Here is a 57671-nt window from a genome sequence, read left to right on the forward strand (position 1 = left end):
GCTGGTTAAAAGGGTGGGATTGTCGTGCGAAATTACATTTATCCGCTTCTCTTCCTATTCAAAAACTGAGTCAACGGGCGAAGTGAAAGAGATAATGGGTTTGGACCAGAATCTCAGAGACCGCGATGTTATCATTATTGAAGATATTGTTGATACGGGACTGACGATGTCAGCACTTGTAAAAAAGGTACACGCGCTTTCGCCCAGATCGGTCGAAATTGCCACTCTGCTTCATAAACCGGAAGCATTGAAAACTCCCGTTTCCATGCGCTACACCGGTTTTGAAATCGAGAACAAGTTTGTAGTCGGCTATGGTCTCGACTATGACGGAATAGGGAGGAACCTGGATTGCCTTTATGTATTGGCGTAAAATGCGGTACACACCACTCAACTAACTAAAAATCTTTCTATGCTCATTCAGTTCTTTGGGGCAGCACAAACCGTAACCGGAAGCAAGCACCTGATCACTACCGAAAAAGGAACAAGGATATTGCTCGACTGCGGTCTCTTTCAAGGGATACAAACCGACGAATTCAATCAGAGTTTTGGCTTCAAGCCCGCAGAGATCGGCTATCTGATCCTGTCTCACGCCCACATTGACCATTCCGGGTTAATACCAAGACTGGTCAGAAAGGGATTTAAGGGAGAGATATATTGTACACCGGCAACGGCGGATCTTTGCCGCGTGATGCTGATGGACAGTGCCTACATTCAGGAAAAAGACCTCGAAAGGATTAATAAACGCCGCCAGAATCAGGGCAGGCCGCTGCTTGAAGAGCTGTATAATGCTGAGGATGCCGCGCATGCATTGAGTTTGTTTAAAACAGTGAAGTACGGACAAACTTTCCATGTGGGTCCGGATCATGAAGTTGCCGTTCTGCTTACCGATGCGGCACATTTGCTGGGAAGCGCGGCTGTTCACCTGACGATCCCGGACGGAGGTACTTCAAAGCAATTGACATTCACGGGAGATATCGGCAGGCCTGATGACCGTATTTTAAAGAGACCAGACGTGTTTCCGCAGGCAGATTTCATCATTTGCGAGTCAACTTATGGCGACAGGCTTCACGAGAAGGAAGTGGATATGAAGTCGCATTTGCTGCGCATTGTTAAAGAAACCTGTGTGGATAAAAATGGAAAGCTGATCATACCTGCCTTTGCTATTGACCGCACTCAGGAGTTAATTTATGCTTTGGACCAACTATACAGCTCCGGTCAGCTCCCGCATATTCCCGTATATATTGATAGTCCGCTGGCAATCCGCGCCACTGCGATCATGAAGGAGCACGATGAATGTTTTAACCCTGAAATACTCGCCTACATTGAGAAGGACGGAGATGCATTTGCGTTCCCGTATCTGCATTACATTTCAGATGTGGAAGATTCCATTGCGTTAAATGATAAAAAGGAACCCTGCATTATCATCAGTGCTTCGGGAATGGCTGAGGCCGGGCGGATCAAGCACCATATTAAAAACAACATCGGCGACCGCAATGCAACGATCTTACTGGTAGGTTATGCTTCTGCAAACACCCTTGCTGGCGCATTGAAGCGGGGTGACAAGCAGGTGAATATTTTTGGTGAACACCTGGACGTACGCTGCCGCGTAGAGAGCATGGATTCATTTTCCGGTCACGGCGATTACAACGAAATGCTTGATTTTCTCTCTTGTCAGACTCCCGGGCGCGTACAAAAGATTTTCCTCGTTCACGGAGAATATGAAACGCAGGTTGCCTTCAAATTGAAACTACAGAAAGCAGGTTTTAAGAATGTTCACATTCCTGCCTTGTACGAGAGTGTGAAAATTTAAGTTTGAGACTTGGAAAGTCTCAAGTCTTTTATATTTTTGCCAACCCAATTTCAATGCCGAAGTGGTGAAACTGGTAGACACGCACGTTTCAGAGGCGTGTGGGGGTTGCCCCATGCGGGTTCGAGTCCCGCCTTCGGCACAAAACGCCGCTCCTGAAAAGGAGCGGCGTTTTTGCATTAAATACAGTGCTTTTTTCAAATGTCTCTTACCGTAAAATCAAATCTGAAAATTACCTATTGACCGGATGTCGGCGAACTGCTATTTTTGAGTAAACCTTACCTGCCTGCCCGATGATCCCCGCCAAACTATTCCTCGTCTCCCTTTTCCTGATCCATATTTTTGTTGAAAGAAGAAGACTTACCAAAGATTAATCCTCCCGCCCTTCCTTCCTGTTTGCGTCTGCCATTCTAACTATTTTCGGGGAAAATCTCGCCAGCACTGATACCAGGTCAGTTTGAGCAGATATCACATCTTCAATGTTCTTATAAACCATCGGCGATTCATCCAGGTCGCCGCCGATCAGCTGAATGCCGGCATCTTCCAGTATCTGGTTCATCTGACTTCTCGTTGTGCTTGTAAATGCCTTGCTGCGGGACATAAGCCTTCCCGCTCCGTGCGAGGCAGAATTGATTGATTCCGCATTTCCTTTTCCCCTTATCACATAACCCGGCTGGCTCATGGAGCCAGGGATAATGCCGAGTTCGTCAGTGCCGGCCGGTGTGGCTCCTTTCCGATGCACGATCACCTCTCTTCCATCTGCCAGCGTTTCTTTCCAGGCAAAATTGTGGTGGTTTTCAATCATTTTGAGTGGCGTTTCACCAAGCTGCTTCGCAATTTTATTATGGATTTCGTGGTGGTTTGCAGATGCGTAATCGCCTGCAAGGTTCATTCCGATCCAGTATGCCTGTCCCTCATCCGTATTCAGATCGAGCCAGGCCAGGTGTGCTGCCTGCTTCGGCAGGATGGTTTTCTGCATGGCCAGCTTTGAATAATAGTTAGCTATATTCCCGCCAAATCCCCTGGAACCCGAGTGGGATAGAAGTGAGAGATAGGTGCCTTTGGGCAACCCGAGCAATGGATCATCGGCCAGAATCTCGGTAATACCCCATTCAACAAAATGGTTTCCTGTGCCTGAGCTGCCCAGTTGTCTGTAAGCTTTGTCTTTTAAGTCGCGGATTACCTTGGTGGCATTCCATTCAGGCTTATCCATGACGCTATCATCAAACTTCCTGCCCGTCTCGCCGCCCATTCCGAACTTTGTGTTTTCGGTCAGTATCTTTTTAAGTAAGTGCGGCTCACGTTTAAGGTAGTCGGGACGGATATCAAAAATTGACATACACATCCTGCACGCAATATCCACTCCCACCGCGTAGGGAATCACTTTGTCTGCTTCTGTCGCAAGCACGCCGCCGATCGGCAGACCGTAACCCTGGTGCGCGTCCGGCATTAATGCACCACTAACCGATATAGGCAGACTAACCGCCGTTTCCATTTGCTGCAATGCGCCTTCTTCGATATGTTCCCGTCCAAAAACCGCATAATGCAGCTTGTCTTCCCTTAATCCGAACTGATTTCCGGACTTACCCTCACTCTGCTGCGGTGTGAGCACAGCTTCTTCATTGACGAGCAGCTCTTGCCCATCTTCTGTCAGCGTGATATCGGTACCATTTTTCTTTAGATCAAAAACAGTTTTGGCCAGATTAGTCAGCTTGCTTTTGGAGTATGCATATTTCTTGGGATTTTGAAGCATTCTCACCAGCATTATAAACACTCTTTCCTTAGGATGCTTTGCTTTCAGATGCAATCCGTTGGCTACCCGCAGGAATGTAGTTTCAAGTTCCCGTGGAATATTGGCAAGAAATCTTAATTCCTCTATTGTGATCTCAGTTTCCATAAATGTATTTTTTAGGATAAAAGATTAGCTGATTATTAACTAAGACGTACAATCATTGAAATGGTAACGGTAAAATTTTAAAAAATCTTTGTTTGCTTAAAACGGCACAACTTCTAAAAAAGCCGTACCTTTGCGGGCAATTTGTTGATACAGATAGCAGTACCTTCTTTAACTCAATTCCTTGTTGCAATGTCCGCAGTAGCAGAGCAAACCCGGTTGGAAACACGCATGTTAGCCGACCGCATCAACGCCCTCGAAGAATCTTCGACGCTGGCGATGACCAAAATGGCCCGGGAGCTTGCCTCCAAAGGCCACAGAGTAATCAGTCTAAGTGTAGGTGAGCCAGACTTTAAGACGCCTGAGCACATCTGCGAAGCTGCCAAGAAGGCCATCGATGACGGTTTTCATGGCTATTCTCCCGTTGCAGGTTATCCTGACCTGCGCAAGGCAATCGCTGACAAGTTGTTGAGAGATAACAAGATAGATTGGAAGCCTGAAAATATCGTGGTTTCAACAGGCGCCAAACATTCATTGGCGAACGTAATCCAGGTTTTAGTAAATCCAGGTGATGAAGTAGTCATTTTTGCGCCATACTGGGTGAGCTACTCCGAAATGGTGAAGCTGGCAGAAGGAAAGTCCGTTGTATTGGACGGTGCTTTCGAGAATGATTTCAAGGTAACCGCGCAGCAGCTGGAAGCAGCAATTACGCCAAAAACGAAGATCGTGATGTTCGCATCTCCCAACAATCCGACGGGAGCGGTTTACACAGAATCCGAACTGAGAGAAATCGGCGCAGTACTCGAGAAACACGAAGGTGTGTACATACTGGCAGACGAAATCTATGAATATATCAACTTTACAGAGGAAGGTCATTTCAGCATGGGATCCATTCCTTCACTGAAAGACCGGGTTATCACTGTCAATGGAGTAGCCAAAGGTTATGCGATGACAGGTTGGAGAATCGGCTTTATTGCAGCTGCGAAATGGATTGCGGACGGAGTGGAGAAGTTGCAGGGACAGGTTACCTCGGGTACCAACTCAATTGCACAGAAAGCAGCGACCGCAGCATTCAACGGTCCGATGGAGCCTTCTATTGAAATGGCAAAAGCTTACCATCGCCGCAGAGACCTGGTAGTAGGTTTGTTGAAAGAAATTCCTGGTTTCAAGGTAAATGTACCTCAGGGCGCATTCTACGCATTCCCTGATGTGAGCTATTACTTCGGCAAATCTGATGGTGAAACTACAATTAACAATTCAGACGATTTCTGTAACTGGTTGTTGAACAACTCTTATGTTTCAACTGTGGCAGGCTCAGGATTTGGTGCACCCAACTGCATCCGTATTTCCACAGCCGCTGCTGATGAAGCTCTAACCGAGGCAGTTCAGCGCATTAAAGACGCAGTTGCTACTTTAAGGTAGAGATCAAAGAAATGAAAAAAGCCTCATAGGTGTTACCTGTGAGGCTTTTGCATTTAAGACAAACCAAAAACAAACAAGCTCGAATAGCTAACCAGTCAATAGCAAAGCCAACAGCTAACAACTAATAGCCAATAGCTAAAAGCTAACAGCTAATAACTAGTAGCTAAACCGCCAATCCAAGTCCCAATGAGCAAACACTATTTTTTAAAAGTCAAAGAAGTTGAAAAGGAAACAGAAGAGGCTTCAACAATCCACTTCTGGCACCCGCTGAATGAGGTTATTGCTTATCGACCGGGACAGTTCCTGACTTTTTTATTGCCAGCTGAGGATGGTACAAAGGTGCGTAGATCGTATTCAATGTCGAGCTCACCTTATACGGATGTTTCGCTGGCAGTCACAATAAAACGTATCCCAGGCGGGTATGCATCCAATTTACTGCTTGATACCATCAAAGAAGGTGACATACTGGAAGCAGTGGAACCCATGGGTTCATTTTTTCCAAAACAGGAAGATGATCAGGTCAGACAGGTTGTTTTTATCGGGGCGGGAAGTGGCATTACACCTCTGTTCTCTATTCTGAAATCTATCCTGATTGTTGAGCAGGAAAGCCAGGTTTTTCTGGTGTATGGCAGCAGAAATGAAGATTCCATTATTTTCAAAAACAAAATTGAGGGATTGAAGGAAAAGTATGGGGAGCGTTTTCAGGTCGTGCATACATTAAGTCAGCCGAGCGAAATGTGGGCCGGGGAGACTGGCCGTTTGAACAAAACCCATATTTTGAAAATTGTCGGCCAATTGGGCGACCTTAAAGGTAAAGAAGCCGAATACTTCTTGTGCGGACCGGAGGATATGATTGACGAAGCCAGGCGTGCATTGGCTATTCTGGGCGTGCTGGATCAAAAAGTAAGACGTGAAAGCTTTATAACTGCTGCATCAACGCAGCCGGGTGAGGTGATAGTAGCAGAAGATGATACCCACAAAATGCGCGAAGTAACCCTTTTTTATGAAGGTACGGAGTATAAAGTACCTGTTCAGGCGCACGAAACAGTGTTGGAGGCGGCATTGAATATGGATATTGACCTGCCTTACTCCTGCCAGGCAGGTATGTGTACTGCCTGTATGGGACGCTGCGTTTCAGGGAAGGTTCAGATGGACGAAGATGAAGGACTGACGCAGGGAGAAAGAGATGCTGGCTTTATCCTCACCTGCGTCACCCGTCCGATGACTGACGATGTTATTATCGAAGTCGAATAATAGTTACCGCTGATTTGATGCCCTTTTTGCAGGCGGAACTGGCGGAGCTGGAGGAGCTGCGGGCGCCGGAACTCTTGTTGGTCTTGCAGCTTTGGCAGGTGCTGCAGGCGGCAGGGGTGGGAGAGATGCTCTCTTCCGCTGAGTCCGGGTACGCGCCGGTTGATGCGGTGCACTCTCCACGTACACATTTGGTGAAACATCAAAGTTGTGCATGCCCAAAGTTGACACGCCCATTTTAGCTGCGATACCATCTATTTTTTCATTCAGATCCGCAACTTCAGACTCAAATTTCCTGAGTGGCTCTTCTGCGGCGAAAGTTTCTTTGCGTGCTGCTGAAATCTGCGAGTTAAGGGTGGCGATCTGCTGTTCCTGTGCTTTGATCTGCTGTTCAAATTCAGACAACTGCTTATCGAGATCAGCCTCGCTCAATTTCGATTGATTTGTATCGTTATTTCTGTTCAGGAGCTCGGAGCGTTTGTCCATTAATTCAGACCGGGTGTCCATTGCACGCTCTTTCTTCCATTCGATCTTCTCCATTTCACGGTTTACCCGCTCCACTTCAAAGTTTTGTTTTTCCATTTCGAGGTTAATTTCCTCCATTCTGCGTTGGAGCGGCTCCATTTCGCTTTGTAAAGCCTGCATCTTGCGGTTCATCTCAGCCATTCTGAACCGAGTAGAATCATCGTTTCCATGCGACAGCGCCGATTCATTCAATACGCTTTCAATGTGCTGAGCAATATCTTCCGGAATTTCTTCATCGGGTATCTCAATGATCTCGCCAGACACTTCTACCAGCATCGGCTTTTTAGCTTTTTTCTTAACCGTCTTTTTGACAGCTTTCTTTTCCTCTTGTTGCTTTTCTGATTTTTGTGCTACCGAATATACGGATACCGCGACAACCAAACTGATCGCGAACAGGACCAGAGGTAAGGTGCCAAGCCCGCCTGACTTTTTAGGTGAAATACCCAGGACCCGTTGTACGCGGTTGAGCAGTAAAGGTTTTTTTGATGCAAATGCCATTGCCATTCTTGGTGCAGACTGCCATTCAGCTACTTTCACCAAAGCATGCGCGAGCGACATTTTGTCTCCACAAACAGCCAGTGCAATATCATCACAGCAATGTTCCCGCTCGGCGCGCACCCTGTCAGACAGCCACCAGATCGCAGGATGGAAAAAGAATACAACTTCCACAAAGGATTGCAGCATATTGACCAGATAATCATTCCGCTTAATGTGCGCGAGCTCGTGAGCAAGTATGGCTTCTACTTGCGAAGTTGAGAAGCCGGTGAGAAATCCGATTGGGATAAGGATCACCGGACTTAGTGCTCCAATGACCATTGGCGTGAGAATGCGCGCAGTTTCCTTAAATTCAACTGACTTCGAGATATTCATCTTGGCTAAAATCACACCTAATCTCGCCCTCCATTCACGATCAGATACAACGGCCGCACTCATGCGGAGCCGCTCCGTAAAAAGCCAGCCGCCTAAAAACCGCATCAGTAACAAACCGGCACCTATAAGCCAGCAGATTACCAGTTCGTGTAAATGTGCGCTTAACCAAAGCTGCATTCTTAACGAAAATGGCAATTCGTAAGCAGATGGTCCCGCAACGTTAAGCCCTGCAGAAGGTGCCGAAACGGCTGCTGAGGTTTTAACAGACGCAGACGCTGCGAACTGGCGGTAGTAATACGCAAACGTCGCAACGGATGTAGCTACCTGTAAAAGAAGAAAGCTGATCCCTGATAAGTACCGTACATTCGCAGACTTATTGCGGAATACAAAGAACGTAGCAAGTGCAATCAACAATAAAGCGGTTCCCTGCCAGACTGAGTGAACAAGTGTCCATCCGAAAGCTGGCACAATAGGGGAGGAGAAAAAGGTCGAAATCGCATTCATGGCTAACGATTGTTTTCAAGGTTATTTAATAACTCACGAATTTCATCTAACTCTTCTTTCGACGTAGTGTGGTTTCCCAAAGCTTGCATTACCATTTGTGCCGCTGAACCCTGAAATACGGTTTCCACTAATTTTCCAACCAGATTCTGTTGGGTTTCTTCTTTGCCCAGCAATGCGACATAGATGTGAGAGCGGCCTTGTTCGGTGCGATACAGCAAACCCTTGTCGTGCATGATCTGCATGAGTTTAAGGGTTGTGGTATAGCCAACATCTTTGGTTGCGGAAAGGGCATCGTGTACAGCCCGGACTGTACTTGGGCCCGCTTGCCACAAGTAATTTAAAATTTCGAGCTCCGATTCGGTGGGTTTGATATACATAGCTAACTGATTACGATAATCTTCGTACCGAAGTTCTACGAAAAAAATCGTAGATGCAAGACCTAGCTACGATTTTTTTCGTAGATAGGTAAGTATAGCTTCTAAACGATTGAATATCAGCGATAAATAAAAAAGGTCAGCGTTGAAGCTGACCTTTTTACTATGGTATTTATCTAATTCTAAACGTAGGTATTAAGCATAACTGGCATTACAAGCATCAGGATATCTTCATTTTCTCCCTGATCTACCGGGATAATCAGGCCAGCACGGTTAGGAGCTGACAGCTCAAAAGTGATCGTCTTGCTGGAAAGATTTCCTAAAACTTCAATCAGGAATTTAGCATTGAATCCAATTTCCATATCATCCCCATTGTACTCGCACATCAAACGTTCATTTGCCTCATTTGAATAATCCAGATCCTCTGCGGATATCACAAGATCATTCAAAGACATTTTCAAACGCACCTGGTGTGTAGTCCGGTTGGAGTAAATCGAAATACGTCTTAACGAACTCAGAATCTCCATTCTGTTGATCGTTAATGTATTTTGGTTGTTGGTTGGAATTGCATTCTCATAATCCGGGAAGCGTTCGTCGATCAAACGGCAGATCATGCGAATATTGCCAAAGCTGAAAAATGCATTCGATGAAGTAAATTCTGCTTTTACAGGTACATCATCAGATGGCAGACAAGATTTCAGCAGGTTTAATGCTTTCCGCTGGATGATCATGGAGGTATCAATATCAGACTTGATGTCCGTCCGACGGTAACGTACAAGGCGGTGACCATCAGTTGCCACGAAAGTTGCGCTTTCTGTTCCCATTTGTACAAAAACCCCTGTCATAGCTGGACGAAGGTCGTCTGTACTGGTTGCAAAAAGTGTATTTGCTATGGCCGATCCCAGGGCAGAAGATGAAAATTCAACAGCCTGGCCGCGGTTTACAGCAGGTGTTTTTGGGAAATCAATCGGATTCTCTCCGGATAATTTATAACGTCCGTTATCGGAAATGATCTCCGTCCCGAATGTTTCTCCATTCACCTGCAAAGTGATAGGCTGCTCAGGCAATCCGCGCAGCGTATCCAGCAACAATTTGGCAGGTATAGCGATTGCTCCTTTTTCGGCAGATTCAACCTCAATTTCAGTGATCATCACCGTTTGGAGGTCAGAAGCTGTAACTGTCAGCGTATTGCCTTCCAGCGACAAAAGGAAATTTTCCAGAATGGGGACTATTGGGTTCGTTGAAACGACACCGTTTATAGCTGAAAGCTGTTTTAAGAGAACTGATGACGAAACGACAAACTTCATAATTCGTGACGTAAGTGTTTAAATGTTAATGATATATGATCGGCAGAGGCCAGGAAATCATTTTGTAGGGAACAAAAATATAAAAAATTGCCGACGAACTACCTTAATCTCAGGCGAATTTTCGGCTCCGGAGATAGTATCGCAGCGCGCCAAAAATTCCGATAACGACAATGGGCAGCAACAGGTTGATACCTTGCCAGAACTTCCTTTTTTCCTGGATTTGAATCTTGTCCAATGCCCTGATAGAGATCTCTTTATTACGCGCACTGATCAGTCCGTTTGCATCTGTCAGGTAATCCAGCGCATTCATCACAAAGTCTTTATTGCCAAATGTTTGCTTGGTCACCCTGTCATAGCCGAGCGGGAGCGGAGCATTTCTTTTGTAATCGAAATCGTTTACAATCAGGTCGCCGTCTGAACAAATAATGACTTTACCGCCATTACCTTCGGCCTTGAATTTAGCAGCCCGCGGATCACCCGGCAGAATGCGATTCTGGAAAAGCGAGTTAAATGATCCTTCCAGTAATACTGCCGCCAGCTTTTCACCCCCGCGGTATTCAGCGGCATCAGGATCTTTGCGGGCTTCGTTATAGCCCACCAATGCGGGAGTGTTCAGCACCTGCGTGTATGGCGAGGTCAATAACAGCGGGATTTTCCGCACCGACGCAGCGCCGCCGACAGTGTCTATGCTGCTGAGAAACCGCGTGTAAATGGCATTAAGGTTGCGGGTAACCGTATGTGCGCCAAAATTGTTGATCAATGGATAAAAGCGCCAGGGCATTGGCCGGATTTCCGGTTCATCGCCGCGGTTACCTACATTCAGGAGGATTTCAGCGCATTTCAGATCTTTAACGAGATTGGTATTGATTCGGGCACCCCATTTGAAAAACAGATCGTTTAAATTCAGATCCAGAGGCTGGGCATAGTTTCCGTCCAGGCTCACACTGTCTACTTTGGCACCATCTACGAAAAACATCACACTACCGCCTGAAACCACATATTGGTCAAGCTTGTATTTTTCATCGTCCGAAAACGCGCTGTCTGGTTTCATCACAATCAATGCATCCAATCCTTCGTAGGATTCGGGATTGTTCATGTCGAGAAACAGATCGTAATTCTGCTGGATTGTGGCGATCAGGTCGCTCAGCCGCGCGGGGGAGATTTTGGTGTGACTGACAACCAGTCCCACTTTTTTACGCTCGGGATTAGCCAGGAGGCGAATAGCAGATGCGAGTTCGAACTCTACGCCTTCGTAAGATTGGTTAAGCTGTTCCTCCGGAGAGCTCGTCTTGTTTCCTTTCAGCAGCTGCACCGGGACCGACAAGGTATCTGCCTGAACAATGGCACCCGGAAAAATGATTTTCTCTGTCCGTTTCCCGTCCTCGTTGGCAAATACGTTGGTGGGTGTCAGTCCCCTGTCCACCAGGCTTATGAATTGCTTTTGCCGCTGTTCTTCACTCGTTGCCTCAGTTGGGTCGGAGTAGTTGACGCTCAAATGTCCGTTAGAGTAGGTTTTAAACTCCTCGAGCGTTTCCCTTGTGGCACTTTCAAGCCGCTCGAATCCGGCGGGAAAATCGCCTGAGAGGTACACATTTACAACAATATCCTTATCAAGACTGCCCAGCAGCGCTCTGGTAGCTTCGGAAATGCTGTACCGCTTGTCCTCGGTCAGATCCAGCCTGACGAAAAAGAGCGAACCAAGCCAGTTGATTCCAGCCAGGGCAGCGATCAGCAAAAGGATCCGGAGAATTGTACTTTTGGGGAGCATAAAAATGCTTCGGGGTTAAAAACGAAAATGGACGGTATACTAACGTCCATTCTTTGCAAAAATATAAAAAACCGGAAGCGGAATTGCGATTAATTACTTCAGGATGTCCTCTGATTGGGGGAAGATCGGATTATTGTAAATATTCACGCCATTGTAGGTTTGTACGACTGGCGGACTGGTAGTGAAGTTCCTGTGATAAGGAAGCGCCTCGGCTGTGGAGTAGTGGCAAACAAACGATTTCCTGGTTTGTTCCGGATTGGAGATCATAGAACCGCCATGGGCCAATGCAGCGTGCCAGATAAGCACATCACCTTTTTTAATCAGCAGGGTTTCTTTTGGATATTGAAGATCTGTACAGGTTTTATCAAGATAATCAGCAAATTCGAGCGGCGTTTTGGTTGAATTCGGTTTGAATAAAATTCCGGATCCAAAATCAAATTTCGGCATTTTGTGAGATCCGATGTAATAGTATAAGGGGCCTGAGTCGATTTTGATATCTTCCAATGCGATCCACGCTGCCGCCAGGTGGCTTGGGATCTTGGCGGTGACCCATGGAAAATCCTGGTGTGTAGGCTGCTGACTTCCATACATAAATATCAGGCTTTGCATGACAACCACCTGCTGATTGAAAATGGCTTCCAGAAATGCAACAATGGAGGGATGTGTCATGAGATTCTTCCCTGCCACCGATGAATTATGAAAATCGTTGATCTTTACATATTTCCCAAGCAAAGCTTCCTTCGGGAAATCCTTAATATTCCGCTCCTGATTAGGTTTGAACTCGTCGCGATCAATGCGAACAGATAAGTCGTACTTGTCCGGATTTTGTACCAGCTCCTGAAAATCACCCCAGAATTTGTCAATCAGCGATTCCGGGATTACGTTTTCCAATACAGCGTAGCCATTTTTCTCCCAGGCTGCAAGCTTTTCCGCCATATCGTAAGGCACATCAAAACGAGGCGGATTTTTCTTCAGGAACTCCGCGATGTTCGCGCCAGGCCTGTCGATCCAGGGTAGAGTAGCTTCGTCAAATTTCCTTAATGGGAAATACTGATCTTTCAGCGTTTCGGCCTTGCGTAAGACCCGGTCAAGAATGCTCATATTGGAACAAGATTTAGAATACGGTGATTTTAAATATACTTAAAACCATGCTATTGCTGGGTCACTCTTGTTCAACGGAATCGCATTACTTATTAAACGTACAGGACTTCTCGTCCGGCTCCACGTAGTACGATTTATAATTGGTCGCTTTCGGGTTCATACATCCTTTGAGATTGAGCAGCTCAATATTCCTGAAATCAATGGGGTGGCTTTCGGCTTGCAATGCAATGTATCCGCTGCCGAGCTTAGTACCGTCTTTTTTGAGCCAGTCAGCTTCATTACCTACTTTTCCATCTTTAAATGTGTGGTTCTTGCCTACATATCCGCCGCCCACGCGTGGATTCGTGAAAACCAGCACTGTGTCGCCTTCTATCAAATGATAAACAATGGAGTCGCCCAGCACGATCGCCTCAGCGGTAACCCATTGGTCGCCATTGTAAGTCTTGGATGAAGAGTTAATGCAATGCGCTTCGTCAAGTTTTCCATTGATATCCACGATTGTCCCGGGTGTACACAGGTTACCTGTTGTCCGTTCCCCGGCATTAAGTCCGCCCAGATACTGCATTTCGAGTGATATAGGGAAATCCTGATCGAGGCCGAGACTGGCAGCAGGTTGTGAATGCAGCATAATACCGCTGTTCCTTACATTCCACGAAGCGCCGCCCGGTACCTGGTTTCCGGTAAAACGATACTGCAGCCGGATCTTATAATGCGAAAATGGCTTGTTGTAATACATATGTCCGTACTCGGTAGTAAACCGGTCATACTCTTTATAGTTGACCCGAATCATGTTATCCTCGACGATAAAGGTGTTTTTATAGTTATCGTTGACCTTATGCCCGGCAATCTTAATGTCCCAGCCAGTAAGGTCCTTTCCATTAAACAGCGGCTGCCAGTCCTCTTTGGAAGCAGGTTTTTGGGCGAAGATGGAAGTGGAAAGCAGTAAAAAGAGTAATAGATAGTTTTTCATCGTTCAAATTGTTATGCCACGAATGCACGAATTTTCACGAAGTGTTCGTGTTTGTTTCGTGCATTCGTGGCAATAAATCAAAGCAGTAGTCTGCGATATTCTAATTCACCTCTGCCAAAATTAACGAGCAAGCCAAGCTTGTTCCCCGATACTTTCAGATAATTGAGAGTTTGCGCGACATGCTCGTCTGTGAGTGCGGACACACATTTTAGTTCAAGAATAATCTTGTCGTAAACTACAAAGTCAGCCCAAAACTTATGACGCAGCAAAATACCACGGAAGTAAACCGGGTATTCCTTTTCACGCTCAAAGAAAATGTCGTCTTGTCGAAACAGCAATTCAAGCGCGTCTTTATAGACTATCTCGAGAAATCCATGGCCAAGTTCCTTATGAACTTCCATGCACTTTCCTATTATGTTGTAAGATTCTTGCTTATATACAATGTCCATTTGATTTGATCTTTCTTTATAAGACGTTCAAATGGAAATTGCGTCACATTACCTCCGCCGTTTTTTAGCCCTGCCCGGGTCAACACTGGTCGAGCCTTTGTTGCCTCTGTTACCTCTGGAAGAACGGGGTGGGCGGGTTTCTCCGCGACTCGACCGGCCGCCGCGCTGGCCCCGGTCACTGCTACCCCTCTCTCGGCTTGGGGACGGAACGGTTCCCGCAAGGTAAAGGTCCATGCTCCTACGAGCCAGGTTCGTATCTTTCACCTTTACTTTCACCTTATCCCCGAAAGCATAGATCTTCTTGGTACGCTGGCCTACAATGCGGTAGTTTTCTTTATCAAGTTCATAGAAATCGTCCCCCAGGTCTGTCATTCTGATCAGTCCCTCGGAAGCGGTCTCTGTGATCTCAACGAAGATCCCGAATTCTGTTACGCCGGTAATAATCCCGTCGAATTCCTGGTCAGGATCCATCGAGCTCATATATTCCACCTGCTTGTATTTGATGGAAGCACGTTCAGCTTCGGCAGCTAATCGCTCGCGCTCGGAAGAGTGTTTAGCTGCTTCTTCATAAGCCTCCTTGTCAACATTAGAACCGCCATTCAGGTAGTGCTGCAACAGCCTGTGCGCCATTACGTCGGGGTACCGGCGTATAGGCGACGTGAAGTGCGAATACCTTGTGAATGCCAGACCAAAGTGGCCGTCGTCTTGGGTACTATATCTCGCTTTAGCCATTGTTCGTACCGCCAGTGATTCAATCAGGTTCTGCTCAGGCCGGCCTTCCACTTTGGCCAGCATTGCATTCATTGATTTTGCGATCTTGTTTTCTTCCTCCACATTCAGCTTGTAGCCCAGCTTGGCGACGAAAGTGCCAAAGGTTTTCAGCCGCTCCACATCAGGCGCCTCGTGTATCCGGTACACCATTGTGTTCTTCTCCTCGCCTTTTGAAAGGGAATATACATACTCAGCCACCCGCTTGTTGGCCAGCAGCATGAATTCTTCAATCAGCTTATTGGAGTCGTGGCGTTCTTTCTTGTAAATGCCCAGCGGCTTTCCATTTTCATCCAGCTTAAACCTGACCTCATTGGTTTCAAAGTTAATCGCTCCTTTTTTGAAACGCTCTGCTCTGAATATCTTGGCAAGATTGTTCAAAGTGGTCAGCTCTTTTGGAAAATCGCCTTCCCCTGAATCCAGGACGGCCTGTGCCTCTTCATAGCTGTATCTTTTATCAGAATGGATCACGGTTCTTCCAAACCATTCTTTTAATAATTTCCCTTTCGGACTGATTTCAAAAATGGCTGAAAATGCCAGCTTATCCTCGTTAGGCCGGAGGGAACAAAGGTTGTTGGAGAGCTTTTCAGGAAGCATGGGTACAGTCCTGTCTACGAGGTACACAGAAGTAGCGCGCCGGTAAGCCTCTTTTTCAAGCTCTGTATTTGGCAAAACATAATGGGAAACATCAGCAATGTGAACGCCCACCTCCACAACATCATCTTCCAGGTACCTGACAGACAATGCGTCATCAAAATCCTTGGCATCCACGGGGTCAATGGTGAATGTAAGCCAATCGCGGATATCTCTCCGCTTTGCAATCTCTTTTTCCGAGATCGTATCAGGGATCTTGTTTGCCTCCGTTTCCACTATCTCAGGGAAGTGATAAGGCAAGCCAAATTCAGCCAGGATTGCGTGCATTTCCACGTCGTTATCTCCCGCTTTACCCAGTACCTGCACCAGCTCGCCCTCAGCCTGACTTCTGCGCGTGGGCCATTCTTTTACTTTTACAATTACCTTATCCCCGTTGTTGGCGTCTTTGGTCTCGCCGGGTTCAATGAAAATGGGGTCAAAAAGTTTTTTATTATCGGGTTGAACAACTGCAAATCGCTGGTTGATTTCGATAATCCCCACAATCTCAGCATTGTTGCGCTTTACAATCTCGGTAACGCGACCTTCCACCCTGCCTTTGCCAGAGTCTCCTCTGCCTGAGTTCCTGCTGTTTTTGCTTAAAGTTTGAACAGAAACGGTATCACCGTCCCAGGCACCATTTAGCAGCTCTGATTCGACATAAATATCATCCTCGCGCCCTTCCACAATTACAAATGCGAAAGACTTATTTACCCTGTCAACGCGGCCTGTCAGACCTTTGCTGGCCGCTGGTTTATTGGGGCCTGCGGTATAAGTGCCGTCTTTGTGATAAACCAGCGTACCGGCTTGTTCGAGTTCGTGCAGGATCTCATTGAACAGTACCCTTACTTTTTTGTCCTGCACTCCAAAATGATCGTGAACATCAAACGGGCGGAATGCCTGATCGTTGTTCAGATCGAAAAAGGCGGCAATATCCGCCTTCAAATTATCTATATAGGAAACAATATGATGAGGAGCTTTCGGCTCCTTCTTCTCTCTTGTCCTGTCCTTGGTCTTTTTTTCTTTCATTTATTCTTTAAATTAAATAGCCGGCGGCCACTCTGGCCACCTGGCGGAGCCTCATTCGACTCTCGTAATGTTCTCTTCCCGAACGGATTGAAAACAATGTAATCTGAGGTATAATTGTGCAAGTACGACCACGTCCTCTCTGCAATATCGCGAAATTTTGGCCAGATCGCCTTCTTCATAGTATACCTTCGTGACCTGATCGCCGCTCATCTCGTTTTTACTGCCCGGCACATTGAACACCGCTGCCAGCAGATCCAGTGAAGTATAGCTTTTATAGTCACCAAACTTCCACAGATCCATTGTATCCTGATGCAGGATTTCCCAGGGTTTTTTGCCGGAAATCTGTAAAGCTCTGGGGATTTCAATGCAATGGATCAGCATCCTGCGGCAGAGAAACGGGAAATCAAATTCCTTGCCATTGTGTGCACAAAGTACCAGCTGGTCTGCGGGATATTTTTCGATAAGTGCCTTAAACTGCCGGAGCAATGCAGCCTCATCATCGCCCGAAAAGCTGCTCACTTTGAATGCCAGCTCTTCGTTTTCGTTAAAATAGAATGCACCAAAAGCAATGCAGACTATTTTGCCAAACTCGGCATAAATGGCGCCGCGATCATAAAAGCAAGCGGCATTTGTAATGGATTCGTCTCCGCGTTTGATACCTGTCGCTTTTTTGTCCCAAAGCTTCTGCATTCGTTCCGGGAGCTGGTCGTAGGATGCATGCGATGAAACAGTTTCAATATCAAGAAGGAGGAAATTCTTGATACGCTTTTTGAAGTCTTCTGTCATAGTGTGGTGATCGTAAGTGGAATTTATCTATGTCTACTCGTGCAGCACCCCCTGCAAACCCAGCGGTTCTATGTTCGTCAGGTTAGCATCTATAATGCTGTCTGGCACGAATATAAACTTTTTATCGTAGATCTGATTTCCGATAAAGTAGCTGACCCAGAATTCATTATTCAGGTGAAACACGTCGGGCATGATCGGTTCTACGACCGCGTGCTCCGACGGCGCAATCTCGGGAAAGAAGTGCCGCAGCGTCGATGTTTTCTGGTCAGAGTTAGTTTCAGACTCGCTGTTACTGTATCCTTTTGAAGTTACGAACACATTCGTAATCGGCTGTTCGTTCCTGTTAATAACAATTACGTTCCACTCTTCCTGCTGCAATTCATTCAAGTTTTTAACAATCGCAACCTGTATACCCTTTACCGGGTGAAATATGATATCTTTCTTCATTATAATGCTTCCTGTAATTCCATTTGGAATAATGCAGCCAAATAGTTTTTCAATTTATCTGAAACTTCGTTTAAATCAAGCTCGCGTCCGAGCTCTTGTGACATGGACGTAACTGCCTTATCTTCAATACCGCAAGGGACAATATTTCCAAAATAGGCAAGATCCGTATTTACATTCAATGCAAATCCGTGCATAGTAACCCAGCGGCTGGCTTTTACACCCAATGCACATATTTTTCTGGGATTAACCTGTTCTTCAAAATCAAGCCACACACCGGTCAATCCTTTAATCCTGCCGGCAGCTAATCCATAATCTGCTAGTGTTAAAATGATCGCTTCTTCCAGCGTCCGCATATACAAATGGATATCTGTGAAGAAATTGTCGAGATCCAGGATCGGGTATCCTACCAGCTGGCCTGGTCCGTGATAAGTAATGTCGCCTCCCCGGTTAATGCGGTAATATTTGGCTTGTTTTTCAATCAGACCTTCTTCCGGTAAAAGCAAATGCTCCGGTTTGCCGCTTTTTCCCAGCGTATATACATGCGGGTGCTGGCAAAAAAACAGGAAGTTGGGTGTCAACACCTTCTCAGCGTCGCTTAACGAACGGTTTTGCGTTTTAATTGCCAGGGTTTCCGCAAACACTTTCTCCTGAAAATCCCAGGCTTCCTGATAGTCGATCAGCCCAAGGTCTTTAAAGCCGACCACTTTATTAATGAGGGTATCCATTACTTACATTTTTACAGCCGCAGGTGTGACCAATTCTGAAATTCTGCGTCATAATACAACTAGTATAACCTTTTTCCCAATGTAAATGTTCTGAAAATCACATTAAACAATGGCAACACACAACGACACAGGTTTTTGGGGAGAAGCGAAAGCTGCCGCATTCCTGACCGCAAAAGGCTTTGAGATCATAGAGAAAAATTACCGTAACCGGCACCAGGAAATTGATCTGATCGTGCAGAAAGACAAGATGCTCGTTTTTGTTGAAGTCAAAACCAGGACCGGAACCAGCTACGGAATGCCTGAGGAATTCGTGAATCCGGCCAAAGCCAGACTTGTGTTGCGCGCGGCCGAACATTACATTTTTGAAAAAGACTGGCACTTCGATGTCCGGTTTGATATTGTTTCGGTGCTGGTTATGGCGAATGGAGAAACCGAGATCCGCCATTTTGAAGACGCATTTTATAAGTAGCAGGCTGACTATCTGACAAGTAGAATCCATTTGCAGGTACATTTTGAAGATAAAAGAATGTATTCCTAAATCTTGCAGATCCATGTTTGAAGATATGCACCTCAGCCGCCGCGAGCTGTTACGGAAGTCGGCGCTTATGTGTCTGGCGGCCGGCTCCGACTGGCGCATTCCGGTTAAACCCCGGTTTCAGCTGGGCGCGTGCGACTGGTCGGTGGGAAAAGCATTGAACCCGGAGGCATTTGACAGGGCAAAACAAATCGGCTTGCAGGGGATACAGGTAAGTTATAATACGTCCAAAGACCCGGCCGGGCTTTCTGTTCCCGCCACTTTACAATCCATTCAGGAAGCTTCCCGGCGTACAGGAATCAAAGCATCCAGCCTGGCAATCGGAGAGTTGAACCGGGTTCCTTACAAATCGGAGCCGCGTACCGAAGAATGGGTTTGGAACAGTGTAGATGCAGCTAAGAAGCTCAACGTGAAAGTAATATTGCTTGCATTCTTTTCAGAGGGCGATTTGCGCAACGATGAAAAAGGTAAAAAGGCGGTGATCGAACGGTTGAAGAAAGTAGCGCCGCACGCTGAAAAGCAGGGAATTGTACTTGGTATTGAATCCTATCTGAGTGCGCAGGAGCATCTGGATATCATTAACGCGGTAGGCTCTCCGGCTGTTAAAGTATACTACGATTTCAGGAATGCTGTCGACGCAGGTCACGATATTTTTAAGGAAATGCCGATGCTGGGCAAAGAAATGATCTGCGAAATCCACATGAAAGAGAATGGACAGCGCCTCGGAGAAGGTCCGCTGGACTGGGCAAAGATCGCTGCCGCATTAAACAAAATCGGTTATACAGGCTGGATGCAGATTGAAGGAGCGACACCGCCGGGTGCAGACCTGATAACCTGCTATGAGCACAATAGAAAATATCTCGAAAGCCTGTTTTCATTTAAGTAATATGAACGTGATATATCTCCTCCCGCAACGTGGTATGCTGTTGCTTTTCAGTATCATAGTGTTTGTCTTTGTTGGTTTTAATAAAAACAAAAATCAACTGAACAAGCCAGAAAAATCGGGCTCCGTTACTTTCCAGGCGGCAGATACCTCCAAACTGTACGTGCCCGAGGACCTGGAAGCGACGCTCTGGGCAGAAGCACCGATGTTTTACAATCCTACCAATATGGATATCGATGCAAAAGGCAGGATATGGATTACAGAAGCTGTTAATTACCGGGATTTTAATACAAAACCCGCAGAGCGGCTAAGCCACAAACAAAAGGGCGACCGCGTGATGATCCTGGAAGACAAAGACGGAGATGGGAAGGCTGAAACTTCAAAGGTATTCGTAGAAGATACATTGCTTACCTCGCCGCTGGGCATTGCAGTGATCGGTAACAAAACGATCGTATCCTGCGCCCCGAATCTGATCATTTACACGGATTCAGACGGTGACGATAAGCCCGACAGCCGCGAAGTGCTGCTCACAGGATTTGGCGGTTTTGACCATGATCATTCTTTGCATTCCCTCGTAGCCGGACCCGACGGAAGATACTATTTCAATACCGGAAATGCGGGGCCGCACCATGTAAAAGATAAAAGCGGCTGGACTTTGCGCAGCGGCAGTCTTTATACCGGAGGTACGCCTTATAACAAGTCAAATCAGGGTAACCAGAAGTCTGACGATGGTCGCATTTGGGTCGGCGGACTTGCTTTGCGCATTAATCCCGACGGAACAGGACTTAAAGTTTTAGGTCACAATTTCAGGAACAGCTTCGAGGTTTGCCTGGACAGTTACGGGAATATGTGGCAGAACGACAATGACGATCAGGTAATTACGTGCCGTGTTTCGTTTTTGCAGGAGAATGGAAATGCAGGTTACTTCTCGGCTGACGGAACAAGGTACTGGCAAGCCGACCGGCGTCCGGGACAGGATATTTTCACAACACACTGGCATCAGGAAGACCCTGGTGTAATGCCCGCGGGCGACAACACTGGTGCGGGCTCGCCTACCGGGATTGTTTTTTACGAAGGTGATGCGCTTGGAAAAGATTACCGCGGGACCTTACTGAGCTGCGAAGCTGGCCGGAACGTCATTTTTGCATACAAACCCGAACAAACCGGCGCAGGTTTTAAGCTCGACCGCCGCGATCTGATCAGCTCTTTTCCACAAGCGAACGAGCGTTATGAGTGGTATGAAACAGATAAGGATACCCGAAAATGGTTTCGACCGTCGGACATAGCAGTTGGTCCCGACGGCGCGCTTTACATTGCCGATTGGTACGATCCGGTGGTAGGCGGGCATGCAATGAAAGACAAAGCTGGTTACGGGCGCATTTACCGCATTACGCCGAAAGGAAAGAAGTTAACCACGCCAAAAATTGACCTTACAACAACTTCCGGCCTGATTGAAGCATTGAAAAGTCCGGCGGTGAATGTGCGGCTGCTGGGATTTGAAGGTCTGAAAGCAAAAGGTGAGCAGGTTATAGGTGAAGTGAAGCAATTATTGACCGCCGATAATCCATTCCACCAGGCGCGGGCGATCTGGCTACTGTCGCAGCTGGGTGAAAAAGGCGCGGCAGAAGTGGATAAGCTCACCAGATCAGCCAATTCCGCGCATAGACTTACTGCTTTCCGGGCACTGCGCTCCAATGGTAAATCAGACGGTTTTCTGGAACAACTGTCAAATGATCCCGATGCGGCTGTGCGCAGGGAAGTGGCAATTGCATTGCGTGACCTGCCTTATGAACAGGCGTACAAGCCGCTCCGGAATTTGATTAAAAACTATAATGGCAAAGATCCGTGGATGCTGGAAGCAATTGGTACTGCCTCTGAGGGGAAAGAACGAAAAGTATATTCGAGTGTGAGGGAAATGTTTAAGACAGATCCGGAGTACTGGAGTGCGCAACGTGCTAACCTGACCTGGCGTTTGCATCCTGTAAATGCAATTGATGATCTGAAAGCCAGGGCCAACTCCCCGAAAGTGCCGCAGCCGGAGCGGAAAAAAGCATTAACTGCACTTGGTTTTATCAAAGACAAAAAATCAGCAGAAGCAATGGTCACTTTGGCTAAATCCACTTTACCGGACGTAGCCACGCAGGCTTCCTGGTGGCTGAACTTCCGGAAAACAAACGATTGGGCTGAGCTAATGAACTGGGAAGAAGCTACTGCGCAGCAAATAACGCCTGCATACCGGCAAATGCTCGAAAAGAAGAAAATAGTAAGTGACAAAACGCAAACACTGCCTGCCAGAGTGGAAGCCGCGAAGTTAATGGCCGTGAATGTTGACGGTGGCAATATTCTGGTTGATATGCGCGTGCAGGGGCAGTTGCCGGATACGATCGCGAAGTCTGTCAGCGAGATAATCTTTAAAAACCCCGACGCGAATGTGCGCGTAGTAGCGAGCCAGTTTTTTCCAAGAAACGGGAAAGTACTGAAAACAGACTTTATAGCGAGAATGAAGCCTGATGTGGCACAGGGAAAGAAAGTTTTTGAAACCTATTGCACTGCCTGCCACAAACACGGCCAGAATGGAGCCGATATAGGGCCTGATCTGACGCTTGTACATACAAAGTTTGACAAAGGCGGCTTGTTGGATGCCATTATCAATCCCTCAGCGAGCATGGTTTTCGGATATGAAAGCTATACCATTGTCACCAAAAACGGAGAAACGCACTTTGGCTTTTTGATGAGTGATGGGGCCAATGTAGTACTCAAAGATGCAGCTGGAAAGCAGCATTCGATCAAGGCAGACCAGATCAGGAGCCGCGAAAAAATGCCGAATTCACTGATGCCGGAGCCCGTTACATTGGGATTGGAGGAACAGGATCTGGCAGATCTGACCGGTTACCTGCTTAGTTTTAAATAGGAGGAAGTTACTATTTCAAGCGACCGTATTTGCGCATAATATCCAGCAGCTTCTCTTTGGGTAGCTCTTCCACTTTGTGCCCCTGCGTTCCTTCGGAAGTTCTGGCCATTAAAAGTGAGTTAATGATCGCCTCCTCAGTTGACTCGATCGCTGCCAGGAAAAATGGAGAAGTGGCATCATTGATAAGGAAAGTGGCAGGAGCAGTTCGCTCAGGCGCATCGTGCAGCACGATATTGGCAGTTGAGAATGCAATCACAAAGTCGCCGCTTCCATTGGATGCGATGCCGCCTGTTTGCGCCAATCCCATGAATGCTCTCTTGGCTAATCTTTTCAGATTGCGTGCATCAAGCGGCGCGTCAGTTGCCAGCACCATCATGCAGGAGCCGTCGGGCGATTTATCCAGCATTTCTTTGAAAGCATACTGGCCTAGTTCTTCGCCCACAGGAACTCCGTTTACCTTTAATACCCCGCCGAAATTGGTCTGTACCAATACACCAACCGTGTACCCGCCGAGCTTTTGAGGCAGCTTACGCGATGCTGTGCCTATTCCGCCTTTCCAGTTGAAGCAAATGGTGCCGGTACCTGCGCCAACATTTCCTTCCTGCACGGGACCATTCTCAGCTTGCGCCAATGCATTCAGAACGTGCTCTTTACGTACATGCCGGCCGCGGATATCATTTAAAAAACTGTCGTTGGTTTCACCCACTACCGGGTTAACAGATCTTACATTCTCATTGCCTTTTTGTCCGAGTGTCCAGTCAATGATCGCATCAGCGGCTGTGGGTACGCTCAAAGTATTGGTCAAAACAATAGGTGACTCCATGGTACCCAGTTCTTCTACCTGCGAGTAGCCTGTCATTTTACCAAAACCATTTCCGATATACATAGCAGCCTGTACTTTCTGCTGAAACAGATTGCCTTCATGCGGGATAATGGCAGTCACGCCGGTACGGATATCCGCTCCCTCGGTAAGTGTAACCTGGCCCACCTTCACGCCAGCTACATCTGTGATCGCATTCATGGTGCCAGTGGGAAGTACACCTATTTTAATACCCAGGTCGCGGGCTCTTTTTTGTGCAAATGAAAACGCCGGCAGCAAAGCCAGCAGGAGGAGGAGTGACTTGTTCATAGCTGTTTATAAAAATGAAATATACTAAAAAACCGCTGGCGAATAAGCGCACCAGCGGTTTTTGACAAGAACAAAAAATCCCTTAATCGTCGTCCGGACGTGCTTTTTCAGGAATAATGGTAGTCTCCAACCGGCTTACTGCCGACGCACCGAAAAAGCCCAGCGCTTTGCTGCCGGAAGCATTTGTATTGGTGATGTTGGAGCGCACATTCGCGATCGGAGTGGCGAAAAGGCCGCCGTTGTTTGCCTGCTCCCGAATTTGTTTCAAAAACTCAAAAGCTTCATTGGTAATACTGTGGAGCTCTACGCCTACCTGGTCGCCGGCCGAGTAAAGCGAGTCGACTGTAATAGACTGCCGGAGTGGCAAAATGAAGATCAGCCCGTCGGAAGGAGCACCGGAGCCAAATGCAGCGTCGTAGGCAATGGAAATGTTGACAGCCTTGTCGACAGTGGCTTTGCCTTTCACCACCGGCTTGATCCAGTAGGTGTCACCTTCCCCCAAAAAATCGCGGGCGTAAAACTCTGCTACATATCCCTCTCTGGGTCCTTTATCCGGCTCAAATGGCAGCTTTTCCTTGGTATAAACAACGGAATCGACCGCAGGCACACGTTTCAGCTCGGTAGTGGAAGTGTAAGTATCTGTTCCTTGTTTGATAGTCAATGTATAAGTGCGCCCAACTTTACCCAGCGTGTCACCGGTTTTTTGCCAGATATAATTTCCATTGTTGGCAACATCTTCAAACAGGTATACCGCTCCCTGATCATCTTTCACACTTACTTCTGCGTCGAGGACAGGCTTAGCCGGACTATTGTCAAAATAGCTTGCAGACCAGGTCAGCCGGATCGTTTGGGGCCCGGCCTGGTTGGTAATCCACCCGTCTACCACCAGCTGAGGTGGCCCGCTTTGCGTTTCCAGGTCAATCACATCTTCACAACCCGTCAGGAAAACACCCAGAAACGCGATCAATGCACTGAGTTTTATAATGGATATCTTCAAATGTTTCATTTCAATGGCTGGTTAAAATTTGAAATTGTAGGTAAGCGCCGGGATAAAGCTGCCGATCACTGCATAACGCACAGCCTCTGTTTTGAGCGGAGTATCCTGATTGGCCCGGGTATAAACCGAGAATGGATTACGGCGGTTATACACATTGTAAGTCGAAAATACCCACTCACCCTCGCCAGCCCTGAATAGTTTCCGCTTCGATTTCAAAGTTGCTGCAAGGTCGAGCCGGTGGTATGCGGGAATGCGGTTGTTGTTTCTTGTATTGGCGTAATTGTTGCCGACCGGCCAGCCCTGGAATTCCCAGCGGTTGGTCGGGAAAGTAGCCGGTGTGCCCGAAGTAATCGTGAAGTTCGCGGAGAGCGACAGGCGCTTGCTCATCTCGTAAATAGCCACAGAAGTGAAGTTATGCGGCTTGTCGAAGCGCGCCGGGAACCAGTCATTGTTGTTAATGCTTTGTACCTGCCTTTCCGTGCGGGACAATGTATAGCTGATCCAGCCGGTCAGTTTTCCTTTATTTTTCTTCAAATAAAATTCAGCACCGTAGGCGCGCCCTCTTCCAAAGAGCAGATCTCCTGCAACAAACTGGTTTAGAAGCAATTCAGAGCCAGGCACATAGTCGATCTGGTTGTACAGCTTTTTGTAGTAAACCTCCACGGAAGCTTCGTACATATTATCCTTGAAGTTCTGGAACCAGCCCAATGCGACCTGATCGGCCTTTTCCGGCTGGATAATGGGCGAGCTTAATGTCCAAACATCCAGCGGCGATGCTGCGGCGGTATTGGAAAGTAAATGCAGGTATTGCGCCGTGCGGTTGTAGCTAGCTTTGATAGATGCATTGGAACTTACGCCAATATTCAGCGCGGCACGTGGCTCCCAGTTCCCATAACCTTTAATCACATCACCTCTTTTGTAATCAGTTCCCGGGAAAACGGGGAATTTTCGTTGTCCAACTTCGTCGGTATAATATTGATACTCAGTACCAGGTCCGAGGCTGCGGAAATAGGAGTAGCGGATACCATATTGCAGGGAAATGCGATCGGAGAGTTTCTGCTCATTTCCGATATAAAAGGCCGATTCGTCAGCATATTTCGGATCGAGGCTGATGTCGGTTTCCTGTCCTTCCGATACTGCCACAGCGCGGCCGGGGCGGGTATCATAGTAAATGTACTGTCCGCCGAAAGTCAGCTGGTTATTGGGTGTGAGATAAAATGTAAAGTCCGGCTTGAAGCTGGCGCTGATGATCTTGGATTTCCAGTCAAACCGGTCTTTTGCACTCGGGTCATTCACATTCTGGCCGAGTGAATAATCGTAATTGCTGTAATAGCCCGTCAGGTTCATGAAGAGCTTGTTGGAGAAAATGTGGTTCCAGCGGCCAGTCGCAGTTGCATTACCCCAGCCAAAACCAAAATCGCCGCCGCCGAAAACATCTTTACCGAAATATCCCGAAGCATAAAAGGTATCCTTGTCGCCCAGCTGGTAGTTTACTTTGGCAGTCAGATCATAGAAATAAAACTTGGAATCGCGCAGATCAGAGTTCAGGAAAGGTTTTGCCAGGACATCGATGTAAGACCTGCGCCCGGCAACGATAAATGAGCCTTTTCCTTTTGCAAAAGGCTGTTCGTAGGTAAGTCGCGAAAAAATGGTACCAATTCCGCCATTAACCTCCCTTTTCTTGGAGTTACCTTCTTTCATCCGAACATCCAGAATAGACGAGATCCTCCCGCCATACTGCGCCGGAATCCCACCTTTGATCAGCTTGACGTCTTTCACCGCATCAGGATTGAAAACCGAGAAAAATCCGAAAAGGTGAGAGGAGTTGTAAACAGGCGCTTCGTCGAGCAAAACCAGGTTTTGGGAAACATCACCACCGCGTACATTGAAACCTGAGGCACCTTCACCGACCGTAGTTACGCCAGGTAACAGCTGAATGCTGCGGATCAGGTCCACTTCACCAAGTAATGCCGGCATTTTACGGATGGTTTTCATTTCCACCTTGTTTACCGACATTTCAATGCTTCGAACGTTTTCGTCTTCCCGCTGCGTGGAAACAGTTACTTCCTGCAACTGGTTACTCTCGTCTTCCATCTCAATGCTGATCGTTTTATCCGCATCCAGTGTCACTTCTCTCGTAACTTTCTGGTAACCAATGTAGCTGAAAACCAGCGTGTAAGTTCCGTCAGGCAAGGTAATGGAGTAAAAGCCGTAGGGATTGGTAACTACGCCCGTGGAAGCTTCTCGCACGTAGACCGAAACGCCGATCAGCCCTTCTCCATTGGCTTTGTCTTTTACGTAACCGCTTACCGTATGGCGGTTTTGAGCGGATACCTGCAGGCAGGTGCCAATCAGCATGAGTAATAAGTAAAGTGTTCTGTTTTCCATGGATTGATTTTCGTTCGGAGTTTTGAATTTTTTCTATTCAACAGATTGACAACTCAAAAGGTAAATCCCCTCGATCTGAAAGGGTAAATGTTGTATTTAGCAAGCTAACCGGCAACAAAACAAGGTTTAAAGGCGGTATGTTGATAGAAAAAAGTGATGAACTAACTAAAAAATGGAGTCAATGGTCGATGTACTAAAACCAAAGTGCATTCCACTGATATAAATATTTCAAGAATATTTTAATACCTCACTTTTATCGGGACATTCTTCCAGGAGCTGGCTTACCGATTTTTTCAGTTTAGGATCCACGAATTCTGCTGCTATTTCGAAGAGAGGGACTAATGTAAACCTACGTTCTTTAAGGCGGGGATGTGGCAGAGTAAGTATTTCTTTTTCGAGAATTGTATCGCCATAATACAGTATATCAATATCGATCAGCCTCGCGCCCCACCGCACTTTCCGGACACGGCCGAGTTCCTGCTCAATATGCAGCAAATGCGTTAAAAGCAGCTCCGGTTCATCTGTGGATGTGACTTCAACTACCTGATTCAGGAATGCAGGCTGGTCTGTCAGTCCCCAGGGTTCGGTTTCGTAAATGGAGGATTCGGTAACGATCGGCGCTTTTTCTGCGATCATTTGTCTTGCCTGCTTCAAAATCCCGGCGCGGTCGCCGAGATTGGAGCCTAACAGAAGGAATATTTTTCCGGAACCGGTCATGCAGGCAATTGGATATGTTGAGGTAAGTGCACGAAAAAAGGACTTCCCGATAAAAAGAAGTCCTTTAAAAATAAATTCGTAAAATCCTTAGAACGTAAGTGTTCCTTTGTCGTATGCTTTCTGTATAGTTGCTTCAATACCGTTTTTATTGATGGTACGAAGCGCTGATGTTGCTACTTTCAACGTAACCCACTCTCCTGATGAAGGAAGGAAGAAACGTTTCTTCTGCAAATTCGGGAAGAATTTACGTTTTGTTTTATTGTTAGCGTGAGAAACGTTATTTCCAACGCGAGTTCTTTTACCTGTAATTTGACAAACCTTAGCCATAACCTTGCAATTTTTCCAAATGAGGGTGCAAAGATGTGTAATTAATTTATTCTGAACAAATATCAGAAAGAGAAATTTTAAAAAAACACTTCACCATCGCATTCTGAAACCGACTCCGTGTACATTGTCAATGCGGATTTCCGGGTCAGCTGACAGGTATTTTCGCAATCTTGATATAAAAACATCAAGGCTCCGTCCCATAAAATAATCGTCGTCTCCCCAGATTGCCTTTAAAAGTTCATCCCGGCGGATTACCTGGTCCGGCCGCTCCGCCAGGTACTTCAAAACCTCTGCTTCGCGAAAAGTGAGATTCTGGCTGGCTCCGTTCAGGTTCAATGTAAGTTTTTGAAAATCAAATGCATATTGTCCAACCTTGCTTGTATTTGACTTCACCGTCGCAGGTTGCTCCGATTTGCTGCGCCGCAAAAAGACATCGATCCGCAGCCTCAACTCCTCAATGCTGAATGGTTTGGTAACATAATCGTCTGCGCCAAGCCGCAGACCTTTGATCTTGTCTTCCTGCAGCGATCGCGCTGAAAGAAAAAGAATGGGCACCTGGCTGTCAGCAGCCCTGATTTTTTCGGCCAGTGTAAAGCCGTCCATTTTGGGAAGCATGATATCCAGCACGCAGATATCGAAATGTTCTTTGCCAAAGAAGTCCAGCGCCTCTGCTCCATCAGAAGCGTGAATTACTTCATAATCATACTCTTCAAGATTGTCTTTGGTCGCGAATGCCAGGTTCGGATCGTCTTCTGCGTACAGGATTCGTTTTTTCATGCGTGTTGTTTCTGGGGAATTGAGATTCTGAATGTGCTTCCCTTGCCTAATGTACTTTCCAGTTCGAGCTTCCAACGGTGCGCCCGGACAATTTGTTTCACATAGCTCAGCCCGATTCCAAATCCTTTTACATTATGTACGTCACCGTAAGGAATGCGGAAAAACTGGTTGAATATTTTTTTCTGATACTCCGGCGCGATGCCGATACCCTGGTCGCTAACTTCTATGATCAGGCATTTACCTCTGTTATAAGTGGCCACATTTACTTCGGGATCATCGTCAGAATATTTCAATGCATTGTCAATCAGGTTATTGATCATACAGCGGAAGTGAAATGGGTCCGTTTCTATCATATTATTATCCGTCTGATCCTGAAACTTCACCTTTCCTTCAAAAGGCAGCAGAATGGACCGGATCATCTCATTTACGTGCACAGTTTCCTTTTGCAGGGTCAATACGTTCCGTTCGGCCTTCGCCATTGAAAGTACCATTTCCACCTGTCCCTGCAAGCGCAGGATCTCGTCCTGTACGATCTGTACATATCGTTTATGCCGCTGCGGCTGCATGATAATATGATCGGAATTGAGCACATCTGCGGCAATGCGGATCGTAGAAATCGGTGTTTGCAGCTCGTGGGTCATATTATTCACAAAATCACGCTGTACTTCCGACAGCTGCTTTTGTCTCAAAATCACAAACAATGCATAAGCAAAAAGCGAAACGGCCACCAGCACCAGTACCGACGACCAGATTGCACGGTTGATACTGCCTGCAAAGTAGGTTTCCTGTTCCGGGAAACGGACACCGAAATAGTAGGGATACTTATCTGTTTTAATGAAATTGGTAGTTGTTGCCGGCAGTTTTGCATTGGTTTTCGTACTCAATGACATCCCGTAACGCATTCTGTTCGTGGTACAATCGTAGATCCCTACTTCAAAGTCGGCGATGAGATTGTGCTTTTGAAAACTATCCTTGATAAAAACTTCAAGCAGATCAGGCTGCGTAGTGGAATTGGTATTAACAAGGAAATACTCAGGGGAAAGCTGCTCAACGGGGTTGGTGGTTTGCATTACCCCATTTACTTTGGCCAGCTTGGCAGCTACATCCTGTAAAGCAACGTGCGCATTCTGGTTAAACTGCCTGTGGCGAAGATCGAGCGCCTGTTTTACCCAAAAAATCTGCGTGATCACCACGCCGATAATCAGGAGCGCAGAGAAAACGGTGAGTGATTGAATGGTTCGTCTCGACATAGCAGAATGATAATAGCAAATTTAAGGCCAATAAAAGGAATTGACCTTAGCCGAAACGACATAAGCGCAATGGATATGCGGGTTTAACATTCATTAACGCTTTGGCAGCGGAAGCTCAGGAATAGTATTGAACCAGCCCATCCAGCGGCGTTCTCAGGATACGGCCGCATTGAAGCTCGTTTGAGGCAAGTACTTTTTGAAGGATATCCTGATAATAGAAGGCAATGGAGCCGGTAAAATGGACCGGGTGATCCGACGCATTAGGATGTTTCAGAATGTATTTTTGGGTAAAAAGTGAAAACGCGTCGCTTACCAGCTGCTGCATGTAGCTATCTGTTATATGCGCGGCAATGAACTGGGAAAAAGCGGCAAAAAACCGGTTGGGATAAGGTTTTTTATAAGCATTCTCCAAAACATATAGCCTGTTGATCTCCGGGTAAGTAGCTGCGAAATTCTCATGCAGGCTCGCTGGAAGCTCATTTTGCAGGAAGCGTACCACAAGTGTTTTTCCCAGGTAAGAGCCGCTTCCTTCATCTCCGAGCCAGAAGCCGAGTGAACCAATGGAGTGCACGATTTTCTCGCCGTCGTAAAATGCATTATTAGCGCCTGTACCCAGGATACAAGCCAATCCGGGCTCCCGGCCGCACAGGCCACGCGCGGCACCGAGCATATCCGACGCAACTTCTATTTGCGTCGAAGAAGGAATGCAATGCAGCAATGCATCGTAAACAGGCTGGCTTGTTTTTTCATCCGCACAGCCTGCGCCGTAAAAGAAAATGCGGTCGATTTGAGCTGTAATATCAGGAATAACCTGTTCATTCAGAACGGGAATGATCTGTTCGGCAGTCTGGTAAAATGGATTGATACCGGCAGATTGAAATGCGCCAACCTGCACACCGTCGTGTGTGATTACCCAATCAGTCTTGGTGGATCCGCTGTCCGCTATTAAATAGGTACTCATGGAAATCATCTAGTTTTTGGATTGCAGGCGGCCGATTACATTGAAACGCTCGAAAACGCGGTCTGTATGTGGCGCGTCGCCCAGCTCTTTGGTAAGGTCCTGGCCGGCCCAATGCTCATAATGGTGTCCGTTACGCCATAGACGGGAAGCGGTTACATCATAAATGATCCCTTTGTACGCACACCAGATTTCCTCTTTGTCCTGCCCGTTCCTGAGTGCAAGTTGCGCGTGCGTATATTCTTTCATGAAATATGATTTGACCGTGCAATTTAGCGATCGGAGCCAGTGGGTAAAAATTAAAATGATCTTCACTGAATATTTTGATAATAAGACTAAAAAGTAGGAACTTGGCGTTGTGTTATGAAATTTAGGAAATACAAATATGAAAAAAAGTTACTCTCTGATTTGGTGTATTGCTCTGATCGTCACTTTGATAAATGCAGGATGTAAGGAGAAAGTGAAACCCGCTTCTGAAAGAATTGCCAAAGCGTGGACTGCCGAATCTGTGAAGCATGGAAGCGCAGTTGCCTATACGAGAGGAGGTTCCAATAATTCAGTTCCGGGATATTCAGCTTTCAGATTGACTTTGACCAATTCGTCGGGATCAATGACTGCTACACTGACCGACTGGGATGGATTCACAACCAATGGCACCTGGGCGCTGGACGGAAACACCAAATTGATCCTGAAAGACCTGGTACCACAGCCTACCGGAACCGGCGGAACAATTGAATTTACGATCAATACACTGGAAGATTCGAAGCTTGTATTGACACGTTTGAAAGGCAGCTCAAAAACGGGAGGCACGATCAATGAATATACATTGACAAATCCATAGTAACCGGATTTATTTAGTAGAAGATATCGCTGCGAAGCCGGTTCTCATCCGAACCGGCTTCGCTTTTTTTGTCTAATTTTGTACTATGGAAAGCAGAACAGAAATCAGCAGCCTGGGTGAATTCGGGCTGATTCAGAGAATAAATAAAGGAGTAACAACTGTGTTGCCGGATACTGTACGTGGTATTGGCGATGATGCAGCTGTAATCGATTTAGGCGAGGAATATGGATTGATCAGCACCGATCTGATGCTGGAAGGCGTGCATTTTGATCTTACCTTTTTTCCTCTTAAACATTTAGGGTACAAGGCGATAGCAACAAATGTATCGGACATTGCCGCGATGAACGGGATACCGCGCCAGGTAACTGTGAGTATTGCGATCAGCAACCGCTTTTCTGTGGAAGCTGTTGATGAACTTTATGCGGGTATCAAAACAGCATGCAAGGATTTCAATGTAGACCTTGTAGGCGGGGATACTTCTTCTTCACGCTCGGGATTACTTATTTCGGTCAGTGTTTTTGGCAAAGTAAAAAAGGATAAGATCGTTTACCGGAATACAGCGAAACCCAATGATTTGCTATGTGTAACCGGCGATCTGGGAGGCGCTTACCTTGGATTGCAGCTGCTGGAACGGGAAAAGCAGGTGTTTCTTGCCAATCCGGAAATGCAGCCTGAACTCGAAGGTAAAGACTATGTAATCCAGCGCCAGTTGCGGCCCGAAGCCAGAATGGACGTGATTTACGAGCTGGAAGAAGCAGGGGTGATACCTACTTCTATGATAGACGTTTCGGACGGTCTTGCTTCCGACCTGCTGCATATCTGTGCACAGTCGGGTGTAGGTGCGGTGGTATTTGAAGAGCGGCTTCCCATTGACGAGCAAACATTTCTAGCCGCCACGGAACTGAACCTCAGCCCGGTAACAGCTGCATTGAATGGAGGCGAAGATTATGAGCTGTTATTTACCGTGTCCCAGTCTGCGTATGAACTGATCAAAAACAATCCGAAGATTACGTTCGTCGGTTACATTGCCGACAAAAGTGAGGGTGTTTCGATACATACCAAGTCTGACAGCCGCATTCCGCTGACTGCACAAGGGTGGAGTTAAATGTGATTGAAAAAGTGAATTCAGGCGCGGCTATCTGGCTGCGCCTTTTTTTGTGGGTTGCCAGTTGCATTCAGACCGAAACAGGGCTACGCAACCATCGGAATGTTTTGACCGTATTCGGGACAAACCAATTCATCTCTAACAATCATAATTTATTCCGATGAAAATCTTTTCAATCACCCGAATGCTGTTCCTGCTGGGAGCTTTACTAGCAGTGACAGTCTCCTGCTCCGACGACGACGGCGAAGAAACCCCCGTCACGCCAAATGACATTATGCTGAAAGAAAATGGCTCGCTGGGCAAGGTACTAACTGACAAGAACGGCAAAACGCTTTACTTTTTTACCAAAGATGCGGGCAATACCTCCGTTTGCACGGGCCCATGCCTGGCAGCCTGGCCGGTTTTTTCAGTAGCTAACCCTGCTTCATTGAAGTTGGATGCCGGCTTGAAAGCTTCTGATTTTGCTAACATTACCCGCACTGATGGCGCTACACAAACTACTTACAAAGGCTGGCCGCTGTACTATTTCGCCAACGACGCCGCGCCGGGCGAGGTCAAGGGTGAAGGGGTTAACAATGCGTGGTATGTGGCTAAAACGAAATACACGGTAATGCTTTCCAATGCGCAGCTGGTAGGAAACGACGGGAAGTCCTATAAAGCGGACTATACCGAGGGTATTGCTGAATCGCAATTCCTGGTAGACAGCCTGGGACGTACATTATATGCGTTTGCGCGTGATTCGTCGATGAACAACAATTGGACAACAAACGATCCTAATCACGATGCTACCTGGCCGATCTATGAAGTGGCCAGTATAGACGAAATTCCATCTGCATTGGATAAAACGCAATTCGGTACAATCACCGTTTTTGGTAAAAAGCAGTTGACTTACAAAGGCTGGCCGCTGTACTATTTTGGAGCCGATGCGATGACAAAAGGAATGACGAAAGGCGTAAGCGTACCGCGTCCGGGCGTGTGGCCGATCGTAAACAAAGAATCACCTATTGCGCCTAAATAAGTTGAATTGTTACAAGTGCCAGGTGGCTTCCCGTGCGGGAAGTCACCTTTTTTATTTACCCCAGTTTAAAACCAGCTTTTCAAACAGTTCTTGCAAAAAGAGCGTCTGCTTGCCGGCAGTTCCGTCACCAATGGGCTGCTCGCCGATTTGCACTACCGGCATAACCCACTTTGTGGTACTGGTCGTAAATGCCTCATCAGCAGTGATTACTTCCTGATACGAAACAGGTCGTACCTCAACTTCGAAATGCAGTTTGGCAAGTTCAAGTACAACTTTGCGGGTGATCCCGTTCAGGATGTTCCGGTTGGAGGTAATGAGCTTTGAATCCCTGAAAATAAAAATATTGCTGCGCGTCAGCTCGCTTACTTCTCCGTCTTTGTAGAAAAGCAAATCGGCGGCTTGCTGCCTTTTTAGCTCGTCGGCCATTAAAACCATGTGCACGTAGTTGGTGGTTTTAATTTCGGGTAAATCGCGGACGTATTCGTAAGGAATCACTTTAATGCCTTTCAACCTGCCTGCGGGATTATCCTGCGGCAATGCTTCTGTGCGGATCAGCAAGTTCGGCTGTACTACATGCACACTGTCGGGCGCATAACCTCCCGTGAGCACAAAACGAAATGCTACTTCCTGCTCGCCCGACAATGCATGCAGGTCGGCCAGAATTTTCTCTGTTTCTTCCTGGGTGACCGGCAGCGTCAGTTTGAGCAGCCTTGCCGAATTTTCAAAACGCTGCCAGTAATCATCCCACCGGAATGGTACACCATTATAAGTCCTGAAATAGTCAAAAAGTCCGTAGCCGCGCAGCAATCCAAGATCATTGGTCTGGAAAACCGGCTCGTTGATTGCTAGTATATCGCCGTTGAAGTACTGATGAAATGGCATTTTCGATTGGAAATGAGATGGAATCTTAAAGTTATGATAATGTTGCAGAATAGCGCCACAATGGCAAAAATCGAATTTATCCTCGAATTCTGTCGGCAAGACAAGGAAAATCCCCTACTTTGCATAAGTCTCCGGATTGAAAAAAACGTTCATACCAAACATTGCGCCCTGTCTTTTTCAGGCGATTTCCGCATTCGATGCTTAACCCCGATCAACTACTCCAGAAGCTCCAGTCCGAATTTGAAAAGCATACTTATGGCATCGGCCCTGCTGAGCTTTACGAGCCGATCAGCTACATTATGTCGCTGCACGGAAAGCGTTTCCGGCCGCTGCTGACGCTGCTGGCATCGTCTATCTACTCCGAAGATGTGGAGCGTTCGATCCGGCCTGCGATGGCGGTGGAAGTATTTCACAACTTCACATTAATGCACGACGATATCATGGACCGCGCACCACTGCGCCGCGGTAAACCTACCGTGCATGAAAAATGGAATGCAAATACGGCGATCTTGTCGGGCGACGTGATGTTGATCCGGGCGTATGATCTGCTGCTTGATATTCCAAAAGACCAGCTGAGGCTGGTGTTGGCGCGATTTAACCAAACAGCTGCCGAGGTATGTGAAGGACAGCAGCTGGATATGAATTTTGAAACACGCTGGAATGTGACAGAGGAGGAATATCTTGAAATGATACGTCTTAAAACTTCGGTGCTGCTCGGTTTTGCATTGGAATTAGGCGGGATAATCGGCGGGGCTGATGACGAGTCGGTAAGGCTGCTGTATTCGGCGGGGGAAAATATGGGGATCGGCTTTCAGCTGAAAGACGATTTGCTCGATGTGTATGGAGATCCCTCGAAGTTTGGTAAACAGGTAGGCGGCGATATTATCTCGAACAAGAAAACGTTCTTACTTATTGAAGCATTATCCAAAGCGACCGGATCACACAAAGCAGCGCTTGATCAATGGATTTCTGCCGCCGAGTTTGACCCGGAAGAGAAGGTGGGTGCGGTAAAAGCAATTTATGAATCGCTCGATATCCGGAAGTTTACCGAAGAGAAGATTAATACCTATTTTGAAAAAGGCCTGGCCAACCTTCGGAGCCTGAATGTGGAGGAATCCCGGAAAGCATCGCTGCTGCAATTTGTCCAGCAGCTGGTTGAACGTGAAAAATAACAGCTTATTAAATTAGTGAATTATGTCAATAACCCTCATACTTGTAATTATTACCTCGGGCATCAGCTACTACGCGCTGAACAATTATAGTTTAATGGACAAGATGATATTCAATCCTTACCGCGTTCGGCAGCGGAATGAATATTATCGCTTTATCACCTCCGGTTTTGTACATGCAGACTTTGGTCACCTGATCTTCAACATGCTCAGTTTGTGGTTTGTAGGAGAAGGAATTGAAAGGCTTTTTGCAATGCTTTTCGGGCCGAGCGGAACGATGTACTACCTGTTCCTGTACATTGTCGGCATTATTGTAGCAGATATACCAACGTTCCTGAAACACCGCAACAACTCTAAATATAACTCGCTCGGCGCTTCCGGAGGGGTATCGGCTGTGCTTTTCGCTGCCATTCTTTACGCGCCTTTGATGAGCATCTGCCTGTACTTCTTCATTTGTATGCCAGGCTTTATATTCGGGTTGCTATATCTTGGGTACTCTGTTTACGAGTCAAAAAGGGGAATGAGCTATGTAAACCATAGTGCGCACTTATATGGGGCAATTTTCGGAATGCTGTTTATGGCGGTGGTTTACCCGGGAGCAGTTCCTCAGTTTTTTGAACAAATACTAAGCTGGCGCTTATTTTAACTCAGCGAGCACAGTTACGCTTCCTACTGTTTTATCCTGCAGCTTCACTTTGATCTCCGCATCAAGAGGGACAAATATGTCTACGCGGGAGCCGAACTTGATAAAGCCCATTTCTGTGCTTTGCTCTACCTTATCGCCTTCCTTGATGTACCAGCGAATGCGGCGGGCTGCTGCGCCTGCTATCTGACGGAACAACACATCGATCCCTTCGACGGTCCTGATTACCACAGTGGTACGCTCATTGTCGGTACTTGATTTTGGGTGCCAGGCAACGAGGTAAAGTCCGGCGTGGTACCTGAAATACTGGATAATGCCGCTTACCGGGTTCCAGTTGATATGCACGTTAAGAGGCGACATGAAAATGCTGATCTGTCTTCTTGGTCCGTTGAAGTATTCAGTTTCAACTACTTCTTCAATCACCACCACTTTTCCATCGCAGGGCGCTACGATCTGGCGATCGCTTTTATGGGCATTTCTTTTGGGGACGCGAAAAAATTGAACAACCAGCAGGAAAACGAATATACTGCCGATCAACACCAGCCTTGGAATCCAGTATCCATCAGGAAGAAGATAATTAATTCCTAAGTTGATCAGTACCAGAACAATAATTGTAATTAAAATAATGGTATAGCCTTCCCGATGGAGTTTCATGCTAATGGAATGTTTTCGTTTATGCTTTCAACAACTGCAAATATCGTATAAATCCTGATTTAACGGCAGCAAAAAGCCCTGCCTTTCGGAAACGAGAGGCAGGGCTGGTATTTTCACAAGGAATAAAAAAGGTTATTCGATTACAACGCAATCGCCGTTTTTCACTTCCTGTTCTACTTTTTTAAACTTCACATCGCGAAGAATGCGTCCGTCCCGGTATTGAACAGATACCTTCTGGTTCCTGTCCGCAACACGCTCCACACGCACTGGCTGCGCCTTGGTAGTGGATTCGGTATGGGCGTATTTGTTAGGATCTTCCACGTCCACATCAAACTCTTCTTCCTTATTGGTATGTAATGCAGGCGGTGGCGTCGGCCGGCGTACAGTTTGTTGTACTGCACTTGCTGGTACCGCTTCTTCCTGCGGGATATCTGCCTTCATAAGGAAGGAAATCATATCGAAGTTAACCTTGCTCAGGAAGCGTTTGAAAAGCTCAACGGATTCAAACTTGTAAATCAGCAAAGGATCTTTCTGTTCAAAAACCGCATTCTGTACAGATTGTTTCAAATCATCCATTTCCCGCAAATGCTCCTTCCATTCCTGGTCGATCAATGAGAGCACGATAGCTTTCTCCATTTCGCGGGTAATTTCCTTTCCTTCGTTCTCGACAGATTTCTTCAAACCAACCACAACGCCCGTCTGACGAAGTCCATCGCTGAAAGGAATCATTATTTCTGAAACCGTAGCGCCTCTTTCCGCATAGATCGACTGCAATACCGGTAATGCTTTCTGTGCGATTGCATTGTTTTTGTCCTGATACTGCTTTTCAGCTGCACCATACAGTTTCTGCGCACGATCAGCCTGTTTGAAACTGTTGAATTCGGTTTCGCTGAATGGTAATTCCATCCCCAGGGTAGTAATAGAAGCCAGTTCAAGCTCTGCATAAGTGCCTGCCGTGCTGATCAGCTCATCGCATACATCAAACAATGTGTTTGCGATATCTACCGCCAAACGGTCGCCGAACAATGCATTGCGACGACGAGTATAGATTGCATCACGCTGATAGTTCATTACATCATCGTATTCCAGCAATCTCTTACGCATTCCGAAGTTGTTTTCTTCCACTTTCTTCTGCGCACGCTCGATCGATTTGGTGATCATTCCGCTTTGGATCACTTCGCCTTCTTCCAAGCCCATTCGGTCCATTACCTTCGCCATCCGGTCAGAACCGAACAAACGCATCAGGTTATCTTCCAGGGAAACGAAGAATTGAGAAGAACCCGGGTCACCCTGGCGGCCGGAGCGGCCACGCAGCTGTCTGTCGACGCGGCGGCTTTCGTGTCTTTCCGTACCGATAATTGCCAAACCACCAGCCTTTTTAGCTTCCGGGGTCAGCTTGATATCCGTACCGCGACCGGCCATGTTTGTTGCAATGGTAACAGTACCCGGCTTTCCGGCCTCTGCTACTACTTCTGCCTCGCGCTGGTGTTGCTTTGCGTTCAAAACCTGGTGAGGGATTTTACGTAAAGTCAGCATCCGGCTGATAATCTCTGAATTTTCTACTGAGGTGGTACCTACCAGCACAGGCCGGCCCGCTTCCACAAGCTCGACGATCTCGTCGGTTACCGCATTGTATTTTTCACGAACTGAGCGGTAAACTTTATCTTCCTGGTCTTTCCGTACAGCTGTTACGTTGGTTGGTATTGATACCACATCCAGCTTGTAGATTTCCCAGAATTCACCAGCTTCCGTTTCTGCAGTACCCGTCATACCAGCCAGTTTGTGGTACATCCGGAAGTAGTTCTGCAATGTAACGGTCGCGTAAGTCTGTGTGGCATCTTCAACGCGTACACTTTCTTTTGCTTCAATCGCCTGGTGCAAACCGTCAGAATAGCGACGACCTTCCATGATACGACCGGTTTGCTCATCCACAATTTTAACTTTTCCGTCGATGATCACATATTCAACGTCCTTTTCAAAAAGCGTGAATGCTTTCAAAAGTTGGTTTACTGTGTGGATACGGGCAGTTTTTACAGAATAATCGCGGATTAATGCTTCTTTCTGGATAATGCGCTCCTGCTCATTGAGGGAAGGATCTTTTTCGATTTTGTCCAGATCAACAGCAATATCAGGCAGGATGAAGAAATTGGTTTCTTCCGATTCTCCTGTCAGGAAGTCGATCCCTTTTTCTGTCAGTTCAATGCTGTTGTGGCGCTCGTCGATCGTAAAGTAAAGCGGCGCATCGGCTACCGGCATCAGCTTCTGGTTTTCAGCCAGGTATATCGATTCCGATTCCTGCATTAACGCTTTTATCCCCGACTCACTCAGGTATTTGATAAGTGGTTTATATTTCGGCATACCGCGATGTGCACGGAAAAGTGCCAGTCCGCCTTCTTTCTTGTCGCCTGCCGCGATCTTCTTTTTAGCATCATTCAGGAATTCCATTGCCAGCCTTTTCTGGGCTTCAACGATCCTCGAAACACGTGGTTTCAGTTCCAGATATTCCTGCTCGTCACCGCGCGGAACAGGTCCGCTGATAATCAATGGCGTACGTGCATCATCAATCAAAACGGAGTCAACCTCATCGACCATCGCGAAATGGTGCTTGCGCTGAACCAGTTCTTCCGGTGTGCGTGACATATTGTCACGTAGGTAGTCAAAGCCGAATTCGTTGTTGGTACCGTAAGTAAGGTCGGCCTTATAAGCATTTCTTCTTGCTTCGGTATTGGGCTGGTGGCGGTCAATGCAATCCACACGCATTCCGTGGAATTCGAAAAGCGGTGCATTCCACTCTGCATCGCGCTTTGCCAGGTAATCGTTCACAGTTACGATATGTACGCCCTGGCCTGCAAGTGCATTCAGGAACGCGGGGAGGGTTGCAACCAAAGTTTTACCTTCACCCGTCGCCATTTCAGCGATTTTACCCTGGTGCAAAACCACACCACCTATCAGCTGAACATCATAATGCAACATGTTCCATTTGATAGGCTGGCCGATTACGTCCCATGTTGTATTCCAATATGCTTTGTCGCCCTCAATGGAAACGTGCGATTTGCGGGCAGCTACGTCGCGGTCGAAAAAGTTGGCTGTAACTTCCAGCTTGTCGTTTTCCTTAAACCGGCGCGCAGTTTCCTTTACAATCGCGAATGCTTTTGGAAGGATATCGAGGAGTACTTTTTCGAGTTCTTTATTCCTGTCAAGTTCAAGCGCATCTATTCTCTTAAAGATCGCTTCTTTACTATCTACATTAGGCTCGTCGCTTGCCTGCTGTCTCAATCCGGCGATCTGCTCGTCGATCGATTTGAGCTGATCGGATATATGCTGTTTCAGGTTTTCGGATTGTAACCTGAGCTCATCATTTGTTAAAGAAGCCAACAGGGCGTATTCGGCATTTACCTTCTCCACATACGGGGTCAGTTCCTTAAGATCCCGTTCGGATTTCGTGCCAAATAGCTTGGAGAATATTTTAAACATGATTATATATTTTTATAACGTTCATTCAAAACGAAAAAATTAAGCCTGCCGAAAAACGAATGTCAGATTGTCAGCACGCAAACATTTCCGGCTCAAAGGTAATTCATTGACAATTCTGTTGTACAACATCTTTTGTTTTCCTAATAGAGATCTAATCCTATATCCCGGATTCCAGCCCGTTCTACCTGTAAAGCACCGTTTATCAAGAATGAAATAAGCTACTGGGTAATGCACAGTACCTTTGAAACATCAAAACAAAATAAAACGACATAGCCATGAACCATAACAGATTATACCGTAACACAACCAATAAAATGCTTGGTGGTGTTGCATGCGGACTCGCCGACTACTTTCAGATTGATGTAACGATTGTCCGTTTCATTTTTGTACTGGCGGTTTTCATTCCATTTACTTTCCCGGTCATTTTGTTCTACATCATTTTATGGATCGTAATGCCGGATATAGCCAAGCTGCCAAAGCCACTAACGGGAACTGATTTCCCGCCACAATTTTAACAATCCATCAGTACAGACTAGGTATTTGCAAACCGCCGGAAAACAAACTCCAGCGGTTTGTTGTTTTAGGTATAATTCCTATTTTTACAATGGTATGCCAGCATACTATTATTCATTTTCATCGAACTAAGAATTTCAATATGGACGCATATATTGTTGCAGGATACCGCAGTGCAGTTGGTAAAGCTTCAAAAGGCGGATTCCGTTTTACCCGCCCCGATGACCTGGGCGCGGCAGTAATCAAGCATCTGCTCGAAAAAGTACCGCAACTCGAACCGACGCAGGTAGACGATGTGATTGTGGGAAATGCAGTGCCGGAGGCGGAGCAGGGAATGCAAATGGGCCGCTATGTGGCGCTGCTTGCATTGCCGGAAAATGTTTCCGGTATCACCATCAACCGGTATTGCGGTTCCGGGGTGGAAGCGATTGCGATGGCATCTGCCAAGATACACGCCGGAATGGCTGAATGCATTATTGCGGGAGGAACAGAGTCGATGTCGATGGTGCCGACAATGGGCTGGAAAACTGCATTGAACTACGAAATTGCACATACCAATCCGAGCTATTACCTGAGCATGGGGTTAACAGCCGAACAGGTGGCTAGCGACTTTAAAATCAGTCGTGAAAGACAGGATGAATTTTCGTTTCAGTCGCATCAGAAAGCTTTACGGGCACAGAAAGAAGGCTGGTTTGCCAACGGGATTGTGCCTGTGACGGTTAAGGAAACCTACTTTGATGCGGCTTCCGGCAAGAAAAAAACGCGGGAAACAGTGATCAGTCAGGACGAAGGTCCGCGGCCGGATACCACGCTGGAAGCTTTGAATAAATTGAAACCCGTCTTCGCAGCAGGCGGCTCCGTGACTGCGGGTAACTCTTCCCAAACCTCCGACGGGGCTGCATTCGTAATGGTAATGTCGGAGAATATGGTCAAAAGGTTGAACCTCAAACCGATTGCGAGAATGCTATCCTACGCGACAGCTGGCGTGGATCCCCGGATTATGGGAATCGGGCCGGTAGCAGCTATTCCGAATGCATTGAAACAGGCAGGTTTGAAATTGCAGGATATCGAACAGATCGAGCTGAACGAAGCATTTGCCGCGCAGTCGCTGGCGGTAATCCAGGAGCTGGATATTAACCCTGAGATCGTAAATCCAAATGGTGGAGCGATCGCGCTGGGGCACGCTTTGGGTTCAACAGGCGCACGCTTATCGGTGCAGCTTTTTAATGAAATGGAACGCCGCAACCAGAAATATGGAATGGTAACCGCCTGTGTAGGTGGGGGCCAGGGAGTAGCCGGGATCTTCGAAAGGCTCAATTAATCCGGCAAATAACTAATGCTACTTATTTAGGGATCTCCGTGAACAGCTTGGGTATGTTCCACGGAGATTCTTTATTTTTGCCCAATCCAACTTGCAGATCGTTTCATGGATGTATCCATCATCATTATAAATTACCGCACACCTCAACTCATAATCAATTGTTTAAAGTCAATTTATCAATTTACTTCCGGGGTTACATTTGAGATCATCATTGTTGATAATGATCCGGAAAACGGAGGCGGGGCGTTGGTTCGTGATACATTTCCTGAGGTTCGCTGGATCGACTTACCTTCGAATCCCGGCTTCGGGATCGCCAATAATAAAGGAATGTCCATTGCAAACGGCAAATATTTTCTCCTACTGAATGCAGATACACTGGTGACCGACAATGTGATCGGCCGGTGTTTTCAAAGAATGAACGAGCGCCAGGACATTATCGCCTGCGGCGCTTTGCAATATTATCCCGACGGTACTCCGATGCCTTTTTACAAGAGCTTCAACGAGTTTCGTAAAACCTTTTTCATTGTGCCGCCAGCCGGCTTTATCGAGCGGGCGATCAACAAACTTTATCCGGAGCCCGAGTACCAGGACCCGGACCAATACGACTGGCTTGTAGGCGCATTCATTTTTTTGCGGAGGGAAGGTTTTGAGAAAACAGGCGGGTTTAGTGACGATTTTTTCATGTACGGCGAAGATGTGGAATGGTCGGGGCGGCTAAGTAAGCTGGGCAAGCTGTGCTATTTCAAAGATTGCATTTTCATCCACCTCGAAAACAACAACCCTTTCCGGAGGACCAATATTTCGTGGATAAACCGGTTCAGTACGCAAATGCAGGTGTCTAATCTGCTTTGGGTACGAAAGCAATACGGCGCTTTTCAATACGTGCTGCTGATCCTGCATTACCTGTTGATGGTACCGGTGGTATTTGGATGGAAAATTGCATTTAACATCAAAAGCAGACGAAATCCTTTGACTGAATTACGGACCCAGCGCATTTATGTCAGAAAAACAGCTGTGCTTTTAAAGTATTTCTGGGCAACCTTATTCTTGAAAAAAGGGTCGTATAAGATAAAGCCTTACGAGAATATCGACCTCTTAACCGCCTCTTCATGAACAGCACAAAGAAACGAATCCTCTTTTTCACACCCTATGCAACACGAACAGGATCAGAAATGATGCTGTTATACATCCTGAAAAAAATCGATCGTTCCCGGTTTGATATCGGAATAGTCAGTTTCGCGGACGGCGAGCTGCTGAACGATTTTCCGGAGGATATTCCAAGGTTCATTGCTCCCCGGAAGTTTAACATACTTCAAAAAATCTCGTTTCACCTGGGCGCCAATCCTATTCACCGGCATTTACGAAAGCTGGCTACCGATTTCAAGGCCGATTTCTGGTATGTGAATACGACGATGATTCCCGAAACCGTGCTGATCGCCAAAGAGTTTTCAATCAAGCTGGTGACGCATTTTCATGAAATGCCGCTGACCTATTCTTATTTGAGCGGACCGGATTTTAAGAGCATTATCGACTATTCAGACCTGCTGATCGGCTGCTCACAAGCTACCAGCAATGCATTGGTCGATTCTGGTGGTAAGAATATCGGGCTGCTTTATTCATTTATAGACAGTAATCTGGTCAAGAGCAATGCGGAACGTTCTGCTGAGCTGAGGAAAAAGCTGGGGATCCCGGAGACTGACTTTGTGTGGGTATTATCGGGAATGACGTCGGAGCGCAAAGGCTTTGATTTACTGCCCGACATTGCCGACCAACTCAACGATGCGCGCGTCCACCTGATCTGGGTTGGCGCCAAAATCGACGATGGAATGGTATATTATACCGAACAAAGATGCAGGAATTCAAGATCGGCAACTAGAATTCACCTGGTCGGTAAACAAAAAGAAGATTATTATAATTACCTTAACACGGGAAATGGCTTTCTCCTAACATCTCGTCAGGACCCTTTTCCGCTGGTGATGATTGAAGCCGCGTTGCTTGGTAAACCTATCGTTTCTTTTCCTTCGGGAGGTGTGTCCGAATTCGTTCAGGATGGTATGGGTGTGGTAACCAATGATCTGAGTGTAAGCCAGATGGTTGAAGCAATGCGAAAAATAATGAATGGGGAGGTCGTAACTGACAGTTCCAGGAGCATTGAAAGGGCAGGTCAATTCAATGTGGAAAACGGATACAATGAGTGGATCAAATTAATTGACAAAAACTTTTAGCATGTTCAATTCTGCGCACGCAATTCAATTCTTCAATAAGCTTTTTTCCCTGGCGCTCTGCCTGACTTTTTTCCTGCACCCACTTTCAGCGCAGCCTGCTCAAAAAACTGCAGAGGCGGATCCGCAACGTTACCTTGCATTGATGTTGCTGAATCTTACAGACGCAGAAAACCGTGGCCCTGAGCCCGACCTGATCCGTTCTGCACAGCAATTTGGCTTAAATGCCGTTTATATTACCATTCCCTGGGACAAGGTTTATTACAGCTCTCCAACAGAAACCCCGAAATGGGCGAAGTACGACGAGCAGATCAAAATAGCGACGGACCTGGGCATGAAAGTGGCGCTCCGTATCCACCTTGGCCGCCACAGCACTCGCATCAAGGGTTTTTGGGAACCTTCCGACAGCCAGTTCAGTCACTCCGAGCAGCCTTTGCTGGGCGGCTATCTTGATACCTTTTACGGTTTTGATAACCAGGCTATTGTTAACAAGGGACTTGCTTTTGTGAAGGAAACAGTAGCCCGATACAAGTACCTGCAAACGGAGAATAAGCTTCTGTATGTTTCCGTCACCAATACACCCACACAGGAAGGCGAATATCCCGGCGGACTGATTGTGAGCGGAAAAGAGAATACGGCCGTTTATGATTATTCCAAAACCATGGTGAGCGGCTTCCGCGCGTGGCTGAAAGCCCATTATACCAAAATCGAGCGGCTGAACTTCCTCTGGGGAATGAGCTACAAGACTTTTGAAGATCCTTATCCGCCGGTGACCGCCTGGGCGCCTGAGGAATCTTTCCGTCAGCGGGCAGGGAAAGACTGGTACATTTACCGGCATGAGGTAATGAAAAAGTACTTCGAGCAAATGATTGCAGCCATTAAATCAGTTGACCCGGCGATCAAGTTCATCTCTGATTACGGGTCTGTCTTCGATGCGGCTTCTGTTTTGCGCGGCACACTGGGCTTTAAGGACCTGAATGAAAAAGCAGATGGAATCAAAATTAACGATAGCCCCATTTTTGACCACAGATGGTCAGTGGATGTCGTAAAAAGCAATATGCCGGCACATTACATCATAGCTAATGAGCTGTTTGTAAGCTCCTATCTTGATAACAGTGCGCATTTAAAACAAATCGACGAAAACTATGCGCACGGCGCGAATGTAGTAGCAGTTGTTGTTTCGACGACGGAGCAGATGAGCCGATCTGAGCCGTTTTTACGTCCGGCTGCATCCAAATGGCTGAGCCAGCCGATGGCCGCTATCAACTACTCTGAAAGTGTAAGTTACCGTTTGTCAGCTGCGGTAGAGAAAAAAGGGGCAATAGCCGTTATTTTTGATGAATGGGCCAAACGCGCCTATGCCAATGCAGGTAACCCTAAGCCCGTGGCTGTAAAGCTGGAAGAAGATCTCCTCTCGCCGGAATACTGGAAGGATGCGTCCAACTATATGCCCTACGTTTTCAGGCCGGTCCCCATGCAGATCATACCGGTGAACCGGGATTTTGCATATAAGCTGCCGATCGATACGTTTTCAGATGTGGACGGTACTATCGTGAAGGTTGAAGTAAGTAACCTGCCACCCTGGCTGCGGTTCCAGAACGGGCAGCTTTCTGGGCGGCCGACGGAGCTGGGCGATTACCGGATTACGGTAACGGGTACTGACGACGAAGGCGGTTCCACAGTCGCGTTTTTTACAATCCGCGTCGATACCAGGGAAAATGCCAACAAGCCACCGACCGTAGATGCTAATTTTTCAAACCAGATGGTTGCTGTTAACAAGGCATTTACCTTCACTATTCCTCAAAATACATTTGAAGACAGAGACGGAGAAATTACAAGAATTGAAGCGAGTGAGCTGCCTTCCTGGCTGAAATTTTCAAATGGGGTTTTGAGCGGAACACCCACCGTTTTGGGTGAGTACCGGATCATCTTCAAAGCGTATGATGATCTGAATGCATTTGTCGAAACTTACTTTACGATCAAAGTCGTGGAGCCACAGTTCCTGAATGCACCGCCATTTGCCAGCAGCACATTGCCTGTAAAGTACGCGCAGGTTAATATGCCTTTTAACTACATTCTGCCTACCAACATTTTCGGCGATCCCGATGGTTATATATCTTCCATATCCATCCAGAACAGACCTTCGTGGCTCAGTTTTGCATTGAATGTATTTTCCGGAACACCTACCGAAGAGGGGGAATACAGGTTGATCGTGAGAGCGTATGACAATGGAGGAGCGTATGTGGAAATCCCGCTGATCCTGAAAGTTCAGACTCCCGAGCTGCGTTTTGAGCTTGTAAAAGGAGGAAGTAAGGTGGAGCAGAGTGTGATCCGGAAGCTGGCTGGCGACGATGTGTTAGCATACGAATCGCTGCCCCCGCTGCTGAACATTTATGCATATGGTAACTTCGAATACGACCGGGTAACGTTCCAGCTCGACGGGCCTTATAAACGGACTTCAACAACTGCCGTATTTCCTTATGCTTTGTACGAGAGTGCGCAGGGTTTTGCACCTTATGTGGGCAGATATACGCTTACGGTCACAGCCGCTAACAAGGATTCTGCCATTGTTACACAGTCCATTCAGTTCAGTATATCGGCAGGCGACTCGGTCAATATCACCAAGAATATAGCTGAATGGGCCTTTTACCCGAACCCGACTGAAAACATCATCAATATCAAACTGCCCGAAAATCAGGTAACTGAGGGAATGCAGTACGAGATTGTTACGGTAGGAGGAAAACGCATTCCGCTGCCGCCCGACCTCGTGAGCATAGCCGACAACCTTGCTTACATTGATCTTTCTGATGTAGGTCTGCCATCGGGTATTTATTTTGTGCGGATTCTTGACAATGGCGAGCTATTAAAGCAGTTCAGGATTTTCAAACAATAGCTGACAACTCCAATTCACACAAGCTTTACGCAAAATTTCAGGATAGTATGCGCGCATAACTTGATTATGGTTTATATTTGAAATAGTCAATAGTATGCAAGCATACCTTTGTTTCACATCGTTCTATAATTACTATCGGATATGGCCGTTGCAGAAGCGAATAAAACATCTATCAGGGGAGGCGAATTTTTAATAAAGGAAACCCAGGCCTCTCAAATTTTTATTCCTGAGGAATTTACAGAAGAACAGCGCATGATCGCTGATACCTGTCGCGACTTTCTTGCGAAGGAAGTGTGGCCGAAACTTGACGAAATAGATCACGCGAAAAGTCCGGACCTGATATCGGGGCTGATGGATAAAGCAGGCGAGCTGGGCTTGCTGGGTACGGTTGTTCCCGAAGAATATGGCGGTTTTGGAATGAACTTCAATACTTCCATGCTCGTGGCCGAAGCAACTGGCGCCGGAAACTCCTTTTCGGTCGCCCTTTCGGCACATACCGGAATAGGTACCCTTCCGATCCTGTACTATGGAAATGAAGAGCAGAAGCTGAAATATTTACCAAAGCTGGCGACCGGTGAATGGAAAGCGGCCTACTGCCTAACCGAGCCGGACTCTGGCTCAGATGCAAATTCTGCCAAAACCAAAGCAAAACTGACTTCTGACGGAACACATTATGCGATCAACGGTCAGAAAATGTGGATAACAAATGGCGGTTTTGCGGACGTTTTCATTGTTTTTGCCAAAATAGAAGAAAACGGGCAGACAGATAAGAACCTGACAGCATTTATCATCGAAAGCTCGACTGAGGGTATTACGATGAATGAGCCCGAGCATAAAATGGGGATAAAAGGATCTGATACCCGGCAGATATTTTTCAACGATTGTCTGGTACCAGTCGAAAACATGCTTTCCGAGCGTGGAAACGGCTTCAAGATCGCTGTTAACATCCTGAATATTGGTCGCATTAAACTTGCAGCCGCTGCCTTGGGCGGGGCGAAAAGAGTGGCTGAGCAGGCTATTAATTATGCCAACGAAAGGAAGCAATTTGGGACTTCAATCGCCCAATTCGGCGCGATCAAGCATAAGCTGGCAGAAATGGCGGTCAGTATGTATGCGACCGAGTCTGCTTCGTACCGGGTTGGTCAGCATATTGATGATCTGATCGAGGCATTTCAGGCGAAAGGAATGGCCGATTCGGAAGCAAAGCTGAAAGCGCTGGAAGAGTTTGCGATCGAATGTGCAATCATGAAGGTACATGGTTCCGAAGTACTTGATTTTGTGGTAGATGAGGGTGTGCAGATTTACGGCGGAATGGGCTTTTCGGCAGATGCGCCGATGGACCGCGCTTACCGCGATAGCCGGATCAACCGGATCTTTGAAGGCACAAATGAGATCAATCGGCTGCTGGTTGTGGATATGTTACTAAAACGCGCAATGAAAGGCCAGCTCGATTTAATGGGTCCGGCAGCGGCGGTTGGAAAGGAAATAATGTCCATTCCTGACTTTGGCGCAGAAGAGGAAGAAACACTTTTTGCGAAAGAGAAAAAGGTTTTGAAAAACCTCAAAAAGGCAGTGCTGATGGTTTCGGGAGCGGCCGTGCAGAAGTTTATGATGAAATTGTCGGAAGAGCAGGAGATTATCATGAACCTGGCCGATATGGTGATTGAGATATATGTAGCCGAGTCGGTATTGTTACGTGTTGAAAAAAGCATTGAGCTGCTGGGTGAAGAAGCGAATGCATTGCAGCGGGATATCGCTGCGATCTACCTAAACCGGGCGGTTGAAAAAGTGAACAGCGCAGGAAAGTCGGCCATTACGAGCTTTGCTGAAAGTGATGAGCTGAGCGTCATGTTAATGGGATTGAAACGGTTTACGAAAATAGAACCATCTAATCTTAAGAATGCACGCAGGCGGATTGCAGACGAGCTCATCTCAAAGAATGCCTATGTTTTTTAAGCAGATAGCCCATTAAGCTTGGGTGCAATCCATTCAAAAAATGCGCTTGAAATGAAGCCGGATCTGCACAAGGTCCGGCCTTTTTATAACCCAGGCTCAGGTTTTTTATTCTTCCTCAAATTGCGCAACTTTGGGAAACCAATTTCCGCGATTTTGTCGTTAAAAGATTGGTTACAGACGAACAAAAAGTAAAACACGTTGGATTCTCTTCAAGCTACTGAAAAGCCACCTTTCATGACTCTGCACACTGTGGATCTGCGTACAACAGGGCAATTTCCTGCGCTTTTACTGGATTATCTGGACCAAAAACCTTCTTTGGAGGCATTTTACAGCTCTTTTCCTTCGCTTGAAAATTTTCAGGAAGTAATAGCAAAGAAGAGCAGCTTCGATGCTGCCAAGCGTAAAACGTTGGTGGACGTGCTTGAAACGCAGTACAGAGGCTTACCTCACTATCCTGATTTCTCGCTGCTGCTTGACGAGAAGACGTTTACCGTAACAACAGGTCACCAGCTGAACATCTTCACTGGCCCGCTATATATTATTTACAAGATCATCACGGCGATCAAGCTTGCGCGTGCGCTCAAGGAGGCTTATCCGGAGTATAACTTTGTTCCGGTTTACTGGATGGCGACGGAGGATCATGATTTTGAGGAAATCGCTTCGTTTCATTTGTTTGGACAAACGCATAAATGGACGGGCGAACACAAAGGCGCAGTGGGCCGGCTAAACCCGAAAGAGCTGGAAGTGATATTGAAGCAACTTCCGGACAAGCCGCTGCTTTTTGCCAAAGCATACCTTGAAAACAACACGCTGGCCGATGCGGTCCGATGTTATATGCACGAGCTATTCGGGCAATATGGCCTGATCAGTATCGACGCCGACCACGCAGATCTGAAACGCGGTTTTCTGCCGGTCGTAAAAGAGGAATTAACTACTTCCATTTGCGAGAAACTCGTTTCGCAAACCACTTCAGAGCTCAATGCACTGGGCTATCATACGCCGCTGAATGCGCGGGAAATCAACTTATTCTATCTGGACAATCATCTTCGGGAACGCATTGTAAAGGAAGGTGAAACTTTCAAGGTGCTGAACACCGACTTGTCTTTTTCCGAAGAAGAGATACTTGAACTGGCCGAAAACAGGCCTGAACTTTTCAGTCCGAATGTCATATTAAGACCGCTTTACGAAGAAATCATCCTCCCGAATCTTGCGTATATAGGCGGACCGTCAGAGGTGCCTTACTGGATGCAGCTGAAAGGTGTATTTGATCATTTCAATGTACCTTTTCCTGCGCTGATGCCGAGGAATTTTGCATTATATATCAACGGTTACCAAAGCAAGAAGGCTCGCAAGCTGAAAATCAGCTACAAAGATCTTTTTCTTGACGAAGTGGCGCTGCGGAAGACATTCATCGAAAGGAACAGTGAGCGCGTCCTCGATCTGAATGCGGAAAAGGAAGAATTCAACAAGGTTTTTGATGCTATTCTTTCAAAAGCGGTTGCCGTGGACCAAACGATGCTGGGCGCTGTGAAAGCAGAGCAAACGCGATTACTGAATTCGCTAAAGCAACTCGAAAAACGCATTGTTAGAGCGGAAGAGCGTAACCACGAGTCGGAAATTGAGCAATTGCTGACGCTCAAAAACAAACTGTTCCCGAACGGAATCGCCCAGGAACGGTATGATAATCTGCTGAGTTTCTACATTAATGATCCGGAGTTTATCCAGAAGCTTTACAATGCTTTAGATCCCCTGGATTTCAACTACAATGTAATTCTGGAAGAATAACAGGGTTTACTCTTTCAGCCTCACGTCGCCGTAGCGTGAATTAACTGTGATCTTGGTACCAGATCCGGTGCCGATTTTCCCCTGATACTGCTTCAATGTATAGGATTTATGGTCCTTAGCAGGCTGGACTGAAAAGTTTACATTGTTGGTCGGGTAAGTGAAATTCCCGTACGAAACAGTCACATTGAACTGGTTAGCCTCTGCTGGCAGTACAATGGAAGAGTAGGCTGCCTGGATATCTACATTCTGGGCCGAGTTGGTCAGCTCGTCTATTTTGAAGTTGCCCGAGTAATTCAGCTTGATTTTCCCGGTACCGCGGATCGTACCAATCTTAGCACCTGAGTAGTCGATATCTGCGTCCAGGTTGATCACATCACGGATATTCAACTCGCCCGATTTATTGATCAGCAATATCCTTTTAGCCTGATCGAGGCTCAGCTTGGAGTACTCGAATTCTAGTTTGCCACCATCCATTTTCCCGATTGTGGCACTGCCGTAGCGCACGTCAATGATGTTATCAGTATTTTCCAGATGATTGGCGACGAAGTTTCCGTATCTGGAATCTATCGTCAGCGGCGCGTAAAATGAGGGGATATCTGTGTCGCCAAATTCATTTTTCACGATCAATGCATTCTGTTTTGGCATGTAAACGGTGTAGTCGATACGGATGTAGTTTTTTTCACCTTTACGATTGTTCCACCCATTATTTCCAAATTGGCTCCTATCAATGCGGGTAACGAGGCTGATCTGGTTTTTCAGTCTTCTTTCGTCAATGTTGACTGCGCTTAAATATTCGGAAGCCCGGCCATCGGAAGATGCATTCGCTGTTACAATGATTTCCACCTTGATCTCGTCCTTTGCCCAGAGGTTGACTTTAACCTGACCGAATTTGTTTTCAACAAGCAGCATATCACTGCTTTTTACATCGAATACTTTGGTGATATTCCTTCGCTTTTCGATGAGCCCGTTCTGCTCGGGAATACCTGGCCCTGCCATGAGCAGGTTGGGTAAAATCAGTGCTATATTAAATAACAGGAGCGCTGTTATTTTCTTTTTCGTTGTCATTTTTGACCTGATTAATGCGTTGCAAAATATCTAATTGTTGGTTGAGCAGATCTACCTGCCATTGGAGATTCTGGACCATTGCTTCCAGCAGCGCCTCCTGGTTAGGGGCATTTGCCAGGTTGGAACGCAAGTTCTTGTAACTTACTTCCAGGCTTTCCAGATCAGAAGCAAAATCCTTGTACAATTCAGGATTGTCCTTGGCCAGCTTGATAATCTCCTCCCTTTTCTGATCTATTGCAACATTGTACTGATTGAGCTCCCGGGCGTAAGTAGGTACTTTCAATGCCACACGCGGGTCGCGGGCGAGGCCGTATTCGTTATTGAGGTAAACCAGGAACCCTATCCCGAGTGCAAGGAAAACGCCGGCCGCAATGCGCCAGTCGAAGTAGGGACTGCTTAATCGCCTAAGTTTTTTTTTGGATTTTTCCGGAACTATCGGAATCTCGTGATGAAGTTGGCTCTCAATTTGGCTCCACAAAGAATCCTGCGGTAAGAAAGTATCAAATCCATCCCTGTTATCTCTCACAAACCGCTCCAATCGATCCTTTTTATCTGAAGAATTTTTCATAGATTCATTAACGTGTCATGGGTAAATAATTTTTTCAAATCCGTATTTTTTAAGTAAATACCTTGTTAAATATTGTTAATGCTATCTGACCAGCATTTCGGTCAGCTTCCTTTTTGCACGCATATATTGTGTTCGCGACGTTGTTTCGCTGATACCCAGTACCTCGCCGATTTCCTCGTGATCATAACCCTCGAACAGATAAAGGCTGAGCACGACACGGTAACCGTCAGGCAATTTTTGAACCATACTTCTCACCCGCTCCACTTCCAGCAGCGTTTCATGCTCATCAAAGCCCAGCGCATCTTCACTGCTTTCCATTGTCTCCTGGTACTCCTCAATCTCCACCCACTTCACCTTTCTGCTGCGCATGTGGTTGATCGCCTTGTTGACAACGATCTGTTTGAGCCAGGCACCGAATGTAGACTGCTGCCGGAACTGATGCAGATTTGTAAATGCGTCCACAAAAGCTTCCTGCAAAGCATCTTCTGCTTCCCCCATATGGTTCAGTATCCGCATACAGATGTTGAACATGGCTTTTGAATACGATTTGTATAACTCGTACTGCGCTTTTCGCTCACCGAGTTTACACCGCTCCACCAGTTCGACATGCCGGTCTGGGTATATTTGTGTTTTCAAGCAGAAGGTTTAATTTTTGAACGTTCTGTAACAAAGACAGCAATGCACCTGGCATGTTGCACCGTGCATTATAATTTTTTCAAAAAAAACAGATTTGAACAATGATAAACAGCAGATTGTTCTTCAGGAAGTTTAGTATAGTATCTTTGGCTGTTAGCTGCAATCTACCGAATTCGTAAATGAAAACGTTCAATATCCCGGATTTTTACCGGAGCCGGATTATCACTCCGATCAAGGAACTCCGCCGTAAAAATGACAAGCTGAAACGCGACTATTCGCCCACGCTGCTTGATTTCGGGCCGGTACAATTCCTGATTGCGCGTCACTTCGGGTTTTGTTACGGAGTAGAGAATGCAATTGACATTGCCTATAAAGCAATCGCCGAAAATCCTGGCAAGCGGATTTTTCTGCTGAGCGAAATGATCCATAATCCGGATGTAAACCGGGACCTGACAGACCGCGGCGTGAAGTTCATTATGGATACCAAAGGAAATCAGCTGATTCCATGGGAAGAGCTTACTACCGAGGATATCGTGATTGTTCCCGCGTTTGGTACTACGGTTGAAAATCAGCAAAAGCTGGCACAGCTGGGCATCAACTCCTACGTTTACGATACGACTTGCCCGTTTGTTGAAAAAGTCTGGAATCGGGCGGCGCAGATCGGTGAGAAGGATTACACGATTGTGGTACACGGGAAGCCCAAGCACGAAGAGACCCGCGCCACATTTTCACACAGTAAAGAAAATGCGCCCACGGTTATCGTCGAGAATATGGCCCAGGCCGAGCTCCTGGCTGAATATATGACGGGCAAAAGAATGGCAGCCGGGTTCTTTACCGACTTTCACGGGCAGTACTCGGAAGGTTTTAATCCTGAAAAAGATTTGCAGCGCATTGGTGTGGTTAATCAAACCACCATGCTCGCTTCCGACACGCAGGGTATTTCCGATTTCTTAAAAAATGTGATGATCCGGCATTACAACCTGCTTCCTCAGCAGGTGGAAGCGCATTTTGCAAATACCCGCGATACACTTTGCTATGCTACCAATGATAACCAGGATGCCACCTATGCATTGCTGACGCAGAACGCAGACCTGGTGATTGTAGCCGGAGGCTATAACAGTTCCAATACTTCACATCTGGTTGAGCTGTGTGAACAAAAGCTGCCAACCTACTTTATAGAATCGGTAAACAAGCTGCTGGACAAGCAGCTGATCCGGCATTTCGACCTGCATTTGAAAGAGGAGATTGTTACTGAAAATTACCTTCCCGCGCACCAGCCTGCACGCATAATGCTCACCTGTGGCGCGTCCTGTCCGGATGCAGTCGTTGAGGCAATTTTGCTGCGGTTACTCTCCTTTTTTGAAGGTGCAAAGCCCATTGAAGAGGTAATGGAAGCCTTTTAAAACCGGTTGCCAAAGATTTCAATCCTTTAAATCATTTGAGCCAGAAAGTTCAAGCCGATTAACCGATATACGTTAAATTAGACGGGTGATTCTTACATAAAAGATCATCCGTTTTTTTATATGCTCTTATGAAAAAAAACTTCCTGTCCTCATTCATTTTTCTTTCTCTCTTTGCCTTACTTTTTGATAGTTGCTCCTCACTGAACGAAGTGAGGGTTGCCGGTACCAACTTTGGAGACGAGATCAACCTTTCTCAAAACCTTGTTTTTACATTCAACAAGGATTTGGTGCCGCTGGCTGACCTGAATGACTGGGATTCAACGCAATACATTCAATTTGAACCTGCTGTAAAAGGTAAATTCAAATGGACTGCAGAAAATGAACTGGTGTTTTCGCCCGTTGCAGGATTTAGCGCAGCCACTTCTTACAAAGCAAAGCTGACAAACCTGCTTACGCGTAAAGTGGAAGAGGACAAGAAGTATGAAATCGCAAAAGAGCCGCTCGATTTTCACACACCTTCGCTGAGCTTGTCGGCCACCGAAAGCTGGTGGGCTATTTCGCAGGAAAGCGGCAGGCAGGAAGCCCGCATGAAGCTGGTTTTCAACTATCCTGTCAACAGCCAGGAAGTAGCACAGAAGTTGCAGGTCACGGTTGACAATACCAATACAGATTTCAGGATACTGCCTTCTTCCAGCGAACAGGAAGTAACAGTGGCGCTCGCCCGGACGGGGAAGACCGATAATAATGCAATTCCGGTGAAACTGACCGTCAATTCAGGGGTAAAGATCCTGAATGGAACACACGTAAGTAAAGAGCCAATGGTAACCAATGCCAACCTGCCTTCTCCGCTGCACCTGCAGGTAATCGATATCCAGACAGGCTTTGAAAACAATGCAGGCTACGCGCGCGTCATCACATCTCACGAGCTGGATAAAGAGAGTATCTCCAAAGGGTTTTCTATCAATCCAGACACGGTTAAGCAGTTTGAACCTACTGCAAATGGGTTTATCGTAAGAGGTGATTTTAGTGAAACGGAGACTTACACTTTGCTGGTTAACAAAAACTTAAAAGGTGTACTTGGACGTAGTTTGGAGGAAGAGACTTCCCGAGACGTGTTTTTTGGAAAACTTCCGGCAGCTGTCTCATTTACTAATAAAAAGGCGTTATACCTGCCAGGCAAAGGCTCGAAAAATATTGGTGTTCAGATCGTAAACATACCTCAGGTTCAGGTGCGCATTTCAAAGCTATATACCAATAATATCCTCAACTACATACGCCAGAACCGCTGGAAAGAATACGATGAAGTGGGCGATACTTGGCAGGAGACGGGTGCTTTCCAGTATACCGATGATGGGGAAGGCAATATGAGCGATGTATTGGTAATGAAGAATGTGGATACCGAAAATTTACCCAAAAGCAAGGGAGTAACTGCGCTCAACATTGCATTGCCAGACGAAAATAAACGGCACGGAGTTTATCTCGTAACAGTACGTTCCACGAACGAAGCTTACCTGAGCGTTACCAAGCTGGTCTCCATTTCTGACATCGGTTTGATCGCCAAGCAGGGAAAGGATGAAATCTGGGTGTTTGCCAATTCCATCCAATCCAATGAACCGATCGCCAACCTTGAAGTCACATTAATCAGTTCGAATAACCAGACTATACACACTCTTAAAACTGACAGTAAAGGAGTTGCACACGTAGATAAACTGAATGAAAAGGCACCTGGATTAAAGGTTGCATTGCTGACTGCCAGTGCGGAAGATGATTTCAATTACCTGATGCTGAGTGATACCCAGGTAGAAACTTCCCGGTTTGAAGTGGAGGGTATGCGGGATAATGCATCAGGTTTCCAGGCTTTTACATACGGTCAGCGGGATATCTACCGGCCAGGCGAAACGATGTACTTCAACACGGTACTTCGCAGCCAGAATTGGCAGACCGCAAGTAAAATCCCGCTGAAAATGCGGATGGTTACACCCAATGGACGTGAATACCGGACCTGGCGGAAGACAACCAATGAG

The 57671-nt window shown here is 46.7% G+C and carries 48 protein-coding genes and 1 tRNA gene (2 of these 49 cut by a window edge); 22 read left to right on the plus strand and 27 right to left on the minus strand.

What is annotated here, in order from left to right; all coding sequences use genetic code 11:
- From hpt to ASG33_RS21820, 3 genes are all read left to right on the plus strand, one after another.
- Positions 1-370, plus strand: the 3' portion of a protein-coding gene (gene hpt, locus ASG33_RS21810; RefSeq protein WP_056291181.1) for a hypoxanthine phosphoribosyltransferase. Its footprint begins 158 nt before the window's first position; only the last 370 of its 528 coding nucleotides appear in the window; the start codon falls outside the window, past its left edge; it ends in the stop codon at positions 368-370.
- Positions 371-409: 39 nt separating this feature from the next.
- Entirely contained in the window at positions 410-1810 is a 1401-nt protein-coding gene (locus ASG33_RS21815; RefSeq protein ID WP_056290708.1) for an MBL fold metallo-hydrolase RNA specificity domain-containing protein, read from the plus strand.
- 55 nt (positions 1811-1865) lie between these two features.
- Positions 1866-1949 (plus strand) — tRNA-Leu (locus tag ASG33_RS21820).
- A gap of 228 nt (positions 1950-2177) precedes the next feature.
- Here the strand turns inward: ASG33_RS21820 and ASG33_RS21825 are convergent.
- Positions 2178-3704 carry an RtcB family protein gene (locus ASG33_RS21825; RefSeq protein WP_056290713.1) on the minus strand — a complete coding sequence of 509 codons (1527 nt, stop codon included), beginning with the start codon at positions 3702-3704 and terminating at the stop codon, positions 2178-2180.
- A 189-nt stretch (positions 3705-3893) separates the two neighbouring features.
- Between ASG33_RS21825 and ASG33_RS21830 the strand changes: the two genes are divergently transcribed.
- Positions 3894-5123, plus strand: a complete 1230-nt coding sequence (locus ASG33_RS21830) for a pyridoxal phosphate-dependent aminotransferase (RefSeq protein ID WP_056290718.1) — start codon at positions 3894-3896, stop codon at positions 5121-5123.
- 186 nt (positions 5124-5309) lie between these two features.
- Positions 5310-6377, plus strand: coding sequence for a ferredoxin--NADP reductase (locus ASG33_RS21835; RefSeq protein WP_056290722.1), 1068 nt, complete (start codon positions 5310-5312; stop codon positions 6375-6377).
- Between the two features lie 3 nt (positions 6378-6380).
- On the opposite strand, the gene ASG33_RS21840 is transcribed toward ASG33_RS21835, so the two are convergent.
- The 11 genes from ASG33_RS21840 to lipB form a co-directional block, all read right to left on the minus strand.
- A complete protein-coding gene (locus tag ASG33_RS21840; RefSeq protein WP_056290725.1) occupies positions 6381-8273 on the minus strand; it encodes a M56 family metallopeptidase in 1893 nt (630 codons plus the stop codon).
- 2 nt (positions 8274-8275) lie between these two features.
- Positions 8276-8650 carry a BlaI/MecI/CopY family transcriptional regulator gene (locus ASG33_RS21845; protein WP_031528554.1) on the minus strand — a complete coding sequence of 125 codons (375 nt, stop codon included), beginning with the start codon at positions 8648-8650 and terminating at the stop codon, positions 8276-8278.
- 179 nt (positions 8651-8829) lie between these two features.
- On the minus strand, positions 8830-9954 hold the full coding sequence (gene dnaN, locus ASG33_RS21850; RefSeq protein WP_056290729.1) for a DNA polymerase III subunit beta: 1125 nt from the start codon (positions 9952-9954) through the stop codon (positions 8830-8832).
- Between the two features lie 109 nt (positions 9955-10063).
- Positions 10064-11722 (minus strand): gliding motility-associated ABC transporter substrate-binding protein GldG, encoded by a 1659-nt coding sequence (gldG, locus tag ASG33_RS21855; RefSeq protein WP_056290732.1) that lies wholly within the window; start codon positions 11720-11722, stop codon positions 10064-10066.
- A gap of 93 nt (positions 11723-11815) precedes the next feature.
- Entirely contained in the window at positions 11816-12823 is a 1008-nt protein-coding gene (locus ASG33_RS21860) for a phytanoyl-CoA dioxygenase family protein (RefSeq protein ID WP_056290735.1), read from the minus strand.
- An 85-nt stretch (positions 12824-12908) separates the two neighbouring features.
- Positions 12909-13793, minus strand: a complete 885-nt coding sequence (locus tag ASG33_RS21865; protein WP_056290738.1) for a DUF1080 domain-containing protein — start codon at positions 13791-13793, stop codon at positions 12909-12911.
- A gap of 77 nt (positions 13794-13870) precedes the next feature.
- Positions 13871-14242, minus strand: coding sequence for a GxxExxY protein (locus tag ASG33_RS21870; RefSeq protein ID WP_056290740.1), 372 nt, complete (start codon positions 14240-14242; stop codon positions 13871-13873).
- A 48-nt stretch (positions 14243-14290) separates the two neighbouring features.
- Complete coding sequence (gene rnr, locus ASG33_RS21875) at positions 14291-16669, minus strand: ribonuclease R (RefSeq protein WP_056290745.1); 2379 nt, start codon at positions 16667-16669, stop codon at positions 14291-14293.
- A 51-nt stretch (positions 16670-16720) separates the two neighbouring features.
- Positions 16721-17455: a 3'-5' exonuclease gene (locus ASG33_RS21880; protein WP_056290748.1), complete on the minus strand. Its 735-nt coding sequence runs from the start codon at positions 17453-17455 to the stop codon at positions 16721-16723.
- Between the two features lie 33 nt (positions 17456-17488).
- Positions 17489-17902: a hypothetical protein gene (locus ASG33_RS21885; RefSeq protein WP_056290751.1), complete on the minus strand. Its 414-nt coding sequence runs from the start codon at positions 17900-17902 to the stop codon at positions 17489-17491.
- Positions 17902-18627, minus strand: coding sequence for a lipoyl(octanoyl) transferase LipB (gene lipB / locus ASG33_RS21890; RefSeq protein ID WP_056290754.1), 726 nt, complete (start codon positions 18625-18627; stop codon positions 17902-17904). Before lipB ends, ASG33_RS21885 begins: the two co-directional genes overlap by 1 nt.
- A gap of 109 nt (positions 18628-18736) precedes the next feature.
- On the opposite strand from lipB, the gene ASG33_RS21895 reads away from it, so the two are divergent.
- The 3 genes from ASG33_RS21895 (at position 18737) to ASG33_RS21905 (ending at position 22956) form a co-directional block, all read left to right on the plus strand.
- Positions 18737-19096, plus strand: a complete 360-nt coding sequence (locus tag ASG33_RS21895) for a YraN family protein (RefSeq protein WP_056290757.1) — start codon at positions 18737-18739, stop codon at positions 19094-19096.
- Between the two features lie 82 nt (positions 19097-19178).
- Complete coding sequence (locus ASG33_RS21900) at positions 19179-20048, plus strand: sugar phosphate isomerase/epimerase (protein WP_082489371.1); 870 nt, start codon at positions 19179-19181, stop codon at positions 20046-20048.
- On the plus strand, positions 20002-22956 hold the full coding sequence (locus ASG33_RS21905; protein WP_229238805.1) for a PVC-type heme-binding CxxCH protein: 2955 nt from the start codon (positions 20002-20004) through the stop codon (positions 22954-22956). The genes ASG33_RS21900 and ASG33_RS21905 overlap by 47 nt, the downstream gene beginning before the upstream one ends.
- Before the next feature lie 10 nt (positions 22957-22966).
- On the opposite strand, the gene ASG33_RS21910 is transcribed toward ASG33_RS21905, so the two are convergent.
- The 9 genes from ASG33_RS21910 to ASG33_RS21950 all read right to left on the minus strand — a co-directional run bounded on the left by ASG33_RS21910 (position 22967) and on the right by ASG33_RS21950 (position 31748).
- Positions 22967-24085, minus strand: a complete 1119-nt coding sequence (locus ASG33_RS21910) for a P1 family peptidase (protein WP_056290764.1) — start codon at positions 24083-24085, stop codon at positions 22967-22969.
- A gap of 82 nt (positions 24086-24167) precedes the next feature.
- A complete protein-coding gene (locus ASG33_RS21915) occupies positions 24168-25091 on the minus strand; it encodes a DUF4249 domain-containing protein (RefSeq protein ID WP_082489372.1) in 924 nt (307 codons plus the stop codon).
- A gap of 12 nt (positions 25092-25103) precedes the next feature.
- On the minus strand, positions 25104-27470 hold the full coding sequence (locus ASG33_RS21920) for a carboxypeptidase-like regulatory domain-containing protein (RefSeq protein ID WP_056290767.1): 2367 nt from the start codon (positions 27468-27470) through the stop codon (positions 25104-25106).
- A 228-nt stretch (positions 27471-27698) separates the two neighbouring features.
- Entirely contained in the window at positions 27699-28187 is a 489-nt protein-coding gene (folK, locus tag ASG33_RS21925) for a 2-amino-4-hydroxy-6-hydroxymethyldihydropteridine diphosphokinase (protein ID WP_056290770.1), read from the minus strand.
- Positions 28188-28274: 87 nt separating this feature from the next.
- Positions 28275-28514 carry a 50S ribosomal protein L28 gene (gene rpmB / locus ASG33_RS21930; protein WP_031528537.1) on the minus strand — a complete coding sequence of 80 codons (240 nt, stop codon included), beginning with the start codon at positions 28512-28514 and terminating at the stop codon, positions 28275-28277.
- Positions 28515-28604: 90 nt separating this feature from the next.
- A complete protein-coding gene (locus ASG33_RS21935; protein WP_056290774.1) occupies positions 28605-29291 on the minus strand; it encodes a response regulator transcription factor in 687 nt (228 codons plus the stop codon).
- The gene (locus ASG33_RS21940) at positions 29288-30541 is read right to left on the minus strand and encodes a sensor histidine kinase KdpD (RefSeq protein WP_056290777.1); all 1254 of its coding nucleotides are present in this window, start codon (positions 30539-30541) and stop codon (positions 29288-29290) included. The genes ASG33_RS21935 and ASG33_RS21940 overlap by 4 nt, the downstream gene beginning before the upstream one ends.
- A 115-nt stretch (positions 30542-30656) precedes the next feature.
- Positions 30657-31502, minus strand: coding sequence for a hypothetical protein (locus tag ASG33_RS21945; RefSeq protein WP_056291186.1), 846 nt, complete (start codon positions 31500-31502; stop codon positions 30657-30659).
- Between the two features lie 9 nt (positions 31503-31511).
- On the minus strand, positions 31512-31748 hold the full coding sequence (locus ASG33_RS21950; protein WP_056290780.1) for a cytochrome b5 domain-containing protein: 237 nt from the start codon (positions 31746-31748) through the stop codon (positions 31512-31514).
- Between the two features lie 136 nt (positions 31749-31884).
- On the opposite strand from ASG33_RS21950, the gene ASG33_RS21955 reads away from it, so the two are divergent.
- The 3 genes from ASG33_RS21955 to ASG33_RS21965 all read left to right on the plus strand — a co-directional run bounded on the left by ASG33_RS21955 (position 31885) and on the right by ASG33_RS21965 (position 34463).
- Entirely contained in the window at positions 31885-32340 is a 456-nt protein-coding gene (locus tag ASG33_RS21955; protein WP_056290781.1) for a hypothetical protein, read from the plus strand.
- An 85-nt stretch (positions 32341-32425) separates the two neighbouring features.
- The gene (thiL, locus tag ASG33_RS21960; protein WP_056290784.1) at positions 32426-33445 is read left to right on the plus strand and encodes a thiamine-phosphate kinase; all 1020 of its coding nucleotides are present in this window, start codon (positions 32426-32428) and stop codon (positions 33443-33445) included.
- Between the two features lie 160 nt (positions 33446-33605).
- Positions 33606-34463 carry a hypothetical protein gene (locus ASG33_RS21965; protein WP_056290787.1) on the plus strand — a complete coding sequence of 286 codons (858 nt, stop codon included), beginning with the start codon at positions 33606-33608 and terminating at the stop codon, positions 34461-34463.
- Positions 34464-34514: 51 nt separating this feature from the next.
- Here the strand turns inward: ASG33_RS21965 and ASG33_RS21970 are convergent, their stop codons facing one another.
- Positions 34515-35345, minus strand: coding sequence for an aminotransferase class IV (locus ASG33_RS21970; RefSeq protein WP_056290790.1), 831 nt, complete (start codon positions 35343-35345; stop codon positions 34515-34517).
- A gap of 197 nt (positions 35346-35542) precedes the next feature.
- On the opposite strand from ASG33_RS21970, the gene ASG33_RS21975 reads away from it, so the two are divergent.
- Positions 35543-36517 (plus strand): polyprenyl synthetase family protein, encoded by a 975-nt coding sequence (locus ASG33_RS21975; protein ID WP_056290792.1) that lies wholly within the window; start codon positions 35543-35545, stop codon positions 36515-36517.
- 22 nt (positions 36518-36539) lie between these two features.
- Positions 36540-37160, plus strand: a complete 621-nt coding sequence (locus ASG33_RS21980; protein ID WP_056290795.1) for a rhomboid family intramembrane serine protease — start codon at positions 36540-36542, stop codon at positions 37158-37160.
- Here ASG33_RS21980 and ASG33_RS21985 read toward each other — a convergent pair.
- The gene (locus ASG33_RS21985) at positions 37152-37811 is read right to left on the minus strand and encodes a phosphatidylserine decarboxylase family protein (RefSeq protein WP_056290800.1); all 660 of its coding nucleotides are present in this window, start codon (positions 37809-37811) and stop codon (positions 37152-37154) included. The two genes, ASG33_RS21980 and ASG33_RS21985, sit on opposite strands and share 9 nt — an antisense overlap.
- 132 nt (positions 37812-37943) lie before the next feature.
- Positions 37944-41285, minus strand: coding sequence for a preprotein translocase subunit SecA (gene secA, locus ASG33_RS21990; RefSeq protein WP_056290803.1), 3342 nt, complete (start codon positions 41283-41285; stop codon positions 37944-37946).
- A gap of 275 nt (positions 41286-41560) precedes the next feature.
- Between secA and ASG33_RS21995 the strand changes: the two genes are divergently transcribed.
- The 7 genes from ASG33_RS21995 to bshC all read left to right on the plus strand — a co-directional run bounded on the left by ASG33_RS21995 (position 41561) and on the right by bshC (position 51975).
- On the plus strand, positions 41561-41800 hold the full coding sequence (locus ASG33_RS21995; protein WP_056290806.1) for a PspC domain-containing protein: 240 nt from the start codon (positions 41561-41563) through the stop codon (positions 41798-41800).
- Between the two features lie 140 nt (positions 41801-41940).
- Positions 41941-43119, plus strand: a complete 1179-nt coding sequence (locus tag ASG33_RS22000; protein WP_056290809.1) for an acetyl-CoA C-acyltransferase — start codon at positions 41941-41943, stop codon at positions 43117-43119.
- A gap of 105 nt (positions 43120-43224) precedes the next feature.
- Positions 43225-44232 carry a glycosyltransferase family 2 protein gene (locus tag ASG33_RS22005; protein ID WP_056290813.1) on the plus strand — a complete coding sequence of 336 codons (1008 nt, stop codon included), beginning with the start codon at positions 43225-43227 and terminating at the stop codon, positions 44230-44232.
- On the plus strand, positions 44229-45344 hold the full coding sequence (locus ASG33_RS22010) for a glycosyltransferase (protein ID WP_056290816.1): 1116 nt from the start codon (positions 44229-44231) through the stop codon (positions 45342-45344). The genes ASG33_RS22005 and ASG33_RS22010 overlap by 4 nt, the downstream gene beginning before the upstream one ends.
- 1 nt (position 45345) lies before the next feature.
- Positions 45346-48234 carry a putative Ig domain-containing protein gene (locus ASG33_RS22015; protein ID WP_056290821.1) on the plus strand — a complete coding sequence of 963 codons (2889 nt, stop codon included), beginning with the start codon at positions 45346-45348 and terminating at the stop codon, positions 48232-48234.
- A gap of 141 nt (positions 48235-48375) precedes the next feature.
- A complete protein-coding gene (locus ASG33_RS22020; RefSeq protein ID WP_056290825.1) occupies positions 48376-50190 on the plus strand; it encodes an acyl-CoA dehydrogenase family protein in 1815 nt (604 codons plus the stop codon).
- A gap of 234 nt (positions 50191-50424) precedes the next feature.
- Complete coding sequence (gene bshC, locus ASG33_RS22025; RefSeq protein ID WP_056290828.1) at positions 50425-51975, plus strand: bacillithiol biosynthesis cysteine-adding enzyme BshC; 1551 nt, start codon at positions 50425-50427, stop codon at positions 51973-51975.
- A gap of 6 nt (positions 51976-51981) precedes the next feature.
- Here the strand turns inward: bshC and ASG33_RS22030 are convergent, their stop codons facing one another.
- The 3 genes from ASG33_RS22030 to ASG33_RS22040 form a co-directional block, all read right to left on the minus strand.
- A complete protein-coding gene (locus tag ASG33_RS22030; protein ID WP_229238807.1) occupies positions 51982-53040 on the minus strand; it encodes a hypothetical protein in 1059 nt (352 codons plus the stop codon).
- Complete coding sequence (locus ASG33_RS22035) at positions 53000-53608, minus strand: hypothetical protein (RefSeq protein ID WP_056290830.1); 609 nt, start codon at positions 53606-53608, stop codon at positions 53000-53002. The genes ASG33_RS22030 and ASG33_RS22035 overlap by 41 nt, the downstream gene beginning before the upstream one ends.
- An 81-nt stretch (positions 53609-53689) precedes the next feature.
- Positions 53690-54244, minus strand: a complete 555-nt coding sequence (locus ASG33_RS22040) for an RNA polymerase sigma factor (protein WP_056290832.1) — start codon at positions 54242-54244, stop codon at positions 53690-53692.
- A gap of 179 nt (positions 54245-54423) precedes the next feature.
- Between ASG33_RS22040 and ASG33_RS22045 the strand changes: the two genes are divergently transcribed.
- On the plus strand, positions 54424-55647 hold the full coding sequence (locus ASG33_RS22045; RefSeq protein ID WP_056290835.1) for a 4-hydroxy-3-methylbut-2-enyl diphosphate reductase: 1224 nt from the start codon (positions 54424-54426) through the stop codon (positions 55645-55647).
- A 128-nt stretch (positions 55648-55775) separates the two neighbouring features.
- Positions 55776-57671, plus strand: the 5' end (the start) of a protein-coding gene (locus ASG33_RS22050; RefSeq protein ID WP_056290837.1) for an alpha-2-macroglobulin. It continues 3558 nt past the right edge of the window; the window shows 1896 of its 5454 coding nt (coding positions 1-1896); its start codon is at positions 55776-55778; the stop codon falls past the right edge of the window.

The organism is Dyadobacter sp. Leaf189 (assembly GCF_001424405.1).
GTDB lineage: Bacteria > Bacteroidota > Bacteroidia > Cytophagales > Spirosomataceae > Dyadobacter.

Excerpts from the sequence above, each read along its gene's own strand:
- ASG33_RS21985 (WP_056290800.1), bottom strand. The coding sequence starts at position 37,811 with ATGAAACTCCATCGGGAAGGCTATACCATTATTTTAATTACAATTATT.
- ASG33_RS21905 (WP_229238805.1), top strand. The coding sequence starts at position 20,002 with ATGAGCACAATAGAAAATATCTCGAAAGCCTGTTTTCATTTAAGTAAT.
- secA (WP_056290803.1), bottom strand. The coding sequence starts at position 41,285 with ATGTTTAAAATATTCTCCAAGCTATTTGGCACGAAATCCGAACGGGAT.
- ASG33_RS21830 (WP_056290718.1), top strand. The coding sequence starts at position 3,894 with ATGTCCGCAGTAGCAGAGCAAACCCGGTTGGAAACACGCATGTTAGCC.
- ASG33_RS21995 (WP_056290806.1), top strand. The coding sequence starts at position 41,561 with ATGAACCATAACAGATTATACCGTAACACAACCAATAAAATGCTTGGT.
- ASG33_RS21840 (WP_056290725.1), bottom strand. The coding sequence starts at position 8,273 with ATGAATGCGATTTCGACCTTTTTCTCCTCCCCTATTGTGCCAGCTTTC.
- ASG33_RS21945 (WP_056291186.1), bottom strand. The coding sequence starts at position 31,502 with ATGAGTACCTATTTAATAGCGGACAGCGGATCCACCAAGACTGATTGG.
- ASG33_RS22010 (WP_056290816.1), top strand. The coding sequence starts at position 44,229 with ATGAACAGCACAAAGAAACGAATCCTCTTTTTCACACCCTATGCAACA.
- ASG33_RS22005 (WP_056290813.1), top strand. The coding sequence starts at position 43,225 with ATGGATGTATCCATCATCATTATAAATTACCGCACACCTCAACTCATA.
- ASG33_RS22045 (WP_056290835.1), top strand. The coding sequence starts at position 54,424 with ATGAAAACGTTCAATATCCCGGATTTTTACCGGAGCCGGATTATCACT.
- ASG33_RS21835 (WP_056290722.1), top strand. The coding sequence starts at position 5,310 with ATGAGCAAACACTATTTTTTAAAAGTCAAAGAAGTTGAAAAGGAAACA.
- ASG33_RS21825 (WP_056290713.1), bottom strand. The coding sequence starts at position 3,704 with ATGGAAACTGAGATCACAATAGAGGAATTAAGATTTCTTGCCAATATT.
- ASG33_RS21880 (WP_056290748.1), bottom strand. The coding sequence starts at position 17,455 with ATGACAGAAGACTTCAAAAAGCGTATCAAGAATTTCCTCCTTCTTGAT.
- rpmB (WP_031528537.1), bottom strand. The coding sequence starts at position 28,514 with ATGGCTAAGGTTTGTCAAATTACAGGTAAAAGAACTCGCGTTGGAAAT.
- folK (WP_056290770.1), bottom strand. The coding sequence starts at position 28,187 with ATGACCGGTTCCGGAAAAATATTCCTTCTGTTAGGCTCCAATCTCGGC.
- ASG33_RS21845 (WP_031528554.1), bottom strand. The coding sequence starts at position 8,650 with ATGTATATCAAACCCACCGAATCGGAGCTCGAAATTTTAAATTACTTG.
- bshC (WP_056290828.1), top strand. The coding sequence starts at position 50,425 with ATGACTCTGCACACTGTGGATCTGCGTACAACAGGGCAATTTCCTGCG.
- ASG33_RS22030 (WP_229238807.1), bottom strand. The coding sequence starts at position 53,040 with ATGACAACGAAAAAGAAAATAACAGCGCTCCTGTTATTTAATATAGCA.
- ASG33_RS21920 (WP_056290767.1), bottom strand. The coding sequence starts at position 27,470 with ATGGAAAACAGAACACTTTACTTATTACTCATGCTGATTGGCACCTGC.
- ASG33_RS21975 (WP_056290792.1), top strand. The coding sequence starts at position 35,543 with ATGCTTAACCCCGATCAACTACTCCAGAAGCTCCAGTCCGAATTTGAA.
- ASG33_RS21935 (WP_056290774.1), bottom strand. The coding sequence starts at position 29,291 with ATGAAAAAACGAATCCTGTACGCAGAAGACGATCCGAACCTGGCATTC.
- ASG33_RS21970 (WP_056290790.1), bottom strand. The coding sequence starts at position 35,345 with ATGCCATTTCATCAGTACTTCAACGGCGATATACTAGCAATCAACGAG.
- ASG33_RS21955 (WP_056290781.1), top strand. The coding sequence starts at position 31,885 with ATGAAAAAAAGTTACTCTCTGATTTGGTGTATTGCTCTGATCGTCACT.
- ASG33_RS21870 (WP_056290740.1), bottom strand. The coding sequence starts at position 14,242 with ATGGACATTGTATATAAGCAAGAATCTTACAACATAATAGGAAAGTGC.
- ASG33_RS21895 (WP_056290757.1), top strand. The coding sequence starts at position 18,737 with ATGGCAACACACAACGACACAGGTTTTTGGGGAGAAGCGAAAGCTGCC.
- ASG33_RS22015 (WP_056290821.1), top strand. The coding sequence starts at position 45,346 with ATGTTCAATTCTGCGCACGCAATTCAATTCTTCAATAAGCTTTTTTCC.
- ASG33_RS21915 (WP_082489372.1), bottom strand. The coding sequence starts at position 25,091 with ATGAAACATTTGAAGATATCCATTATAAAACTCAGTGCATTGATCGCG.
- ASG33_RS21885 (WP_056290751.1), bottom strand. The coding sequence starts at position 17,902 with ATGAAGAAAGATATCATATTTCACCCGGTAAAGGGTATACAGGTTGCG.
- ASG33_RS21860 (WP_056290735.1), bottom strand. The coding sequence starts at position 12,823 with ATGAGCATTCTTGACCGGGTCTTACGCAAGGCCGAAACGCTGAAAGAT.
- dnaN (WP_056290729.1), bottom strand. The coding sequence starts at position 9,954 with ATGAAGTTTGTCGTTTCGTCATCAGTTCTCTTAAAACAGCTTTCAGCT.
- ASG33_RS21865 (WP_056290738.1), bottom strand. The coding sequence starts at position 13,793 with ATGAAAAACTATCTATTACTCTTTTTACTGCTTTCCACTTCCATCTTC.
- rnr (WP_056290745.1), bottom strand. The coding sequence starts at position 16,669 with ATGAAAGAAAAAAAGACCAAGGACAGGACAAGAGAGAAGAAGGAGCCG.
- ASG33_RS22035 (WP_056290830.1), bottom strand. The coding sequence starts at position 53,608 with ATGAAAAATTCTTCAGATAAAAAGGATCGATTGGAGCGGTTTGTGAGA.
- ASG33_RS21940 (WP_056290777.1), bottom strand. The coding sequence starts at position 30,541 with ATGTCGAGACGAACCATTCAATCACTCACCGTTTTCTCTGCGCTCCTG.
- ASG33_RS21910 (WP_056290764.1), bottom strand. The coding sequence starts at position 24,085 with ATGAACAAGTCACTCCTCCTCCTGCTGGCTTTGCTGCCGGCGTTTTCA.
- ASG33_RS22020 (WP_056290825.1), top strand. The coding sequence starts at position 48,376 with ATGGCCGTTGCAGAAGCGAATAAAACATCTATCAGGGGAGGCGAATTT.
- ASG33_RS21950 (WP_056290780.1), bottom strand. The coding sequence starts at position 31,748 with ATGAAAGAATATACGCACGCGCAACTTGCACTCAGGAACGGGCAGGAC.
- gldG (WP_056290732.1), bottom strand. The coding sequence starts at position 11,722 with ATGCTCCCCAAAAGTACAATTCTCCGGATCCTTTTGCTGATCGCTGCC.
- thiL (WP_056290784.1), top strand. The coding sequence starts at position 32,426 with ATGGAAAGCAGAACAGAAATCAGCAGCCTGGGTGAATTCGGGCTGATT.
- ASG33_RS22000 (WP_056290809.1), top strand. The coding sequence starts at position 41,941 with ATGGACGCATATATTGTTGCAGGATACCGCAGTGCAGTTGGTAAAGCT.
- ASG33_RS21965 (WP_056290787.1), top strand. The coding sequence starts at position 33,606 with ATGAAAATCTTTTCAATCACCCGAATGCTGTTCCTGCTGGGAGCTTTA.
- ASG33_RS21980 (WP_056290795.1), top strand. The coding sequence starts at position 36,540 with ATGTCAATAACCCTCATACTTGTAATTATTACCTCGGGCATCAGCTAC.
- ASG33_RS21815 (WP_056290708.1), top strand. The coding sequence starts at position 410 with ATGCTCATTCAGTTCTTTGGGGCAGCACAAACCGTAACCGGAAGCAAG.
- lipB (WP_056290754.1), bottom strand. The coding sequence starts at position 18,627 with ATGGATACCCTCATTAATAAAGTGGTCGGCTTTAAAGACCTTGGGCTG.
- ASG33_RS21900 (WP_082489371.1), top strand. The coding sequence starts at position 19,179 with ATGTTTGAAGATATGCACCTCAGCCGCCGCGAGCTGTTACGGAAGTCG.